The following is a 57,671-nucleotide window of genomic DNA, read 5'->3' as shown; positions in this document are numbered from 1 at the left end:
GTGCAGGTGGTGGCGTTGGTGCCGGTAGCAGGGCCGGTGCCGCCACCGATCATGGTGGTGACGCCGCTCATCAGTGCTTCTTCGATCTGCTGCGGGCAGATGAAGTGGATGTGGGTGTCGATGCCGCCGGCAGTCAGGATCATGCCTTCGCCAGCGATCACTTCGGTACTGGCGCCGATGGCGATGGTCACGTCGGGTTGGATGTCCGGGTTGCCGGCCTTGCCGATGGCGGCGATGCGCCCGTCTTTCAGGCCCACGTCGGCCTTGACGATGCCCCAGTGGTCAATGATCAGGGCGTTGGTGATCAACGTGTCGACCACCTCGGCGGCGAGCAGTTGGCCTTGGCCCATGCCATCGCGGATCACTTTGCCGCCGCCGAATTTCACTTCTTCGCCGTAGGTGGTGAAATCTTTTTCGACTTCGATCCACAGCTCGGTGTCGGCCAGGCGGACCTTGTCACCAACGGTGGGGCCGAACATGTCCGCGTAGGCTTGTCTGGAAATCTTCATGGTGCTTCCTTGGTGCAAATCGTTTTAGTCCGTGGTGCCTGGTTCGCGGATTTATCCGCGAAGGGGCCCTCACAGATCACCCATTATCCTGCCGGCAAACCCGAACACCCGGCGCAGCCCGGCCAGGTCCACCAGCTCCACTTCGCGGCTTTGCCCCGGCTCGAAGCGCACGGCGGTGCCTGCGGGTATGTTCAGGCGCATGCCGCGGCTGGCGGCGCGGTCGAAGCTGAGGGCGTCGTTGGTTTCGAAAAAATGGTAGTGGGAGCCGACCTGGATCGGCCGGTCGCCGCTGTTGGCGACCGTCAGGCTGATGGTGCGGCGGCCGGCGTTGATTTCGATTTCGCCGGGCTTGATCTGGTATTGGCCAGGGATCATGCGAGCAATCCTTAAAGGGTCTTGTAGAAAAAAGCGGTGGCGGTGTATTCGCCATCCGGGCGGCAGGCGAAGCCCGGCATCTGCCCGGCGCGCTTGTAGCCTTGGGACAGGTAGAACGCTTCGGCCGGTGAGCCGGCCTCGGTGTCCAGGTGCAGCAGGCCGCGGCTGTTTTGCCGGGCGGCCACTTCCACCGCCTGCATCAATTGTTGGCCCATGCCGCGGCGTTGAGCGTCTTCACGCACCATCAGCTTTTGCACCTCGGCGCGGTTCAGGCCGTTGGCGCGCTTGCAGTACACCAGTTGCGCGCTGGCCAGCACCTGCTCGTCCTTGACCACCGCCCAGAGCACCAGGTCGTTGATGGCAATGCGGGCTTTCACTTCGTCCAGGTAGGTGTTGGCCTCATGGGCGTCCAAGTCGGCCATGAAGCCCAACGACGCGCCCTGTCGCACGGCATCGAGCAGTAGCTCGACCAGCCCCTGGCGGTAATGCGCAAAGCTCTCAACGGTGACGCGACGCAACTGGGCGGCATTCATGGCGGCTTACTCCACGGGAGTCGGGGAAGGTTCGGCGCCCGGGTTCAAGATCAGTTGCATGAAGGTCAGGTCCAGCCAGCGACCGAACTTGCTGCCCACTTGCGGCATCTGCCCCGTGATCGTGAAACCGAGTCGTTCATGCAGACGGATGGAGGCTGTGTTGCCACTTTCGATGGCAGCCACCATCACGTGTTTGTCGCAGCTGCGCGCGCGTTCGATCAGTGTTTGCATCAGCATCGGGCCTAGGCCGTTGCCGCGCTGGTCGTTGCGCACGTAGACCGAGTGTTCGACGGTCTGGCGAAAACCCTGGAAAGGACGCCAGTCACCAAATGAAGCGTAGCCCAGCACGGCGTCGCTGGCGTCGACAATCACCAGGATCGGGTAGTGCTGGCTTTGCCGGGCGGCGTACCAGGCCTGGCGATTACCCAGGTCCACGGGTTGTTCGTTCCAGATGGCAGTGGTGTTGGCCACGGCGTCGTTGTAGATGTCGCGGATCCCCGGCAAGTCGTTGTGCACGGCATCACGGATGCGGTAAGTCATGCGCAGGCCTCAGGCGATGGGTTGGTGCACGGTGACCAGCTTGGTGCCGTCCGGGAAGGTGGCCTCCACCTGGATCTCCGGGATCATTTCCGGGATGCCATCCATCACCTGCTCGCGGCTGAGCAAGGTGGTGCCGTAGTGCATCAGCTCGGCGACGGTCTGGCCGTCGCGGGCGCCTTCCAAAAGGGCTGCGGAGATGTAGGCCATGGCCTCTGGGTAATTGAGTTTCACACCGCGCGCCAGGCGCCGTTCGGCAACCAGGCCGGCAGTGAAAATCAGCATCTTGTCTTTTTCGCGGGGCGTCAGGTCCATTGCGTGTCCATTCGGTTGGCAGTATAAAAATTAATCAAACAAAGCAATTCTGTTTGTGGGAGCAAGGCTTGCCCGCGACGGCGTATTCAATGGCCCCGTCGCAGGCAAGCCTTGCGCCCACAAAAGCGTTAGGTGCTCCAGATCCGCGGCGCCAGGGCTTCGCGCCCCAGCACCGCAGGCCTCAGTAATTTCCACAGGGCGATCAACCAGTCCCGCGCATGCAGCCCTTCGTTGGCCAGGCAGCGGGCCACCAGCAAACCGGGCAACTGGCTCAAGTCGCCGCGCACTGGGGTGGGCAGCGAGCGGCAACGCTCCAGCAGTTGGCTGTCGATATCGCAGGTCAGCAACAAGGTGGCGAACACCGGCTTGCCGTCCAACCCGATGGGGGAGTCCAGCAGGCCGTCCCCCCCCGTGACGCGCTGGCGTTCGTGCCAGAGCAGTTGGCCGTCGCGGCGCACATTCAGGTGTGACTGGAAATGCCCGCGGTCAAAGCGTTCGCCACTGGCCGGGCGGCCCAGGGCGACCACGTCCCAGTAAAGCAGGCGTGCGTCGCCTTCCAGCTCAATGTGGGTTTCCAGCTCCGCCTGGGCGGCGCTGTAGACGATGGTTTCCTGGGGTAGCCATTCCAGCGTGGCACCGGCCGCCACCTTCAGGTCCAGGCGCTGGTAGGCCGGGCCAGCAGCCCGGTACCACTTGGCTGCGCCGGGGCTGGTCAACTGCGCCCAGGCACCGGGGCCGACGTTGGCGCTGATGTCCAGCCGGTCGCCGCCGGCAATGCCGCCGGGCGGGTGCACGATGATGTGCTGGCACACCTCGGGGCCTTCGGCATACAGGTGCTTTTGCACGCGCAGCGGGCCCTTGTGGCGGCGTTGCACCGGGCGGGTGGTGTCGCCGAAACGCCCGTAGCCCAGTTCCAGCTCGGCGTGCCAGCTGGGCGTGTAGAGGGCGGTGGAGGCTGGTAGGTTCATGGCAGTTCGATCATCAAGGCAGTGGGCGCAGATTAAATGGTTACCAGGCCGCGCACACCCTCGGCCTCCATATTTTCACCTCGGCCCTGCTGCACGATCTCGCCACGGGACATCACCAGGTACTGGTCGGCCAGTTCGGCGGCAAAGTCGTAGAACTGCTCCACCAGCAGGATCGCCATGTCGCCCCGTGCGGCCAGTTTCTTGATCACCGCGCCAATTTCCTTGATCACCGAGGGCTGGATGCCTTCGGTGGGTTCATCGAGAATCAGCAGGCGTGGCCGGCTGGCCAGGGCTCGGCCAATCGCCAACTGCTGTTGCTGGCCGCCAGACAGGTCGCCACCGCGGCGGTGCTTCATCTGCAGCAGCACCGGGAACAGCTCGTAGATAAACGGCGGCACTTGCTTGGCCTCGCTGGCGCTGAAGCGCGACAGGCCCATCAGCAGGTTTTCTTCCACGGTCAGGCGGCCGAAAATCTCGCGGCCCTGGGGCACATAGGCAATGCCGGCGTGTACGCGCTGGTGCGGCTTGAACCCGGTGATGGCCTTGCCCTCCCATTGCACCGCGCCTTCCTTGGAAGGGATCAGGCCCATCAGGCACTTGAGCAAGGTGGTCTTGCCCACGCCGTTGCGGCCCAGCAGGCAGGTCACTTCGCCGACCTTAACGTCGAACGACAGGCCGCGCAGGATGTGGCTGCCGCCGTAGTATTGGTGAAGCTTCTGGACTTCAAGCATGGTTTATTCCTGTTATGTCGCGGCGGCTGCTTCGCGGATAAATCCGCTTCTACACGTACTGTAGGAGCGGATTTATCCGGAAATGAACGACACCGTTAGCGGCCCAAATACACTTCGATCACGCGTTCGTCGGCCTGCACCTGCTCCAGGGAGCCCTCGGCCAACACGCTGCCCTGGTGCAACACGGTGACGTGGTCGGCGATGGAGCCGACAAAGCCCATGTCGTGTTCCACCACCATCAGTGAATGCTTGCCGGCCAGGCTTTTGAACAGCTCGGCGGTGAATTCTGTTTCGGCGTCGGTCATGCCCGCCACCGGCTCGTCAAGCAGCAGCAGTTGCGGGTCTTGCACCAACAGCATGCCGATCTCCAGGAACTGCTTCTGGCCGTGGGACAAAAGCCCCGCGGGGCGGTGCACCGAGGTGCTCAGGCGGATGGTGGCGAGTACTTCGTCGATGCGGTCCTTTTGCTCGCCGTTCAGCCGGGCGCGCAGGCTGGCCCACACCGACTTGTCGGTTTTTTGCGCCAGCTCCAGGTTTTCGAACACGCTCAGGGCTTCGAACACCGTGGGCTTCTGGAACTTGCGGCCGATGCCGGCCTGCGCGATCTGCACCTCGCTCATCAGCGTCAGGTCCATGGTTTCGCCAAACCAGGCCTTGCCGTGGCTGGGCCGGGTCTTGCCGGTGATCACGTCCATCAGCGTGGTCTTGCCTGCGCCGTTGGGGCCGATGATGCAGCGCAACTCGCCCACGCCGATGTACAGGTTGAGGTTGTTCAGGGCCTTGAAGCCATCGAAGCTGACGCTGATGTCTTCCAGGGTCAGGATGGTCCCGTGGCGGGTGTTCAAGCCCTTGCCGGCCGCTTGGCCCAAGCCGATGGCGTCGCGGCTGGTGCCTTCGTCGCGGTTGGGGTCGAAGGCCGGTTCCAGCATGAACTCGGCGGTGGGTGTGGTTCTCATTGTTCGCCCCTCTTTTTCAGCAGGCCGATCACGCCCTTGGGCAGGTACAGCGTTACCACGATAAACAGCGCACCGAGGAAGAACAGCCAGTACTCGGGGAAGGCCACGGTGAACCAGCTTTTCATGCCGTTGATCACCCCGGCGCCCAGCAGCGGGCCGATCAGCGTGCCGCGGCCACCCAGGGCCACCCACACGGCGGCTTCGATGGAGTTGGTAGGCGACATTTCGCTGGGGTTGATGATGCCGACCTGGGGTACGTACAGCGCCCCGGCCAGGCCGCAGAGCACCGCGCTCAGCACCCACACGAACAGCTTGAAGCCGCGCGGGTCGTAGCCGCAGAACATCAGGCGGTTCTCGGCGTCGCGCAGGGCGGTCAGCACCCGGCCGAACTTGCTCTGGGCCAATCGCCAGCCCAGCAACAGGCTGGCCACCAGCAGCGCCACGGTCAGCAGGAACAGTACCGCGCGGGTGCCTTGGGAGGTGATGCTGAAGCCCAGGATGCTGCGAAAGTTGGTAAAGCCATTGTTGCCGCCAAAGCCGGTTTCGTTACGGAAAAACAGCAGCATGCCGGCGAAGGTCAGCGCCTGGGTCATGATCGAGAAGTACACGCCCTTGATCCGCGAGCGGAAGGCGAAGAAGCCGAACACCAAGGCCAAAAGCCCCGGCGCCAGCACCACCAGGCACATGGCCCAGAGGAAGTGCTGCGTGCCCGCCCAATACCACGGCAACTCGGTCCACGACAGAAAGGTCATGAACGCCGGCAGGCCGTCGCCGGCCGATTCGCGCATCAGGTACATGCCCATGGCATAGCCACCCAAGGCAAAGAACAGCCCGTGGCCCAGAGACAGCAAGCCGGCGTAGCCCCACACCAGGTCCAATGCCAAGGCAACGATGGCGTAGCAGAGGATCTTGCCCACCAGGGTGAGGGTATAGGCCGACACCTGCAGGCTGTTATCGGCCGGCAGCAATGACAGCAGGGCCATGGCCACCAGTACCAGCAGCACCAGGCCACCTACCAGCAGGGTGATCTTGGGGCCGGCTTTTTGCGCGGCGGTGACAGTCAGTGGTTGATTCATCAGTCGATCACCCGTCCTTTCAGTGCGAAGAGGCCTTGCGGACGTTTCTGGATAAACAGAATGATCAGCGCCAGGATCAGAATCTTGCCCAGTACGGCACCGATCTGCGGTTCAAGGATCTTGTTGGCGATGCCCAGGCCAAAGGCTGCGGACACGCTGCCGGCCAGTTGGCCGACGCCGCCGAGCACCACCACCAAAAACGAGTCGATGATGTAGCTCTGGCCCAGTTCCGGGCCGACGTTGCCGATCTGGCTGAGGGCCACGCCGCCTAGCCCTGCGATGCCGGAGCCAAGGCCGAAGGCGAGCATGTCGATGCGCCCGGTGGGCACGCCGCAGCAAGCCGCCATGTTGCGGTTCTGGGTAACGGCGCGCACGTTCAGGCCCAGCCGCGTCTTGTTCAGCAGCAGCCAGGTCAGCACCACCACGAACAACGCGAAGGCAATGATCACGATGCGGTTGTAGGGCAATACCAGGTTGGGCAGCACCTGAATGCCACCGGACAACCATTCTGGGTTGGCCACTTCGACGTTCTGCGCGCCGAAGATCAGGCGCACGGCCTGGATCAGGATCAGGCTGATGCCCCAGGTGGCCAGCAGGGTTTCCAGCGGGCGGCCATACAGGTGGCGGATCACGGTGCGTTCCAGGGCCATGCCGATACAGGCGGTGACGAAGAACGCTACCGGCAGCGCCACCAGTGGGTAGAACTCGATGGCATGCGGGGCAAAACGCTGGAACGCCATCTGCACTACGTAGGTGGAATAGGCGCCCAGCATCAGCATTTCGCCGTGGGCCATGTTGATCACGCCCAGCAGGCCAAAGGTGATGGCCAGGCCCAGGGCCGCCAGCAGCAGGATCGAGCCCAGGGACATGCCGCTGAAGGCTTGCCCTAGCAGGTCGCCGATCATCAGTTTGCGTTTGACCTGGACCAGGCTGGTTTCGGCGGCGGTCCGCACGCCGTCATCGGTTTCCACGCCCGGTTGCAGCAGGGTCTCCAGGCGGGTGCGGGCCATCGGCTCGCCGGTGTCGCCCAGCAGGCGCACGGCGGCCAGGCGCACGGCCGGGTTGGGGTCGACCATTTGCAGGTTGGCCAGTGCCAGGCTCAGGGCGGCCTTTACCGTGGCGTCCTGCTCACCGGCGGTGGCGCGGTCCAGCAGGGGCAGTTGGTTGGGCTGGGCGCTTTTTTGCAGTTGCTTGGCTGCGGCCAAACGCGTGGCCACGTCGTTGGACAGCACTTGCTGGCTGGCCAGGGCGGTGTCCACCAGGCCGCGCAGGCGGTTGTTCAGGCGCAGTTTGCGCAGGTTTTCAGCGGGGGCAGCATTGGGCTGCTCGATCACGGCGTGCTTGTCGGCATCATAAGACAGGCGACCGTCTTGCAAGGCTTGCAGCAATACCAGGCGCTCGGGCACCGGTTGCGCGGCCCAGGTTTCCAGCAGCTTGGCCTGGTCGCTGGCGTTGGCCGCGACAAAGTCGTCGGCGTCGCTGGCGTGGGCGGCGAAGGGCAGCAGCAGGAGGAGGGAAAAAACAATGCGGTAAAGAGACATGGCGACTTCCTGTGACGCGAAGGCGAACCCACCGCCTTCTTGTAGGAGCGGATTGATCCGCGAAGGCCTCGTCGCGATGCTACTGATGCACCGCAGCGTACTTTTCGCGGATCAATGCGCTCCTACAAAGGGGGGCGTGGGCGGTTTTGCTTAGTTGCTCTTCACCGCGTAGTCCGGCTTCTTGTCGTTGCCAGGGATGTACGGGCTCCAAGGTTGTGCACGGATCGGCTCCTTGGTCTGCCAAACCACGTTGAACTGACCGTCATCCTGGATCTCGCCGATCATCACCGGTTTGTGCAGGTGGTGGTTGGTCTTGTCCATGGTCAGGGTGAAGCCCGACGGCGCGGCGAAGGTCTGGCCGGCCATGGCGTCACGCACTTTGTCCACGTCGGTGGACTTGGCCTTCTCGGCCGCCTGGGCCCACATGTGGATGCCCACGTAGGTGGCTTCCATCGGATCGTTGGTCACCGCCTTGTCGGCACCTGGCAGGTTGTGGGCCTTGGCATAGGCCTTCCAGTCGGCGACGAACTTGGTGTTGACCGGGTTATCCACCGATTCGAAGTAGTTCCAGGCGGCCAGGTTGCCCACCAGCGGCTTGGTGTCGATACCGCGCAGTTCTTCTTCGCCCACCGAGAAGGCCACCACCGGTACGTCGGTGGCTTTCAGGCCCTGGTTGGCCAGTTCTTTATAGAACGGCACGTTGGAGTCGCCGTTGACGGTAGAGATGACAGCCGTCTTGCCACCGGCCGAGAACTTCTTGATGTTGGAAACGATGGTCTGGTAGTCGGCATGGCCGAATGGGGTGTAGACCTCTTCGATGTCCGAATCCTTCACGCCCTTGGAGTGCAGGAACGAGCGCAGGATTTTGTTGGTGGTGCGCGGGTACACGTAGTCGGTACCCAACAGGAAGAAGCGCTTGGCGCTGCCGCCTTCTTCGCTCATCAGGTACTCAACGGCGGGAATGGCCTGTTGGTTAGGCGCTGCACCGGTGTAGAACACGTTGGGCGACATTTCTTCGCCTTCATATTGCACCGGGTAGAACAGCAAGCCGTTGAGTTCTTCGAACACCGGCAGCACCGATTTACGCGACACCGAGGTCCAGCAACCGAACACCACGGCCACCTTGTCCTGGGTCAGCAGCTGGCGGGCTTTTTCCGCGAACAGCGGCCAGTTGGAGGCTGGGTCCACGACCACTGCTTCCAGTTTCTTGCCATTGACGCCGCCCTTGGCGTTGATCTCGTCGATGGTCATCAGCGCGACATCTTTCAATGACGTTTCCGAAATCGCCATGGTCCCCGACAGCGAATGCAGGATGCCGACCTTGATGGTCTCGGCGGCCTGGATGCTCCATGACAAACCCATCGCGGCGATGGAAGCCGAAAGGGTGAAAGCCTTGATCAAGCTGCGACGCTTCATTGTGCAATCTCCAGATGTCTTGAGTATTTTTTTAATGGGCAGATGGCGACTTCTGCAGGAGTGATTGCAAGGTGTGTACCAGAGTGGCCATTAGCCGTAGCTTCGGCGCTAGCAGGATGGTGCGAGTCGCTACCGCGCACTCGTGTGGTGCGCGGCAGGATTGGTGGTGCGAGGTGGTGTGCGATGCTGGTGCATTGCTAGCGATTTGCCCGTAGGAGCGGATTTATCCGCGAAACCCACACCGCGGTATGCCTGACGTTATCGCGGCGTTCTTTTCGCGGATCAATCCACGCCTACGCACAGTGCATCGGTCAGGCGGGCACGGTTTTGTTGATGCGCGAGAGCACGGCCCAATCCATCACCCACGCCGCTACCAGCGAAATCCCTACCAGCGGGAACGCCACGCCCAGGACCGCCATGATGCCGATCGCCACCTTCCATTTCGGTAAATCATGACGCAGCGGCGGCACGCCCAATTTTCCGCTTGGCCGGCGCAGCCACCACATCACCAAGCCGCTGATCGAGCCCAGCAGGATCATCAGGCACACCAGCAAGATCACGATCTGGTTGAATGCGCCGAACATCTTGCCTTCATGCAGCATGACCCCTGCCTCGGTGGCGCGGGCCACCGGGCCGTAGTCTTTCCAGCGCACGTCGGCCAGCACCCGGCCGGTGTATTGGTCGATGTGCAAGGTGGCGTCGTTGCGCGGGTCGTCGGCGAACACCGAGACGGTGAACACGCCAGTGTCGGTGGTCGGCAGGGTGATGCTGTAGCCGCGCTCCACCCTGTGTTCAGCCGCCAGGTCGGCGACCTGTTGCAGGCTGATCAGCGGCGCGGCAGGCATTTGCATGTGGCCGCCGTGGGCCATGTGCTCGGCGTGGGCGCCGGATTGCGGCATAGGGGTGTTCTCCATGGCCCAGGGCACGGTCTGGCGGTTGATCTTGTTCAGCTCGCCAGCCTGCTGGTCGGACTTGGGCACCTCATTCCACATGGCGTCGGGGAAGGTGTTCCACACCGCGGCAAACTGCTTGCCCCACATCCCGGTCCAGGTCATGCCGCTGAGCAGCATCAACAGCAAGAAGGCCGAGCCCCAAAAGCCCAGCACCGCATGCAGATCGCGCCAGAACAAGCGGCCGCGGGCCTGCAGCCGCGGCCATAACACTCCCGCGCCCGAGGAGCCGCGAGGCCACCACAGGTACAGGCCGGACACCACCAGCACGATGCCCCAGCCCGCAGCCAGTTCCACCAAGCGGTCACCGACGGTGCCGATCATCAACTCGCCATGCAATGCGCGGGCGACGGCTTGCAGATTGAGCTTGGCGTTTTGCTCGCCCAGCACCGCGCCGTTGTATTGATTGACGAACACGTTGAGTTCAAGCCCGCGGTCGTGCACCACAAACTGGCCGCTGCGATCCGCTGCAATGGGCGGCAGGTACTGGGCGATCTGGCCCTTGGGGTAGGCAACGTGTACGCGCTGCATCAGCTCGTCGGCGCCGAGATGTTGCGCCATCGGCTGCACCACCATCAGGTCCCGATACATCAGCGGGTCGAGTTGGGGCTTGAATAAGTAGATGATCCCGGTGATCGACAGCAGGATCATGAACGGTGCCACGAACAGCCCGGCATAGAAATGCCAGCGCCAGGCCAGGTTGTAAAACGAGAATTTCGTCTGGGTTGTCATCAGGTGCGCTCCCGTGAAGCGGCAGAGAAGGCGCGGTCATGGCCGCGCCGTTTTGTCAGGTCAGAAACTCACGTCGACTTTGGTCCAGAGCGTGCGCCCCGGTTCGTTGATCGCTTGTGGGTCGTTGGCCGGGTAACCGAAGCCGGCGTTGCCTGCCAGGTTCAGGTGTTCGGCGTAGGTTTTGTCGAGCAGGTTGTCGACCCCGGCGCTGAGCTTCAGGTGTTTGTTCACCCGGTACGCGCCGTTGAGCGAGAACACGCCGAAACCGGCGCTTTGCTCGTAGTCCTTGCCCACCACGTTGCCGGCGTTGGCGTCGATACGGTGCTGGGCCGCTACCACGCGCCACAAGGCGCCGGCGCTCCAGTCGTCCTCGCTGTAGGTCAGGCCCAGGCGTGATTCCAGCGGTGGCATCTGCGGCAGTGCCTTGCCGTCGCTGCTGTTCTTGCCCCAGGCGTAGGCCAGGGTGGCGTCGGCCTTCCAGCGCTGGGTCAGCTTGTAGGCCGCGCCCAGTTCACCGCCCATGATGCGCGCGTCGACGTTGCGCGCCTGGGAGTTGCCGCCGGTGTAGTCGAACAGGATGAAGTCACGCACCTGGCCGACGTAGCCCGAGGCCCAGGCTTCCAGGTTGTCGGTCTTGTACTGGATGCCGAAGTCCAGCTGCGTGGTTTTCTCCGGCTTGATCGCATCGAAGGCGTTGAGTGAGCCGGTGGGGCCCGAGGTGGGCGAGTACAGCTCCCAATAGTCCGGGAAGCGTTGCACATGGCCGATGCCTGCGTAGGTGGTGGCCGGCAGGACGGCCAGGTCATGTTCGTAACGCAAGAAGCCGCTGGGCAGGGTGTCGGCGCGGGTGTCGTCGGCGGTGGGGTTGGGCGTGGCGGTCATGCCGGAACCGGTGGTTTGCCGGTAGTCCTTGGCCGAAGCCCGGTCCAGTCGCGCGCCACTGATCACCCGGTCGGTGCCGGTGGCGTACCAGGTCAGTTCGCTGAAAACACCGTAGTTGTGCATCACCGCGTCTTTGCTGAAGGGCTGGTCCTTGTAGGTGTCCACGCCCATGGCGCTACGGCTGCGATGCTCGCTGGTCTGTGCGTCGATGCCGCTGAGCAGTTGCCAGTCGGCCCATTTCCAGGTGGCTTTCAAGCGTGCGCCCAAAGTGCGACGGTCGACGTTGCTGGCCATGGGGCCGGCCATCATGCCGGTGCCGGAGGGTGTGCGCAGGCTGTAGTTGTCCATCACGTGGTCGGCGTAGTTGTAGTAGACCTGGGCTTCGAACTTGTCGAGCACCTCGCCGATGTTGCTCTTCTCGAAACGCAGGCCCAGGCTTTCGCGCTTGAACTGCGAGCCGTCCATGCCGCGCCCGGCATAGCGTGATTGCCCATCGCCCTTGCCTGCAGTCAGCTCCAGCAGGGTGTCGGCGTCCGGGGTCCAGCCCAGCGCCACGTCGCCGTTCCACTTGTCCCAACGCGACGGCACGGTGTCGCCATTGCCGTCTTTGTAGTCATCCGATTGCGACTGGTTGCCGACGAAGCGGGCGTAGCCATCGGCGTTGCCGGCCGCGGCATCGAGCACCTTGTCGAAGCGGCCGTTGGAGCCGGCCAGCGCGCTGGCGTTGACCCGGCTGCCCAATTGGCCGAAATGCTCGGGTTCACGCTCGAACAGGATGGTCCCGGCCGAGGCCCCCGGGCCCCACTGCACGGTTTGCGGGCCCTTGATCACCGTCAGGCGGTCGAAGGTTTCCGGGGCGATGTAGGAGGTGGGCGCGTCCATGCGGTTGGGGCACGCGCCGATCATGTTGCCGCCGTTGGTGAGGATGTTCAGCCGCGAGCCAAACATGCCGCGCAGCACTGGGTCGCCGTTTGTGCCGCCGGCGCGAATCGCAGAAAACCCCGGGATGGTCTTCAGGTAGTCGGCGCCATCGCTGGCCGGCACCGGTTGGCGTGGGTCCTTGGGGTTGGTGATCACGGTGAGCGGCGAGCTGGGGGCAATGGCGGTGATCACCGTGGGGCTCAGTTCGGCAGGCGCGTCGGCCTGCTGCACGGCCAAGGCCAGGGGGCTGAGCAAAGTGCCGCAAACGGCGGCGAAAAGACGACGGGCAGGCAGGGACGACCTGCCACTGGCAGGTAAAACGGTGTAACTGGACATGGGTATTCCAACTTCATTCAGTCAACAAGGCACGAGCAGGCACGCGCGGCTGTCTGTTGCAGCATCGGCGCAGGGCTGTCGTGAAGGGCTGTCAAACGCGACTGAATGAAGGTGGGGCGCGGCTCATGGCCCCGGGGAACACGGCCTGGCGGGCGTGGCCATCCAGGGTATGGGGCACCTCGCCGAGGATGGCCTGGGGCGCGGCGGCTGGCAGGAACGCGGGTGCGCTGGCCAGTGCCGGGGAGTGGAAGAACAGGCTGCAATAGCCGCATTTTTCCCAGATCGGGTGCAAGCCAGACTTATCAACCGTGCCGCTGTCTTCTTCGCAGCCGTGGCCGTGCATGCTGCTGCCCATGTCCATCGACATGTTCATCGGCATGGCATGGCCTTGACCCATCGGCATCGCTTGGGAAACAAGCGGGCCGATGAAGATCATCAGCATGGCGAACAGGCTCAGCCAGGTGCCGCGGATCGGCGCCATTGCTGTTGGCCTGGCGCGGTGGGCGCGCACGGGGGCAGGCGGCTTCATGGGTTAATGCGCAGTGTGGTCCTGGCTGTCGGTGGGTGGCTGTTTGTGCACGTCGACTTCGATGTCCACGTCACCGGCCTTTTCGAAGTGTAGCGTGAGCGGAAAATGCTGGCCGTCGACCAGTTGGCTGCGGTCTTCCTGCAGGTCCATCAGCATCACGTGGTAGCCCATTGGGGCGAAGGCGACCTGATCGTTGGCGGCCACGTTCACGCCTTCCACGGCACCCATTTTCATCATGCCGTCGCTGTCCATGTGCTGGTGCATTTCGACGGTGCCGGCGATGGGGCTGCTCACCGCGTCCAGCCGATCGGCTTCGTTGCCGTCGTTACGGATGACGAAGTAGGCCGCCACGGTGGGGGCGTTGGGCGGCAGTTCCTGGGACCAGGGCTGGATGATCTGCAGGTCGCCCTGCTTGAACGTCTGGGCCATCAGCAGGCTTGCCGGAAGCATCAGGGCAAGCAGGACGAGCACTTTCTTGTACATGATGAATCTCCGTGAAATTCGGCGGCTATTTAGCCAGAAGCCCGGGTGCAAGAATAGCCTGTGGCGAGTTGTCGCAGTGGAGCGGCGTGCGCTGTTTTGTTGTTTGTGGATAAGTTGGCGAATGGCGTGCCGCGGTCTTTCTGAAGAGCCGCAGCGTACCTTTCGCGGATGAATCCGCTCCTACAGGGCTGCCAGTATTTGCGCCACGCTTTGGAACTGGCGGTCCACTGGGGGCAGGGGCGGGCGCTTGAGAATCAGTACCGGTACCCCACGTTCGCGTGCTACTTGCAGCTTGGGCTCGGTGGCGGCACTGCCGCTGTTCTTGCTGATCAGCACATCAATCCTGCGATCATCAAAGAGCTTTCGCTCATCCTCCAGTAGAAACGGCCCACGCATGCCAAGGACTTCACAGCGGGCGTTGCCCGGGTATTGATCCAGTGCGCGCAGGGTCCAGAAAACCCCCTCGGGGATTTCGTCCAGGTGTTGCAGCGGTTCTCGGCCCAGGGTGAACAGCGGGCGTTTGAAGCTGGCTAGTGCGGTGCTCAGCTCAGCCCAGTCCGCCACTTCGCGCCAGTCGTCACCGGTTTCTGCTTGCCAAGCCGGGCGGCGCAGGGCCCAGCACTCGATGCCTGCGGCGCGTGCAGCAACGGCGGCGTTGGCGCTGATTTGCGCTGCATAGGGGTGGGTTGCGTCGAGCAGCAAGGTGATGCCTTCGGCCTTCAAGTAGGCCGCCAAGCCCTCGGCACCGCCGTAACCACCTACGCGCACCTGGCATTTCAAGTCGGTGGGCACGCGGCCCACCCCGGCCAGGCTGTAAACGTGCTCGGGTCCCAGAGTGCGGGCAATCGCCAGGGCTTCAGTGACACCGCCCAATAACAGGATGCGTTTCATCGCGCCTCCCCGACAATGCCGCCTTGGCGGTCGATGGCAAACACTTCGACCTGCACCTGGGTGGGCACCACGCTGCGGGCAAACAGCAGGGCATGCCGGCAAACTTCATCCCCCAACGCCACGCCGGCCGCGCTGGCCAGCGCCAAGGCTTGCTGGCTGGTGTTGCACTGGACAATGCCCTCTTGTAAATCGACAGGCGCGCCGATGGCCGCGGCCCACTCGGCCAGTTGCGGCAGGTCGATGCTTGAATGGCGGCTGTGCAGGTCCATGTGCCCGGCGGCCAGTTTGCTGATCTTGCCGAAACCACCGCATAGGCTGAGCTTGCCGACAGGCACCTTGCGCAAATGCTTGAGCACGGCGCCGACGAAGTCGCCCATTTCGATCAGGGCGATCTCGGGCAGGTTGTACACGCGGCGCATGGTGTCTTCGCTGGCGTTGCCGGTGCAGGCGGCGATGTGCTGGTAGCCATTGGTGGTGGCCACGTCAATGCCTTGGTGGATGGAGGCGATGTAGGCGGCGCAGGAAAACGGCCGCACGATACCGCTGGTGCCCAGAATCGATAGCCCACCCAGGATGCCCAGGCGCGGGTTCATGGTCTTGAGTGCCAGGGCTTCGCCGTTCTCGACGTTGACCGTGACCTGAAAGCCGCCACCGTAGGCCTGCTCTGCCGCCAGGCGCGCCAGGTGCTCGCCGATCATGCGCCGCGGCACCGGGTTGATCGCTGGCTCGCCGACACCCAGCACCAGGCCTGGCCGGGTGACGGTGCCCACGCCGTGGCCTGCGACAAAGCGCACGCCGGGCTCGTCGATCAACTGCACGCTACAGTAGAGCAGGGCGCCATGGGTCACGTCGGGGTCGTCGCCGGCGTCCTTGAGCGTGCCGGCTTCGGCGCCGCCGTCGTGCAGGCGGCAAAACTCCAGGCGCATTTGCACGACCTTGCCTTTGGGCAAGGTGATTTCGCTGGCGTCCGTCTTGACGCCAGTCAGCAGCAGGCGCGCGGCCGCAAGGCTGGTGGCCGTGGCGCAACTGCCAGTGGTCAGGCCGCTGCGCAGGGGCGCGGGTTGTTCGGCTGTTTCGTCACGCATCGAAAGGCTTGACCGCTTCTAGCAGGGTGATCGGCAGCGCCTGGCGCCAAGTGTCGAATTCGCCCAGGGGCTGGGCTTGGGCGATATGAATGCGGGTCAGCTCGCCGCCGAACTGTTCGCGCCACTGCACCAGGGCCAGTTCGCTTTGCAGCGTCACGGCATTGGCCACCAAACGACCGCCAGGGCGCAGTTGGTCCCAGCAGGTGGCAAGTACGTTTTCACGGGTAACGCCACCGCCGATGAAGATCGCATCAGGGCGCTCCAAACCTTCCAGCGCTTGCGGTGCGCGGCCGCGAACCAGTTGCAGGCCGGGCACCCCGAGGGCATCGCGGTTGTGCTCGATCAACTGTTGGCGGCCGTCATCGGACTCGATGGCCAGCGCGCGGCAACTGGGGTGCGCGCGCATCCACTCGATGCCGATCGAGCCGCTGCCAGCGCCCACGTCCCACAGCAGTTCGCCCGGCTGCGGGGCCAGGCGGGCCAGGGTAATGGCGCGCACGTCACGCTTGGTCAATTGGCCGTCGTGGTTGAATGCGCTGTCTGGCAGCCCGGCCAGGCGTGACAGGCGCGGCGTATCGGCGGCAGCCAGGCAATCTATGGCCACCAGGTTCAAATCGGCGATCGCTTCATCTGCCCAATCCTGGGCGGTGCCGTGCAAGCGTCGTTCGGCGCTGCCGCCCAGGTGCTCGAGCACTGTCATGCGGCTGGGGCCAAAGCCGCGCTCACGCAGCAGCGCAGCGATGGCGGCCGGGCTGCTGGCATCGTTGCTCAACACCAACAGGCGCACGCCGCTGAACAGTTGGGCGCTGAGGGCGGCAACCGGCCGGGCGACGACCGACAGCGTGACCACCTCCTGCAGCGGCCAGCCCAGCCGTGCGGCGGCCAGCGAGTAAGATGAGGGCGCTGGCAGCACCTGCAGCTCTTCGGCGGCCACCTGGCGGGCCAGGGTGGCGCCCACGCCAAACAGCATCGGGTCGCCGCTGGCCAGCACGCACACCGGGCTGCCGCGCAACGCCAGTACCGGGTTGACCGAAAAGGGGCTGGGCCAGCCCAGGCGCACGGCCTTCAGGCAAGGGGGCAACAGCTCAAGCTGGCGCGGGCTGCCAAACACGCGCTCGGCGCCCAGCAAGGCACGGCGCGCCTGCTTGCCCAAGCCGCCATAGCCGTCTTCGCCGATACCCACCACGGTCAACCAGGGCGACATGAAAATTCCTCATAACTAACGATTCCGACGGGCAGTCTTTTCATGCCTTCGGCCAAAGCAGGCATAATACCGCGCCTTCTACACTCAAGTGCCTTTTCACGATTGCCGGGTGACCCTTTGAACGAGCCTTCGCCGGCCCGCCAGCCCTCGACCACTGTCCGCCCCTCGGCTTGCCCGGGGTTGCTGCGTATCGTCCAGGCGTTGGATGGCGGCATCTGCCGCATCAAGTTAGCCGGTGGTGAACTGCAGGCCGACCAGGCCGATGCGATTGCCCTGGCCGCCGAGCGCCATGCCGGCGGGGTGATCGAGGCTACTAACCGGGCCAATTTGCAGATCCGTGGCATCGGTGCACAGCCGCAGGCCTTGATCGACCTGTTGCTGGCCGCAGGCCTGGGCCCGCGCAACGCCGCTGCCGATGACGTACGCAACTTGATGCTCAGCCCCACGGCGGGTATCGACCCGCACCGCTTGCTGGACACGCGCCCCTTGGCGGCGCAGATCCTCGAAAGCCTGGAGAACGAGCCGCGCTTTGCCGAACTGTCGGCCAAGTTCGCCTTGCTGCTGGACGGCGGCGAGGCGTTGGCCATGCAGGCCCATGAACATGACCTGTGGCTAGGTGCCCTGGAGCTTGACGGCCAAACCTGGCTGGCAGTGGGCCTTGCCGGCTGCCCGGGGCACGCCGAGTATGCGGTGCCATTGGCCCAGGGGCACGCTTGCGTGCTGGCCGTGCTCAACCTGTTCCTGGACCTGGCGACCCCGGCGCAAACCCGCATGCGCCACCTGTTGAACGAGATGGGCGCCGATGCGTTCATCGCCCGGTTGCCGATCGTTCTGCACAAAGGCACTTTCCAGATCAACGCCGCCACCGGTAGCCCCTTGGGTACTTATCCACAGAGCCAGGCGGGCCTGGTGTACGTGGGTGCCGGCGCGCCGCTGGGTCGCCTGGATCCGGCCATGCTGCGCGGGGTGGCCAAACTGGCGCGAGATTTTGGCGATGGCACCTTGCGCATGACCCCGTGGCAAAGCGTATTGCTGCCCACGATCAAGGCGGCCGATGCCAGCCAGGTGAGCGCTGCGCTGCACGCCCTGGGCTTTGTCTGTGACGCCAGCGAGCCGCTGGCTGCCGTGATCGCCTGCACCGGCTCTGCTGGCTGCGCCAAAGGCCTGAGCGACACCAAGGCCGATGCCGTGCGCCTGGCAGCCTTGCGCAAGGGCCCGGGCGTCAGCGTGCACCTGACCGGTTGCACCCGTTCCTGCGCCGCCGCCCATGTGGCGCCGGCCACCCTGCTGGCGGTTTCCGCCGGCCATTACGACTTGTATCTGCGCGATGCCGGGCTACCGGGTTTCGGCCGCCTGTGCGCGCGCGACCTCACTTTAGAAGCAGCCAGCGCCTTGCTGGAAAGCTGCTCACGGAGCAACGTTTGATGATTGATTACATCCGCGACGGTCAGGAGATCTATCGCAACTCCTTCGCCATTATCCGCGCCGAGGCCGACCTCGGCGCGATCCCGGCGGACCTGGAAAAACTCGCAGTGCGGGTGATCCACGCCTGCGGCCTGGTCGACGTGGTGCAGTACCTGCGTTTCTCGCCGGGTGCCGGCAAGGCCGGGCGTGAAGCCCTGGCCAAGGGCGCGCCGATCCTGTGCGACGCGCGGATGGTTGCCGAGGGCATCACCCGCGCGCGCCTGCCGGCCGGTAACGAGGTGATCTGCACCCTGCGTGACGACAGCGTGCCCCAGCTTGCCCGTGAGTTGGGCAACACGCGCTCGGCGGCAGCCCTGGAGCTGTGGCGGCCCCACTTGGAAGGCGCCGTGGTGGTGATCGGCAATGCGCCCACCGCGCTGTTCTACCTGCTGGAAATAATCGATGCCGGGGCGCCGAAGCCTGCGCTGATCCTGGGCTTTCCGGTGGGCTTCGTCGGCGCGGCAGAGTCCAAGGCGATGCTCGCCGCCGACAGCCGCGGCATCCCCTTCGTGATCGTCGAAGGCCGCCGTGGCGGCAGTGCGATGGCGTCGGCGGCGGTCAATGCCCTGGCCACGGAGGTCGAATGATGCAGGCTCGTGGACGTTTGCTCGGCCTGGGCGTGGGCCCTGGCGACCCGGAACTGATCACCGTCAAAGCCCTGCGCTTGCTGCGCGAGTCGCCGGTGGTGGCGTATTTCGTCGCCAAGGGCAAGAAGGGCAATGCCTTCGGTATCATCGAGGGCCACCTGCAGCCGGCGCAAACGTTGATGCCGCTGGTGTACCCGGTAACCACCGAAGCGTTGCCTGCGCCACTGTCCTATGAACAGGTGATCAGCGATTTCTACGACACCGCAAGCGTCGATGTGGCCGCGCACCTGGACGCCGGTCGCGACGTGGCGGTGATCTGCGAAGGCGATCCGATGTTCTATGGCTCCTACATGTACCTGCACGACCGTCTGGCCGAGCGTTACGAGGCACAGGTCATCCCGGGCGTGTGCTCGATGCTCGGCGGCGCCTCGGTGCTGGGCGCGCCGCTGGTGTATCGCAACCAGAGCCTGTCGGTGCTCTCGGGTGTGCTGCCCCACGAAGAACTCAAGCGCCGCCTGGCCGACGCCGACGCGGCGGTAATCATGAAGCTGGGGCGCAACTTCCCCAAGGTGCACGCGGTGCTGGCCGAGTTGGGCCTGGCCGAGCGCGCCCTGTACGTTGAGCGCGCCACCATGGCCAACCAGAAGATCGTGCCGATTGCCGAGGTAGACCCGGCGTCCTCGCCGTACTTCTCGCTGATCATCGTGCCGGGCGAAAGGTGGCAGGGCTGATGACCATCAAAGCACCGGCCATTGTCATCCTTGGCAATGGCAGCCTGGCCACTGCACGCCGCATTCAGCAGTTGTACCCGGACGCATTGATCCACGGCCTGGCCGAGCGCGTAGAGGGCGCGGACCGCAGTTACAACGAGTTCGGTGCCACCCTGCGCCAGTTGTACCAGCAGGACACGCCGATCATCGCCCTGTGCGCCGCCGGCATCGTGATCCGCACCTTGGCCAGCGTGTTGCTGGAGAAGGGCGCCGAGCCGCCGGTGCTGGCCGTCGCCGAAGATGGCAGCGCGGTGGTGCCCTTGCTGGGTGGCCTGGGCGGGGTCAACGTGTTGGCTCGGGAAATCGGCGCCGGCCTGGGCGTTGCCGCCGCCATTACCACCAGCGGCGAGCTGCGCTTCGGCACCTGCCTGCTCAACCCGCCCAGCGGCTATGCCCTGGGCGACCTGGAGCTGGGCAAGCGCTTCGTCAGCGACCTGTTGGCCGGTGAAAGCGTGCGCATCGAAGGTGCCGCGCCTTGGCTGGCCGAAGCCCGGTTGCCAGAAGATGAGCATGCACAACTGGCGATCCACGTGGGGTGCGCAGAACGGGTGCCGGCGGCCAACGAGTTGCTGATCTACCCGCGCAGCGTGCTGGTTGCGGTCGATGGGCAGTTGCCCGACATGGCTCAGGCCATTCGCGACGCGCTGCATCAGGCGCGCATTGCCCTGCCATCACTGGCTTGCCTGCTGGCAGCCGAGGGCGATATGGCCAACCCGGCGCTGCGCGTTGCTGCCGATGAACTGGGGGTGGCGCTGCGCTTTGCGCCGGCCGCCAGCACGGTCAGCGAACTGGCCGGGCAGGCGGTGCCACAATTGTTGCCGCCGATCAGCATTAGCCCGCAGTTGGCCATCGCCGTGGCCAAGCAGCCGCTGGACGTTTCACGCATCGGCCGCGTCCGCGGTCGCCTGGCGGTGATCGGCCTGGGCCCAGGTGCTGCCGACCTGATGGTGCCGGCGGTCAAGGCCGAGCTGGCGCGCGCCGATGACGTGCTGGGGTATGAGACTTACGTGCGCATGGCCGGCCCGTTCCGTGCCGACCAAGTGATGCACTGCACCGACAATCGCGAAGAGATGCAGCGCGCCCGGCACGCCTTCGAACTGGCGGCACAAGGCCGCTCGGTAGTGGTGGTGTCGTCGGGCGACCCCGGCGTGTTCGCCATGGCCGCGGCGGTGCTGGAGGCGCTGCATGAGTCCAGCGACCCGGCGTGGCACAACGTGCAATTGCAAATGCTGCCCGGCGTATCGGCCTCGCTGGCCACTGCCGCCCAGGCCGGGGCGCCGTTGGGCCACGACTTCTGCGTGATGTCGCTGTCGGACAACCTCAAGCCCTGGTCGATCATCGAGACGCGCCTGGACCTGGCTTCGCAAGCCGACCTGGCACTGGCCTTCTACAACCCGATCTCGCGCTCGCGGCCATGGCAATTGGGGCGAGCCCTGGAGATCGTGCGCCAGCATCGCACGCCGCAAACACCGGTTACCCTGGGGCGTGATATTGGCCGGCCGGGCCAGACCCTGCGGATCACAACCCTGGGTGATTTGACGCCAGAGCAGGTCGACATGCGCACCATGGTGTTGATCGGCTCGTCGACCACCTGCGTGTTCCCCCGGGCCGATGGCGGCACATGGGTCTATACGCCACGGTGGTATGGCGCCAAGCCCTGATCGCCAAGCGATACGCAGTGTTCTTGGCTTGGACGTTACGAGCACTGCGAAGTTAATTTTTTCTGCTGTCTATAAAGGCAGCTGCTTAACTTCCATCTGTAAGTTTTAAGGCTGATGTGTATGGGCTTTAGTGTATTTATCGATAATTTTCGATTACATTTTTCGAGTTCTTTGAACGGCGAGTTACTGTTAGATTGAAGTTGTCTGGCTGGTGTGGCCAGAATTAAAAATCAACTTCATGGAAGGCGGTTATTTTATGTTTATACCTACTGGGCTGGTGCCAACTGCTGAGCAATGCTATGAGTTTTTCAAAAAGCTGGACCTCCCTCATTCTCTGCCACTCCCTTCGTTCAAACTGCGGCCCCGTGCATTCGGCGATGAGCTGCTCGAGGAGGCGATCACCATCGGCAAGGACACCCCATTGGTACTTGCCTTCGCTGACAAACTGTCGTACGAGAACCGCCAGGCTGCGAAAAACAGTACTCAACTTGCAGAAAAGTTTGCCGATGGCAAGGCTGATCGCAACACGCAAAGCGGCCTGTGGCACTCCCACTACAGCAAAGCCATGTGGCATTGCGGCTGGTTCATGGCCAATAATGACGTCGGCGTGCTGAAAAAACGCGATAAAACAGTCACGATGGACACCGTCGTCATGGAGATCATCGCCACGGTGGCAGGCGCAAATGCCGCGGCCTTCCTGCCGCTGATGGGCAAAGTCCTGGAAACAATAAAAACCGACGCAAAAGTTGTGACGCTGTTTGAACAGCAGAGCCGCACTGGTGCGAACAATTCAGTGCGTTTGATGCCCTGTATCGAGACTGCCAATGGAGAAGTTATTTCCGTCTTCACCGGTTTTGAGCACGAGTACAATGAAAACAAAGGCGGTGCGTTGTGGTGGAAGTGGGACCTGTCGAGCATTGATATCAAGAAAGTAGCAACCATGGTTAACTTTAATTTTGACCACTACAAGCGTCAGGAAAGTAATATTCTTACAGCCTTGGGTGCCTCTTCAGATAGTTTTTTTAGCGATCTTGATCTAGGCAAGTAATTAAGCCAGGGGGGGCAGGCCCTGCTGCGCAGGGCCTGCATTTAGCATGGGTCAAGGAGTCAGGCTTGGCCCAAGGGAGTTTGCTAATGACCGCCACTGTCGGAAAAGTGTTTCAGCACCTTCAATTGGCATGCCGTGGGCTCACTGCACCAGGTAACCCTTGATCCCGGTGAAAATGATCTGTGCCGCCAAGGCGCAGACAAACAGCCCCATCAACCGGCTGACGATCTGCAAGCCCTGTTCGCCCAGGATCCGCTCGATGCGGTTGGACAGGTACAACACCACCCCCACCGTCACGCTGGCCAAGGCGATACTGATGATCGCCATCAGCTTGTCGTCCCAGTGTGGCTGGCTCACCCCCATCACCAATAGCGCACCGATGGTGCCGGGGCCCACTGTAATAGGGATGGTCAGCGGCACGATAGTCACGTCCTGCTGCACGTTGTCGGTCTGCACGCCCGACTTGCCTTGAGCCATGCCCAGCGCCGAGATGAACAATACGCTGCCAGCACCGATGCGAAAGGCGTCGGCGGTGATGCCGAACACGCTGAAGATCACTCGGCCAAACAGGTACAGCAGCACGCTGGCGATCAGCACGCCCAGCGCGACCCGCCAGGCCAGGCGCTTGCGCTCCTTGAGTGAATAGCCGCGGGTCAGGCCGATAAAGCACGACAATACGAAGAAGGGGCTATAGAGCACCAGCATCTTCAGGTAAACGCTGAACAGCACGTGGAGCATGGTCAAGGCTCATGGGAAGGTAGGCGAGGGGGAGTCTATCAGGCGTGGCCGCACACACGCAGTGGGTGTGCAAAACTCTATGTCACAAGGTGTTCGCCTGGCTCTGGCCCAAGTCACGCTGCGTGACCCAGTGCTCCACCAGTTCGCGTAATTGCGACAGCTCGATCGGCTTGGCCATGTGCCCGTCCATGCCGGCCTGGCGCGCGCGCTCCTTGTGCTCGGAGAGAATGTGCGCGGTGAGCGCCACTACCGGCGTGCGCACCCGCTGGGTACCCACCTCCCACGCGCGCAATTGCTGGGTGGCGGAAAACCCATCGAGTACCGGCATCTCGCAGTCCATCAGCACCAGGTCATAGCGCTGGGCCTTCATCGCCAGCAACGCTTCTTCGCCGTTGCTGGCGGTGTCGGGCGACAGGTTCAGCTTGCCCAGCATGCCGCGGATCACCTTGGTGGAGATATTGTTGTCCTCGGCCACCAGGATGCGGAAGTCGGCCGGCACCACCACCGGGGCCGCTGGCAATGGGCTGATGGGCGCGGGGTTGGCTTTGTTGCGCTGGGTCAGTTCGTCGGCCAGGGTGGTGCGCAAGGTGTAACCGGCCACGGGCTTGGCGAGGATGCACTTGACCCCGGCATTGCGCGCGATGATCTTGCTGGGCGCGTTGCTGATGCCGGTGAGCATGATGATCAGGATGTCGTGGTTGAGGCTGGGGTCTTCCTTGATCTTGGCGGCCAGTTGCATGCCGGTCATGCCGGGCATGTTCTGGTCCAGCAGCACCACGTCGAAGTAGTCGCGCAGGTGCGCCTTGGTGCGCAGCAGGGCCAGCGCCTCCTTGCCCGAGGGTACTGCACTGACATTCAGGCCCCAGGCGCTGCATTGCTGCACCAGCACCTTGCGGCAGGTATCGTTGTCGTCCACCACCAGTACCCGGGCGCCCTTGAGCTGCTCGTCCAGGTCCGAAGCGGGTTGCTCCAGGCGCTTGGGGTCCAGCGGTAGGGTCAGCCACAGTGTGCTGCCTTGCTGGCTGCTGCTCTTGATGCCGAAATCGCCCTTCATCAGCATGATCAACTGACGGGCGATGACCAGGCCTAGGTTGCTGCCCATCTGGTTGCCCGACAGCAGGTTCTTGCTATGCAGTTCGCTGTGCAACAGGGCGTCACGCTCGGCCTCTGGAATCGCTTCGCCGCTGTCCTGCACGGCGATGCGCAGGCGTGGTTCGCCGCTGCGCTGGTCCAGGGCCACCACCAGCAGAATCTCGCCCTGGTCGGTCTTTTTCAGGGCGTTTTCCAGCAGCGCCAGCAGGGTTTGGCGCAGGCGGGTGGGGTCGCCGCTGATTACCCGCGGCACTTGGGGCTGGGTGAAGCTGATCAGTTCGACGTTCTGTTGCTCGGCTTTGGCTCGGAAGATGTTCAGGCAGTCTTCGATCAGCGCGCTGAGGTCGAACTGCACGTCGTCCAACTCGATCTGCCCGGACTCGATCTTGGAGATGTCGAGGATCTCGTTGATCAGTGTCAGCAGCTCGTTGCCAGCGCTGTGAATCGTTTGCACATAGTCGCGCTGCTTGACCGACAAGGGGGTGCCGAGCAGTAGTTCGGTCATGCCCAGCACGCCGTTCATGGGCGTGCGGATCTCGTGGCTGATGCGCGCCAGGAACTCGGCCTTGGCGTTGGTCTCGGCGTTACTGGCCGCCAGTTCCCGGCTAGCCTGCGAGCGGCTTTCACTGATGCCGCGCAGCCGTTCGCTCAACGCCACGTTGAGCATCAACCCCACCACGGCGGCCAGCAGCATCAGCCCGAACAGCAGCCACTGCGGTGGTGTGCGCGTGAGCAGCAAGAGTGCCGGCAACACGATCATGCAGCCGCCCGAGCACACCGCCATGGCGATGGCAAACAGGCGCGCAGGCGCGTAACCCTTTTGCCAGTGCCAGGCCGACACCAGCAGCATGGTCAAACTGCTCATGGCGATCAGGCTGTAGGTGATCACGTTCATCGGCAGGCTGTCGACCACCAGCATCGCCAGCGTGCCGCCGCCTATCAGTACCATGTTGGCCGTCAGCAGGCGATTGACCAGGGGGTTGTCGCGCGGCACAAAAAAGCGCTGGGTGAACATCAGGCTGCAGAACGCCGCCAGCAGGATGGCCAGAAATGCCCCCGGGGTGCGTGCCGCCTGCCAGAAATCAGGCCATTGCCCCGGCAGGCTCAACAGGTTGAGCAGGATCATGCCGCCGATGGTCAAGGCGGCCTGGCCGCCGGCCAGCCACAGGCTGCTGCTGGATCGGCTGTAGGCAAAACGCGTGAGGTTGTGCACCACCAACATGATCAAGCAGCCAATCAGCAGCCCGAACAGGATTGGCTGGCGCTGGTCGGCGGCCAGGACGATTGCCGGTTGCAGGCTGATCCCCGGGCGTATCTGGTGCTCGGACATCAGGCGCACGTACACGTCCAAGGGCTTCTGGCTGACCGGCAAGGGCAGCAGGCGCGCGCTGTTGTTCGGCGAGATGTCGTTGCTGGTGGAGTCGGTGGCGCTGCTTTGCTGGGCGATCAGCGTGTCGCCGTCCAGCACGTAGAAGTCCAGCTGGGCGAGATCAGGGGCAAAAATGCGCAGCACTTGCTCGTGCGGCCCGGGGGGCAGGCGGTAGTGCAGCCATTGGGCCTGGTGCAGGGGGGCGGCATTGAGCTGGCTCAGTTCAAGTGGGCTGAACTGGTTTTGGTAGCGGTCGGCGCGTACGTCGACGAGTTGCAGGTTGGCCTGCTCATCTAGCAATACCGACCAGCCGCTGCTGGGTTCGGCGAATGCCGAATGCGCGCAGAGCAGGGTCAGCAGGCTGACAATGAGTGAGATGGCAATCCTGAGCCGGCGCACAGCGAAATCCCTTCGTGGTTGAATGCCCGATTATAGCTGTGCGCGGTGCGACAATCCCATGGCAAGGCGCTGAACGGGCCTCGCCATGGGCTGATGTGGGCGGATCAGCCTTCGCCGTGTTCCCGGGCGATAGCACGATAGCCGATATCGGTACGGTAGAAACAGCCCTTCCAGTCGATTTTGCTGGCCAGAACGTAGGCTTGCTGCTGCGCGGCCTCGACACTGTTGCCCAATGCGGTGGCGCAGAGCACGCGGCCGCCGGCGGTCACCACCTGGCCATCCTTGAGCGCGGTACCGGCGTGGAACACTTTGCCTTCCAGAGCGGCGGCAGCGTCCAGGCCCTGGATGACATCACCCTTGGCGTAGTCGGCCGGGTAGCCGCCGGCAGCCAGGACAACACCCAGGCTTGGGCGCGGGTCCCACTGTGCTTCGACCTTATCCAGGGCCTGGGCCAGGGCGGCCTCGACCAGCAGCACCAGGCTCGATTGCAGGCGCAGCATCACCGGTTGGGTTTCCGGATCGCCGAAGCGGCAGTTGAACTCGATGACCTTCGGGTTGCCGGCCTTGTCGATCATCAGGCCTGCGTACAAGAAGCCGGTGTAGACATTGCCTTCGTCGGCCATGCCGCGAACGGTCGGCCAGATCACCAGGTCCATCACGCGTTGGTGAACTTGGGCGGTTACCACTGGCGCCGGGGAGTAGGCACCCATGCCGCCGGTGTTCGGGCCGCTGTCGCCGTTGCCGACGCGCTTGTGATCTTGGCTGGTGGCCATGGGCAGCACGTTCTTGCCGTCGACCATGACGATGAAGCTGGCTTCTTCGCCGTCGAGGAACTCCTCGATGACCACGCGCGAACCGGCATCACCAAAGGCATTGCCGGCGAGCATGTCGCGCACCGCATCTTCGGCTTCCTGCAGGGTCATGGCGACGATCACGCCTTTGCCGGCAGCCAGGCCGTCGGCCTTGATCACGATCGGCGCACCTTTTTCACGCAGGTAAGCCAGGGCTGGCTCGATCTCGGTGAAGTTCTGGTAGTCGGCGGTCGGGATCTTGTGGCGCGCCAGGAAGTCCTTGGTGAACGCCTTGGAGCCTTCCAATTGCGCGGCACCCTTGGTTGGGCCGAAGCAGTCCAGGCCGCGCGAGCGGAACAGGTCGACTACGCCGGCAACCAGCGGGACTTCCGGGCCGACGATGGTCAGCGATACGTTCTTCTCGGCAAAGTCGGCCAATTGCTCCAGGGCCAACACGTCGATGGCGACGTTCTCGCACTTGGCTTCGATCGCGGTGCCGGCATTGCCCGGGGCCACGAACACCTTCTGTACGCGAGGGTCCTGGGCTACTTTCCAGGCCAGGGCGTGTTCACGACCGCCGCTGCCGATGATCAATACGTTCAAGAGAAGACTCCTTTGGAGAAGCTGCACGCTACAAGCTGCAAGTGAGCGCGGATCTGTGCAGCGCTCAGTGGCAGCTTGCGGCTCTGAATAATGGAGCTGCCGCGGCAAGCAAGAGCGATACCGGCCCGCTGTTACTTGCAGCTTGCAGCTTAAAGCTTACCGCCCCACGATCAGTGGCGGAAATGGCGCATGCCGGTAAAGACCATGGCGATGCCGGCTTCGTCGGCAGCAGCGATGACTTCGTTGTCGCGCATCGAACCACCCGGCTGGATCACCGCGGTGATGCCGGCCTTGGCCGCGTTGTCCAGGCCGTCACGGAATGGGAAGAACGCGTCCGATGCCATGACCGAGCCTTGTACCTGCAAGCCGGCATGTTCAGCCTTGATGGCGGCGATGCGCGCCGAGTTCACGCGGCTCATCTGGCCGGCGCCGACACCGATGGTCTGGCGGTTCTTGGCGTAGACGATGGCGTTGGACTTGACGTACTTGGCCACTTTCCAGGCGAAGATCAGGTCGTGGATCTCTTGCTCGGTCGGTGCGCGCTGGGTCACTACTTTCAGGTCGTCGGCGCTGATCATGCCGATGTCACGGCTCTGCACCAGCAGGCCACCGTTGACGCGCTTGTAGTCCCAGGCAGCGGCGCGGTCGGCCGACCACTCGCCACAGGCCAGCAGGCGCACGTTGGCCTTGGCTGCCACGATGGCGCGGGCTTGGGCGCTCACGCTCGGGGCGATGATCACTTCGACGAACTGGCGCTCGACGATGGCCTTGGCAGTCTCGGCGTCCAGTTCGCGGTTGAAGGCAATGATGCCGCCGAATGCCGATTCGGTGTCAGTGGCGTAGGCCAGTTCGTAGGCCTGGCGGATGCCGCCTTCGGCGTCCGGGCATACGGCCACGCCGCACGGGTTGGCGTGCTTGACGATCACGCAGGCCGGCTTGACGAAGCTTTTCACGCATTCCAGCGCGGCGTCGGTGTCGGCCACGTTGTTGTACGAAAGCTCTTTGCCCTGCAATTGGGTAGCGGTGGCGATGCCGACTTCGGCAGGCTTGGCTTCCACGTAGAACGCCGCGCTCTGGTGCGGGTTCTCGCCGTAGCGCATTTCCTGGGCCTTGACGAACTGGCTGTTGAAGGTGCGCGGGAATTCGCTGCGGCCTTCTGTGCTCAGCGTCTCGGCAGCCTGGTTAACAGTGCCCATGTAGTTGGCGATCATGCCGTCGTAAGCGGCGGTGTGCTCGAACGCCTTGAGCATCAGGTCGAAACGCTGGGCGTAGGTCAGGCCACCGGCTTTCAGGCTTTCCAGCACTTGGCCGTAGTCGCTGGCATTGACCACGATGGCCACGTCTTTGTGGTTCTTGGCTGCCGAACGCACCATGGTCGGGCCGCCGATGTCGATGTTCTCGATGGCGGTGGGCAGGTCGCAACCTGGCTTGGAGATGGTGGCTTCAAACGGATAGAGGTTGACCGCTACCAGGTCGATCGGCTTGATGCCGTGCTCGCTCATGATGGCGTCGTCGATGCCGCGACGGCCCAGGATGCCGCCGTGGATTTTCGGGTGCAGGGTTTTGACCCGGCCGTCCATCATTTCTGCGAACCCGGTGTAGTCGGCGACTTCCACCGCGGCCACGCCGTTGTCCTGCAGCAACTTGAAGGTGCCGCCAGTGGACAGGATCTCGACGCCCAGGGCTTCGAGTTCACGGGCGAATTCAAGGATACCGGTCTTGTCGGAAACGCTGATCAAAGCGCGGCGGATCGGCAGGCGGGTAGTCTGGTCGGTCATTTCAATTTCCGTCTAAAGCAGAGGAGTCAGCAAAAAAGGCGACCCCGGTGGTGGGTCGCCTTCTCTGGTTTGAATGCATGCTTACAGCAGATCGTATTGCTTGAGCTTCTTGCGCAAGGTGCCGCGATTCAGGCCCAGCATCTCGCTGGCCTTGGTCTGGTTGCCCTTGACGTAGTTCATCACGCTTTCGAGCAACGGGGCCTCGACTTCCGAGAGCACCAGGTTGTACACGTCCGTGACGGCAGCGCCCTCAAGATGGGCGAAATAATTGTGCAGCGCCTTCTCGACACTCCCGCGAAGGGTCTGGCCTTCTTCGCTGGGCGTGTTCAGGTGCTGTTTCAAATTGACGTTGTCGCTCACGGGCGTTGTTCCACTCACTAAAGTCTCGGTCATCATCGTCATGCGGCCACCCCCTGTCCGTCCCCTTTCACAGGGCTCTCATAACATTCGCTGAGGAACTGGCGAACGTTGGCGCACTGCGCTTCCGTATCTTCCAAACGATTGAACTGGGCGCGAAACTCCTTGGCGCCCGGCAAGGTGGCCAGGTACCACCCGACATGCTTGCGGGCGATTCGCACGCCCATTACATCGCCGTAGAAGGCGTGCAGCGCAGCCAGGTGTTCCAGCAGAATCTGTTCCACTTCACTCAATTGCGGGGCCGGCAAGGTTTCGCCGGTGCGCAGGTAATGCTCTATCTCGCGAAAGATCCATGGCCGCCCCTGGGCAGCCCGGCCAATCAACAAGCCGTCGGCACCGGTCGCTTGCAGCACGTGCCGGGCCTTTTGCGGTGAAACGATGTCGCCATTGGCGAACACCGGGATCGACACGGCCTGCTTGATGGCGGCGATGGTGTCGTATTCGGCGTCGCCGGTGTACAGGTCGGCCCGGGTGCGGCCGTGGACGGCCAGCGCGGTAATGCCTGCCTGCTCGGCAATCTTTGCAACGGTGATGCCATTCTTGTTCTCGCGATCCCAGCCGGTGCGGATTTTCAAGGTGACTGGCACCTCGACAGCCGCAACCACGGCATGCAGGATCTCGTGAACCAGGGCTTCATCCTTCAACAGGGCGGAGCCGGCGGCCTTGTTGCAAACCTTCTTTGCCGGGCAGCCCATGTTGATATCGATGATCTGCGCCCCCATCTCCACATTGGCCCGGGCGGCAGCGGCCAGCATCTGCGCATCGCCACCGGCGATCTGTACCGAGCGTGGCTCGGGATCACCTTCGTGCAGCATGCGCAGGCGCGACTTGCGGCTGTTCCACAGGCTCTGGTCGGCCGTCACCATTTCGGACACCACCAAACCTGCGCCCAGCCGTCGGCAAAGCTGACGGAAGGGCTGGTCGGTGACCCCTGCCATCGGGGCAAGGATCAAACCGTTCTGCAATGTATAAGGGCCGATGCGTACCGCCGACATGGGTCATCCCTGCTGTGGGGCCGGATCAATCAGCTGCACGCGCAAAGTGCCAGGCTACCGCTTGGCGCCTTTTCACACGCAGCCTAGAGTTCGAAAAAGGGATGGCATAATACCCGCTCTCGATGACCGGATAAAGGTCGAATTGGATAAAATCTGAACAACTATTTGCTTATGCCTGACGGTTCGGTCCCAAAAAGCGGGGCCTTGGTTATTCCGGCGAGCGAAAGCTGAGGCTGTAGTTCACGGCCTTGGAGCCCGGGTCCAGGATGTCCAGGGCGATATGGATCGGCGTCTGCGGTGGCATCTCGGCCTTGCCGGCAAGCTCGCCGCTCAGGTATTCGCCGGGTTTGAACCGACGACTGGCGATCAGGTGGCCGTTGAGGTCGGCGAAGCGCAGTTCCAGCAGCGGGAAGGGTTGGGAAAACGACGCACGGTTGTAGATGATCGCATCCACCACCAGCGCGCCGTTGAAATCCGGGTGGCTACGCACCACCAGGTTGCTGCTTTTGATGCGGTCGATATCCACCTTGGACGGCACCTTGCAGCCCAATACCGGGCACGCCTGCTGGAACCATGGGCGATATTGGTCCTGGCGCGCCAGCTCGTCGAAGTGATACCACACGTATTGGCCGGCCAATGCCAGGGCGGCCACCAGCGTCAGCAACAACCAGAGCAGCTTGCGGCCCCATGGGGTTTTTTGCTTTTGCCAGGCCAGTTGCAGCGGGTCGTCGACCAGGTCAAGCAGGCCGTCATCGCGCAAGCCCGGCTCGTGGCGCGCCGCATGGCCCTTGGCAACCGGTAGGAATTCGTCTTCGTCGTCATCCAGTTCGGCCGCCGACAGGCGTTCACGCTTGTCGATGTGCACGTCGTGGTCGTCATGGGCGCCCGGGTGGGTAGGCTCGTCGAGTGCATCGAGGTTCATCGACAGCGATGGCTCGGTGCGCTCGTGACGGGCGGGTTCGGTATCCAGTGGCGGCTCGCGCTCGATGATCGGCGGTTCCAGGTGCTCGTCGTGTTCCTGCACCTCGCCGTCGTTGCTGAACAGGCTGTCTGGCCAGCGTGCGCTGTCGCCGTGTGGGTCATCGTCACGGCTGGCGCTCAGCGATTCTTCACGCGGGGCGTGATCATGGCCGAACAGCTTGGCCGGTTGAATCTCGCGTTGCTCCAGGCGTGCCAGTTCGCCGTCCAGGTCCAATTGGTCGAGGTCCAGCTCCGCAGCTTTCCATTCGCGCTGGCTGATGGCGGCCGGGCGCGGCGGCTCGACCGCTTCGCTGGCGGGCAGGGCTGTGGCATTGTCCCGCGCGCTTTGCTCCAGCAACTGGCGTGCGGCATTGAACACCTGCAGGCAGGCGCCACAACGCACCACCCCGCGGGCCACACTCAATTGTGTGTGGCTGACGCGAAAGCTGGTTTGGCAATGAGGGCACTGGGTGACGAAACTGTCGGTCATGCGCGGATCCGGAGTGTGCAGGCGACCATTCTAGGCGCTCTTAGCGGCGGCGACCACTGATGCGTACCCAGCCGTCGCGGTTGGCGATCGGGTCCAGGTCGAAGTCCTTGGCGTAGGCCGCGGCCACCTCTTCGCCTTGCTCGGCAAGGATGCCGGACAGCGCCAGCAAACCGCCTGGCTTGACCAGGGTGGACAGTTGCGCAGCCAGCGAGACCAGCGGGCCGGCCAGAATGTTGGCTACCAATACGTCGGCCTGCACCTGCGGCATGTCTTCAGGCAGGTACAGCGTGAACTTGTCATCGGCGACGCCATTGCGCCCGGCGTTGTCGCGGGAAGCTTCCAGGGCCTGCACGTCGATATCGGTGCCCACGGCGTCCTCGGCGCCCAGCAGCAGGGCGGCGATGGCCAGGATGCCCGAGCCGCAGCCGAAGTCCAGCACGTGCTGGCCTTTGAGGTCCTGGCCGTCCAGCCATTCCAGGCACAGCGCGGTGGTGGGGTGGGTGCCGGTGCCGAACGCCAGGCCCGGGTCCAGCAGCAGGTTGACCGCCTCAGGCTCAGGGGCGGCGTGCCAGCTTGGCACGATCCACAGGCGCTGGCCGAAGCGCATCGGGTGGAAGTTGTCCATCCAACTGCGTTCCCAGTCCTGGTCTTCGATCACTTCGCTGTGGTGCTCGGGCAGTGGGCTGCCGGTCAGCAACTCCAGGTGCGCGAGCACGCTGGTAGGCTCGGTGCCGTCCTCGAACAGCGCCAGCAAGTGGGTGTTCGACCACAACGGGGTGGTGTTGAGTTCCGGCTCGAAAATCGGCTGGTCTTCGGCGTCCATGAAAGTAACCGAAACAGCGCCGACTTCCAGCAGGGCGTCTTCGTAGGTTTCGGCTTGTTCTGGGCTGATGGCCAGACGGACTTGTAGCCAGGGCATGGCGGGTACCTTTCGGAAGCTAGAGCGAAAGTCGGGCAGTTTACTAGAGCTGCCGGGTAAAAGCTCCCTGGGCGCCTTAACTATGTATTGCCTGTCCGCGCGGCTTCTTGGTGACAGGGTGCGCTTTGCGGCAGGCAAAAAAAATACCCCGGTGCAGGACCGGGGTATTTTTTAACCACCCAGGAAATTACTCCTGTGCAGCCAACTTGTGCTCCAGGTAGTGAATGTTCACACCACCTTTGCAGAAGCCTGCATCACGAACCAGGTCGCGGTGCAGCGGGATGTTGGTCTTGATCCCGTCTACCACGATCTCGTCCAGGGCATTGCGCATGCGTGCCAGGGCTTCGTCGCGATCCTTGCCGTAGGTGATCAGCTTGCCAATCAACGAATCGTAGTTCGGCGGAACGGCATAGCCACTGTACAGGTGCGAGTCGACGCGAACGCCGTTGCCGCCTGGGGCGTGGAAATGCTTGACGGTGCCGGGGCTCGGGATGAACTTCTTCGGATCTTCAGCGTTGATCCGGCATTCCAGCGCGTGACCGCGGATGACCACGTCATCCTGGGTGAACGACAGTGGGTTGCCAGCGGCGATGCTGAGCATCTCCTTGACGATGTCGATACCGGTGACCATTTCCGAAACCGGGTGCTCTACCTGAACGCGGGTGTTCATTTCGATGAAATAGAACGCACCGTTTTCGTAGAGGAACTCGAAGGTGCCGGCGCCGCGGTAACCGATGTCGATGCACGCCTTCACGCAGCGAGCAAACACCTGCTGGCGGGCTACTTCGTCGATGCCCGGTGCCGGTGCTTCTTCCAGTACTTTCTGGTGACGGCGCTGCAGCGAGCAGTCGCGGTCGCCTAGGTGCACGGCATGGCCCTGGCCGTCGGACAGTACCTGAACTTCCACGTGGCGTGGGTTGGTCAGGAACTTCTCCAGGTAAACCATCGGGTTGCCGAACGCAGCACCGGCTTCGGTACGGGTCAGCTTGGCGGAGGAAATCAGGTCTTCCTCCTTGTGCACCACGCGCATGCCGCGACCACCGCCGCCGCCAGCGGCCTTGATGATCACCGGGTAACCGACTTCACGGCCGATGCGCAGGGCTTCGGCTTCGTCTTCAGGCAACGGGCCATCGGAACCTGGAACGGTCGGTACGCCGGCGGCGATCATGGCGTGCTTGGCCGATACCTTGTCGCCCATCAGGCGAATGGTGTCGGCTTTCGGGCCAATGAACGCGAAGCCGGATTTCTCCACTTGTTCAGCGAAGTCGGCGTTTTCAGCCAGGAAGCCGTAGCCAGGGTGAATGGCGGTGGCGCCTGTCACTTCGGCGGCCGCAATGATGGCCGGGATGTGCAGGTAGGATTGCGCAGCCGGTGCCGGACCGATGCAAACGGATTCGTCTGCCAGGCCCAGGTGCATCAGCTCCTTGTCGGCCTTGGAGTAGACGGCAACAGTCTTGATGCCCATTTCCTTGCAGGCACGCAGGATCCGCAGGGCGATTTCGCCGCGGTTGGCAATCAGGACTTTTTCCAATTTCGCAGGTTTCAACATCGTTGGCTCTCCGCGGTTCAAACGATGGTGAACAGCGGCTGGTCGTACTCAACCGGCTGACCGTCTTCAACGAGGATGGATTCAATCACACCGCTGGTTTCAGCTTCGATGTGGTTCATCATCTTCATCGCTTCAACGATGCACAGGGTGTCGCCCTTCTTCACGGTTTGGCCGACTTCTACGAAGGCTGGCGAAGCAGGGGAGGACTTGCGGTAGAAGGTACCGACCATTGGCGAACGGGCAACGGTGCCGTTGAGCTTCGGTGCGGCAGGCGCTTCGACGGCGGCAGTGGCGGCAGGGGCAGCGACTGGCGCGGCAACTGGAGCGGCCATGGGTGCCTGGGCGTAGTACTGCGGCGCCGGGGTCTTGCTGTTGCGGCTGATCCGTACGGATTCTTCGCCTTCTTTGATTTCCAGCTCGTCGATGCCGGATTCTTCCAGCAGCTCGATCAGTTTCTTGACTTTACGAATATCCATTAATCAGCAACTCCCAAGGGTCGGTCAGGGGCGTGGTATGTTCAAACTGTTTTGGCGGCCCTCAAGGCCAGTCGCGATGCGCCGGCGCCAGGGCCGCAGATCACCTTCACGGCAGTCACTGCGCGTAAAAGCGATGGCGGAAATTTCTGCAATTGCCGTGTAGGGCAAAAGCGTTTCGAAGAGTGGGATGCTCACCACTGGCAATGCGTCACGTCTTGCAGCGAAACGGTGGATAAATTCTGCAGGATCATCCTCATTTCGCCTCCTCGAAGGACATCTCTTCGGCCAAGCCGCGGTGACTATGCCGCAAAGCGTTGGTGACTGTCCAGTTAAGCGCAATAGCCAGCACGATGACAGATGTTCGCGGGAAAATTGTGACTAATATGCGGCGTTCGGTCATCGTCCTGCAGTTTTTCGACGACCTTCGACGTTATAGACCCTGTTCGCGGTTCGCGCCTGCAATTTTCGCCGCGAAATCCACGGCGTTTATCTCGCCGATCACCTTGGCCGAGGTGATTTCACTGCCGTTACCGGCAAAAAACTGCAAGGCGGGTGGCCCGAACAGCTTGTAGCGGTCGAGCAGGGCGCGCTGCTGGGCGTTGCTTTCGGTCATGTCGAACCGCACCAGGCGATAGTTGCCCAGCAGCGCCTTGACCTTGGGGTCGGTGAGCACTTGGTGCTCGATGACCTTGCAGCTGATACACCAGTCGGCGTACCAGTCCAGCAACAGGGGTGCATTGGCGGCCTTGGCGTCGGCCAGCGCCTGGTCCAGTTGCGTGGCGCTGGTGATGGTTTGCCAGGCGCTGCCACTGGCCGGTTGCGAGGCGCTGGGGACAGCGGCGGGGGGGCTGCCGATCGGTTTGAACGGGTCGCTTTGGCCGCTGAGCGCGCCGTACCAGCACGCCATGCCGTAAAACAGCAAAAACAACCCGACCACTTGCGCCAGCCGTTGCCGCGTCGCCTTGGCGCCAAACTCCAGCGCACCGAGGAACACCCCGGTGCCGGCTGCCAGCAGGCCAACCAGCAACAGCGTCACCGGGCCTGGCAGTACGCGGCTCAGCAAGCCGATGGCCAAGCCCAGCAGCAGCACGCCAATGGCGTTCTTGACCGTCACCAGCCAAGGGCCGCTCTTGGGCAGCCACGTGGCGCCACCGGTTGCGACCAGCAGCAACGGCGCGCCCATGCCCAGGCCCAGCACGAACAGTTTCAACGCACCGCCCACGGCATCACCGCTGGCACTGATGTACAGCAAGGCACCGGCCAGCGGCGCCGATACGCAGGGTGACACCAGCAGGCTGGACACCACCCCCAGTACTGCGGCGCCCCACAGCGAGCCGCCTTGGGTATTGCCAGCGACCTTGTCCAGCCGCGTGCTGATGGCCTGCGGCAGTTTCAGCTCGAACAGGCCGAACATGGCCAGGGCAAACACCGCGAAAAACAGCGAGAACGGCACCAGCACCCACACCGATTGCAGGCGTGCCTGCAGGTTCAGTTCGGCGCCAAACATGCCCATCAATGCGCCGAGCAGGGCGAAGCAGGCCGCCATTGGCAACACATAGGCCAACGACAGGCTGAAACCGCGCAGGCCACCGACCTGGCCGCGCAACACCACGCCCGACAAAATGGGCAGCATCGGCAGCACGCAAGGGGTGAACGTCAGCCCGATGCCGGCCAGGAAAAACAATGCCAACTCGTGCCAGGTCCAGCCTTTGGCCTGGGTAGCCGGCGCCGTTGCCGTCGTCGCGCCGCCTTGGCCATCGATCTGCAGGCGTTCGGTTTCCGGTGGGTAGCACAGGCCCTTGTCGGCGCAGCCTTGATAGGTGACGGCCAGGGTGAAGGCGCGGTTGTCGCCAGCGGGGCGGGGGATCGTCACTTCGAGGATGCCGTGGTACACCTCGACGTCGCCAAAGTACTCGTCGTGCTTTTTTTCGCCGGCGGGCAGCTGTGGCACGCCCAGTTTCACATCGCTCGGTTCTGCCTTGAACTGGAAGCGATGGCGGTACAGGTAATAGCCTTCGGTGGCCACGAACTGCAGCGTGATGGCTTCGGCGGTGGCTTGTTGCACGCTGAGTTGAAACGCCTGGTGCACGGGCAAAAAGTCGCTGCTGTTGTTCAGCGCGCTGCCCAGGGTGGCGCTGGGGCGGCTGTCGAGCAGGCTGGCGCCCAGGGCAGGCAGGGTGCAGACCAGTAACAGGAGGCAAAGCAGGCGGCGCATGGCAATCTCGCGGAACAGATGTGCGCGCATCATAACGTACGATGACGAACGCCTGTAGGCGCGGATAAATCCGCGTCTACAGGCGGGTAGCTGTCAGGCAACCTGAATGCGGTTGCGGCCCAAGCCCTTGGCCCTGTACAGCGCCTCGTCCGCCTGTGCGGCCATGTTCAGGCTATCGCTGTCCTCGCGCAGTTGCACCACCCCGGCACTGAAGGTGCAGCACAGGTCTTGTGGCTGCGCCGGATAATGGATCTCGGCAAAGCGCTGGCGGATCTCGTCGAGTACGACGCGGGCGGCATGGATGTCGGTGTCCGGCATCACGATGGCAAATTCTTCGCCGCCATAACGGCCAATGAAGTCGGTCTTGCGCAGGCGCTGCTTGAGGAACAGCGCCAGGCTCTTGATCACCCGGTCGCCCATGGGGTGGCCGTGGCTGTCGTTGACCTTTTTGAAATGGTCGATATCAAGCATGGCGAAGCTCAGCGGCTTGTCTTCGCGGCGGGCGCGGAAGCTGCAGTCTTCCAGCAGTTGCAGGATGTGCGTGTGGTTGTAGAGCCCGGTCAGGCTGTCGCGCACCATCCGTGACTTGAGGTTGCGCGCCCGGGCCGCGCGGTTGCGCACCGTGGTGATCAGGTGGCGCGAACGGATCGGCTTGGTCAGGAAGTCGTCGCCACCCTCGCTCATAGCGTCGAGTTGCTTGTCCAGGTCGTCCTCGGCCGACAGGTAAATGATCGAGCACGCTGACGTAGCGGTCGTTGTGGCGGATCACCTTGGCCAGTTCGGTGCCGGTGCAGGCGGGCATGTACATGTCGAGGATGATCAGGTCCGGCTGGAAATCGGCCAGCTCGGCCATCGCCTGGATCGGGTCGATCAAGGTGCGGGTCACGATGCCGGCGCTGTTGAGCAGGCGTTCGGTGTGCATGGCCTGGGCCCGCGAGTCGTCGATGATCAATACCTTGAACGGCTCGTACTGGGCCACGCAGGTCAGAATCTCGATTTTTTCCAAAAGGCTCGAGGCCTCCAGGGTGCCGGTCAGGAACTCTTGCCCGCCGGCGCGCACGGCGGCCAGGCGGGTGGGGGTATCGGTTTCGTGCAAGCTGAAGAACAGCAACGGCAACTTTGGCGCCAGGCCCTCCTGCAGTTGCGCGGCCAGGCTCAGGCCGGCACCGCAGCCGCCAAAATCGACATCCATCACGATGGCGGCCGGGTGCATTTCTTCCATCGAGGAGCGAAAAGCGGCCACGCTCGGTTGCGCCTGGGCCACCAGGCCGAAGAATTCCAGTTGGGTGGCCAGGCGCTCGGCCCGCTCCACGTCCTGCAGCATCACGTAGATGGGCTTGTGCGGTGGCGGCAGCAACGTCTGGTCGAGTTGGTCACCATGGCGCAGGCCGGTGCGCGACAGGCGATGCATCAGGCGGTTGAGCTCACTGATCAATTCGCTGCTCAGGCGCCCGCGGTTGTCGTCGATCGCCAGCATGGCCTGGTTGATGCTGCGGGCCAGGGTAGTGTGCTCGTGCTGTTCGAAGCGTTCGGCAAAACGTAGCAGGCGCAGGTTAGCCTCGTTGAGGTCGGCCATGTCGGTGGCCGACCATTCGCACCGCTGCAACCGCTGCCAGATTTCCAGGATATGGCGTGCCTGGTGGATGACCCGCTGGGCAAAGTGGTGCTTGAGGCGCTCACGGCTGGGGTCTTCTGGCTCGGTCATGTCCTGACTACTAATAAGGGAGTGGCTGAGGCCTTGGATAAGGGAAAGGCTTGGGTTGAGTAATGGCTCTATGCTAGCACCTCTTTTCGACTAAACGAGTACCTGACGTCAATTAACTGCTGCTTTCTTGTATTCATTTAATGACTAGGTAGTCGCTTATGCGAAGCGCCCCGCTTGATTTATAGTGCAGGCCAGGATCGACAAACCCGGTGCCAACGCCTGCGGTAAAAATGACAGCAGCTGGCACGATGGATGGGGCTTGCGGTCGAACCCTAGAACTCAGTGATTTGAAAGGACATAGCCATGCTGGACTGGAAGAACCGCACAGGCAAAGGCGAGGCGCGCGAGCGTGTCGACAGCAAAGGGACCGCCACCCGCGGTTACTTAGGTGGCGTACTGGCCAGCCGTGCCGTGCTGGCCGTGATAGGCCTTTACCTGGTGGTGACCATCCTGCTGGGCTGGTATTGGAGCGAAGAGCCGTCGCTGTTCCCGGTGCAGCAGAACGCCCAGGCCGCCGCGGAACACGAAGGCCACAAGATGGTGGTGGGCTACACCACCGTTGAAACCTTGAAAACCGTAGCCGGCACCCTGTTGCACAAGCCCGGTGGCTATATTTCCAACGACCGCTTTCCGCCAGGCCTGTGGATGGACAACATGCCCAGCTGGGAATACGGCGTGCTGGTGCAGGTTCGCGACTTGAGCCGGGCACTGCGCAAGGACTTTGCCCGTTCGCAGTCGCAATCGGCCGAAGACGCGGATTTGGCGAAAGCTGAGCCCAAGTTCAACTTCGACAACAAGAGCTGGATCCTGCCGTCCAGCGAGTCGGAGTTCCAGGAAGGCATCAACGCCCTGAGCCGCTACCAGACTCGCCTGTCTGATCCAAACCAGAGTGGCGCCTTGTTCTATGCCCGCGCCGACAACCTGAACAACTGGCTGGGCGATGTCGCCACGCGCCTGGGTTCGTTGTCCCAGCGTTTGTCGGCCAGTGTTGGCCGGGTCAAGCTCAACAGCACCTTGAAGACTGAAACGGTTGCACCGGGCCAGGCACCGCAGGTGGACGAAGAAATCGTCGAAACCCCATGGATGCAGATCGACAACGTGTTCTACGAGGCACGTGGCCAGGCCTGGGCGCTGTCGCACTTGCTGCGCGCCATTGAAGTGGACTTCGCCGACGTGTTGGCCAAGAAAAACGCCACCGTCAGCGTGCGCCAGATCATCCGTGAACTGGAGGCTTCGCAAGAGCCGGTGTGGAGCCCGATGATCCTCAATGGCAGCGGTTTCGGCATACTGGCCAACCACTCGCTGGTCATGGCCAACTACATTTCCCGGGCCAATGCGGCAGTCATCGACCTTCGCCAACTGCTGTCGCAAGGCTGATGGTCACTATCTCACCGCTGGAGGCCGCGCACCGCGCCGCCTCCGATGCCGAGCTGATTGCCTGGGTCGACGAGCACGACAGCCCGCTGGGGGCACTGCCGCGCGCCGAATTGCGTGAGCGCGGGTTGATCGGCCGCGGCACCTACATACTTCTATTCAATAGCGCGGGTGAGTTGTGCGTGCATCGCCGCACCTTGAGCAAGGCGATCTACCCCGGTTACTGGGACGTTGCCGCAGGCGGCATGGTGCAGGCCGGCGAAAGCTTTGCCGAGTCGGCTGCGCGCGAGCTGGAAGAGGAGTTGGGCGTGGCCGGGGTTGAACTGACCGCCCACGAGCACTTCTTTTTCGACCAGCCGGGCAATCGGCTTTGGTGCGGAGTGTTTTCGGCCGTGTGGGACGGGCCGTTGAAGTTGCAGCCAGAAGAAGTGATGGAGGCCAGGTTCCTGCCCCTGGCCGATGCCTTGGCCGAGAGCCAGACTAAGCCCTATTGCCCCGACTCCCTGGCTGCCCTGCAACGCTTTGTAGCTAAACCCGCCTGACGGCAAACCTCTGTAGGAGCGGATTGATCCGCGAAAAGAACACCACGGTATGCCTGATGGATCGGCGGCGGTGTTTTCGCGGATAAATCCGCTCCTACATGACGGCAAGCGCCGCGGGGTCGCAAATGCTTCGATAAATGGCGCGTTTTGGCACTTAGCAAGCGGCGCATTTGCCGTTACACTGCGCGACCTTTTCAAGCTGAAACCCGCGTGCGGGCTTCAGTAGCGCTGCCCCTGCCTGAGTGGGGCTTCGCGGTCGGTCGATGGCTGGTTTCCAGTGCCTGTACCGATCAGTTTTTTCGTCCTCCGAAGAGGATTGCCGGTGGCCAAAAAAGCCGCATCCTTCGCCGCTCTCGGCGGCCTGGTGTTTTCCACCGATACAGGTCGGCATTGTCCGGACTGTCGTCAACCCATAGATGCCTGCACCTGCAAGCAGACCGTCATCCCCGAAGGTGACGGGATCGCCCGTGTGCGCCGCGAAAGCAAAGGCCGTGGCGGCAAGACCGTGACCACCGTCAGCGGCGTGCCGCTGGCGCTGGACGCGCTCAAGGACCTGGCCGCTACCCTCAAGCGCCGATGTGGCACGGGGGGCGCGCTCAAGGACGGTGTCATCGAGATCCAGGGCGACCACGTCGAGCTGCTCTTGGCAGAACTGGTCAAGCAGGGTTTCAAGGCGAAGAAGTCCGGCGGCTGATTCAGGCCGCCCCACCTTCGTTTTTAAACTTGGCGCGGCCCACAGGGTCTACCCTGCACATGCCGATAACCGTCATCTTCATTCTTTACACTGCGCCAACCCGCATGGCCGGTGGTTTCTGACTTTTCTATAGGGGACTTCGATGTCCGTAAGACGTACACGCAAAGACGATGGCAGCCAATGGACAGTAGCGGACAGCCGCGGTGTCTACGGGATTCGCCATTGGGGGGCCGGTTACTTCGCGATCAACGAGGCCGGGCGCGTGGAAGTGCGTCCGAACGGCCCGGGCAGTTCGCCCATCGACCTGTACGAGCAGGTCGACGAGCTGCGCAAGAGCGGTCTGTCGCTGCCGTTGCTGGTGCGTTTCCCCGATATCCTGCAAGACCGCGTGCGCCAGTTGACCGGCGCCTTCGACGCCAATATCGCGCGCCTGGAGTACCAGAGCGAGTACACCGCGCTGTACCCGATCAAGGTCAACCAGCAGGAAGCGGTGGTCGAGAACATCATCGCCACGCAAAACGTCTCGATTGGCCTTGAAGCCGGTTCCAAGCCCGAGCTGTTGGCGGTGCTGGCCCTGGCACCCAAAGGCGGCACCATCGTGTGCAACGGTTACAAGGACCGTGAGTTCATCCGCCTGGCCCTGATCGGCCAGAAGCTGGGCCACAACGTGTTCATCGTGATCGAGAAAGAGTCCGAAGTGGCGCTGGTGATCGAAGAGGCCGCTGAGCTTAAGGTCAAGCCGCAAGTGGGCCTGCGCGTGCGTCTGTCGTCCCTGGCGTCGAGCAAGTGGGCCGACACCGGTGGCGAGAAGTCCAAGTTTGGCCTGTCGGCCGCGCAACTGATCTCGGTGGTCGAGCGCTTCCGTGCTGCCGGCCTGGACCAGGGCATCCGCCTGCTGCACTTTCACATGGGTTCGCAGATCGCCAACCTGGCCGACTACCAGCACGGCTTCAAAGAAGCCATCCGTTACTACGGCGAGCTGCGTGCACTGGGCCTGCCAGTCGATCACATCGACGTGGGCGGTGGCCTGGGCGTGGACTACGACGGTACTCACTCGCGTAACGCCAGCTCCATCAACTACGACATGGACGACTACGCCGGCGTGGTGGTGGGCATGCTCAAGGAGTTCTGCGACGCGCAGGGCCTGCCGCACCCGCACATCTTCTCGGAAAGCGGCCGCTCGCTGACCGCCCACCACGCCATGCTGGTGGTGCAGGTGACCGACGTCGAGAAACACAACGACGAAGTGCCGGAAATCGACGATAAGGAAAGCCTGCCCGAAACCGTGCAATGGCTGGTCGACCTGCTGGGCCCGACCGACATCGAGATGGTCACCGAAACCTACTGGCGCGCCACGCACTACATGAGCGACGTGGCCACCCAGTACGCCGACGGCAAGATCACCCTGGCGCAAAAGGCCTTGGCCGAACAGTGCTACTTCGCCGTGTGCCGCCGCCTGCACAACTCGCTGAAGGCGCGTCAGCGCTCGCACCGCGTGGTGCTGGACGAACTCAACGACAAGTTGGCCGACAAGTACATCTGCAACTTCTCGGTGTTCCAGAGCCTGCCCGACACCTGGGCCATCGGCCAGGTATTGCCGATCTTGCCGCTGCATCGCCTGGACGAAGAGCCTTTGCGCCGCGCCGTGCTGCAAGACCTGACCTGCGACTCCGACGGCAAGATCAAGCAGTACGTCGACGAGCAGAGCATCGAGACCAGCTTGCCGGTGCACTCGGTCAACGAGGGCGAGGACTACCTGCTGGGCATCTTCCTGGTGGGCGCCTACCAGGAAATCCTCGGTGACATGCACAACCTGTTCGGTGACACCGACTCGGTGAACATCTACCAGAACCCGGACGGCAGCGTGTACCACGCCGGTATCGAGACCCATGACACCATCGAGGACATGCTGCGCTACGTGCACCTGTCGCCCGAGGAGTTGATGACTCACTACCGCGACAAGGTGGCCAGCGCCAAGATCAGCGTACGTGAACGCACTCAGTACCTGGACGCGTTGCGCCTGGGCCTGACCCGTTCCTCGTACCTGTCGTCGTGACGCAGTGAGGGCCGCGCTGGCTGTATTCACGGGGCTGCTGCTGGCAGCCCTGGCAGCCTGCTCGCCCTTGCGCATCATCGATGACCTGACGCCCAAGGACACCTTCAAGCGGGTCGAGGGCGTTGCCTACGGCGATGACCCCCGGCAAAAGCTGGATGTGTACCTGCCCCTAAAACCACTGCCGGCGACGCCGGTGGTGGTTTTTTTCTATGGGGGCAGTTGGAACAGCGGCGACCGCGGCGACTACCGCTTTGTGGGTGAGGCACTGGCCTCGCGCGGCATCATCGCCGTGGTGGCCGATTACCGGCTTTACCCACAGGTGCGCTACCCGTCCTTCCTCGAGGATGGCGCCAAGGCCGTGGCCTGGACCCATCGGCACATCGGCCAGTACGGCGGCGACGCGCATCGGCTGTTTCTGATGGGGCACAGTTCGGGGGCCTACAACGCCTCGATGCTGGCGCTCGACCCGCGCCTGCTGAATGCCGTGGGCCTGGCGCCCAGCGACATCCGTGGCTGGATCGGCCTGGCCGGCCCCTACGACTTTCTGCCGATCGAGAACAAGGATGTGAAACCAGTGTTCTTCTTCCCCAACTCGCCGCCAGACTCGCAGCCCATCAATCACGTCGCGAAGGGCGCGCCACCTGCGCTGCTGATTGCTTCAAGCAGCGACAATTTGGTCAACCCGCAGCGCAATACGGCGGGGCTGGCGCAGAAGCTGCGCGACAATGGGGTGCCGGTGGAGGAGTTCTACTATTCGCGCACCAACCACCAGACGCTGGTGGCAACCTTGTCCAAGCCGTTGAAGTGGTTAGCGCCGGTGATCGAAGACGTGACCGGGTTTATTCAGTCGACGCAGTGAAAGGCCTTCGCGGATTTATCCGCGAAAAGGTCACCCCGATATCCAGCCGTCGCGCTGCTGTATCCGCCACGCCATCCCCCCTAGCGTCAGCGCCCGCAGCGCCATGAACAACAGAAAACTGATCCACAGCCCATGGTTGCCCAACCCCAGGGTCAGCCACGCCACTGGCAGCATGATCACTACGCTGAGCACCATGCCATTGCGCATCTCCCGCGCCCGTGTCGCGCCGATGAACAGCCCGTCCAGCAGGTAGCTCCACACCGCGATCAGCGGCAGCAGCGCCAAGTACGGCAAATAAGCAAAGGCCGTTTCTCGCACTTCAAGGATGTTGGTCTGCATCTGTACGAACAGGTGCCCACCCACCAGGAACAGCACCGCAAACGCCAGGCTGGCCAGCAACGACCAACCGCAGGCCACGGTCATCGAGCGGCGCAGCGCATCGCGGTCGCGGGCGCCGATGGCGTGCCCGCACAACGCCTCCACGGCATGGGCCAGGCCATCCAGTGCCTGGGCCGTCAACAGCAGGCCGTTGAGTAACAGGGCGTTGGCGGCCACCGTGGCGTCGCCCAGGCGTGCGCCTTGCACCGTGATCAGAAAGAACACCCCCTGCAGCGCTAAGCTGCGTATGAAGATATCGCGGTTAACCGTGAGCATCGGCCGCCAGTTGTGCCACAGCTTGAGGGCCGCCCACGCGATCTGCCCCGGATAAGCGCGCAGCGCGGGCCGGGTCAGCGCCAGGCCGAGGATCACGGATATCCATTCGGCCAGCACCGAGGCTCGGGCCGAACCGACCACGCCCCAGTCCAGGCCGATGACGAACCACAGGTTGAGCACGATGTTGACCAGGTTGGTGGTCAACAGGATGGCCAGCGGCGCGCGGGCATTCTGCGTGCCCAGGAACCAGCCGACCAGGGCATAGGTGGCCAGCGCTGCAGGCAGGCCGAACAGGCGCACCTGGAAAAAGTCGTGGGTAGTCTGCTCCAGTGCCGCCGAGGGCTGCATCATGCCCAGTGCCAAGTGGCTGAAGGGCAGGGCGATGGCCCCCAGCAGTAGCGAAAAAATCGCCGCCAGCAGCAGCCCTTGCGCCAGCACTTGGCGCAAGGCCGCACCGTCATTGCGCCCGGCGGCCTGGGCGGCAAAGCCGGTTGCGCCCATGCGCAAAAAGCCCATGGCCCATGCCAGAAAACTGTAGAGGCTGGCACCCACGGCCACGGCACCCAGTTGGTGGGCATGGGGCAAGTGGCCGATCACGGCGCTGTCGACCAGCGCCACCAGCGGCACGGAAATATTCGACAGAATCATCGGCGCAGCCAGCGCCCAGACACGGCGGTGGGTAGCGCGGTCGCGCCAGTCGTCAAGCAATGTGGACATGCAGGCTCCTTGGTCGCCCGGGAGTGTACCCGAGACAACACCTCCCCCCGTAGGAGCGGATTCATCCGCGAAAAGAACGCCGCGATAACGTCAGGCAGGGCGCACGGTGCAAACCCTAATGTTGATATATCATTCACCCCCTGGAATACCACTGCCCCAAGAGTGCCCCATGCTGAACAAAGGATTGTGGCTGGCCTGTGTGCTGGCGTTGCTGAGTGCCTGTGACTCGTCCACCTCGGACAAGCCCGTCACCGCCCCCGAGCCGACCAAAGCAGCGGTCGTGAGCGAACCTGCCAAGGTCAAGCCCAAGGTTGATCTGGCCGAGCTGGGCAAGCGTTACGCCGGCCGCGAACTGACCGTGGCCGATGTGTCCGAGGTGCAATTGGACGGCGCCAGCACGCTGTCGGTGACCTTCACCGCGCCGCTGGACCCCAGCCAGAACTACGCCGACAAACTGCACTTGGTGGACACCGTCAAGGGCAAGGTCGACGGTGCCTGGGAGCTGGCCGACAACTTGATGGAACTGCGCCTGCGCCACCTGGAACCCAAGCGCAAGCTGGTGCTGACCATCGATGCGGGCCTGCGCAGCGTGAACCAGAATAGCTTGGCTGCCGAATACGTCAGCCGCCTGGAAACCCGCGACCTGGAACCCACCGTGGGCTTCGCCAGCCGGGGTTCGCTGCTGCCCACGCGCCTGGCAGAGGGGCTGCCGGTGATCGCGTTGAACGTGGCCAAGGTCGACGTCGAGTTCTTCCGCATCAAGCCTGAGCAACTGCCGGCGTTCCTGGCCCAATGGGGGCGCAACAGCAGCCTGCAGGCCTACGAGTCCAAGGACCTGCTGCCCATGGCCGACCTGGCGTACGGTGGCCGTTTTGACCTGAACCCGGCCCTTAACACCCGTGAAAACCTGTTGCTGCCCATTGCCGGCATCAAGCCGCTGCAAGCGCCCGGCGTGTACCTGGCAGTAATGCGCGCCTCGGGCACCTACAGTTACTCCAACCCGGCCACCCTGTTCACCCTCAGCGACATCGGCCTTTCGGTGCACCGCTACCAGAGCCGCCTGGACGTATTCACCCAAGCGCTGGAAGGCGGCAAGGCCATGGCCGGCGTGAACCTGGAGCTGCTTGATGGCGAAGGCCGCGTGTTGGGCCAGGGCAAGACCGACAGCGATGGCCACACCCAGTTGCCGTTGCCAGCCAAGGCTGAGGTACTGCTGGCCCAGCAGGGCGAGCAAACCAGCCTGCTGCGCCTGAACAGTTCGGCCCTGGACCTGGCCGAGTTCGACATCACCGGGCCGCGCGCGCACCCGCTGCAGTTCTTCGTGTTCGGCCCGCGCGACCTGTACCGCCCCGGCGAAACCGTGCTGCTCAATGGCCTGCTGCGCGACAACGACGGCCGCGCCCTGAAGCCGCAGCCGATTACCGTCCAAGTGCGCCGCCCTGATGATCAGGTCAGCCGCAAGTTCGTCTGGGAAGCCGATGCCTCCGGCCTCTATCAGTATCAACTGCAATTGGCTGGCGAAGCGCCCACCGGGCGCTGGCAGTTGACTTTCGACCTGGGCGACGGCAAACCGCAGGTCTATGAATTTCAGGTCGAAGACTTCCTGCCCGAGCGCATGGCCCTGGACCTCAAGGGCAGCGACACGCCGCTGAGCCCGGCCGACCCTGCCGAGATCGACGTGACCGGTCGCTACCTGTATGGCGCGCCGGCTTCGGGCAACCGCTTGAGTGGGCAGATTTACCTGCGGCCATTGCGCGACGCCGTGCCGGGGCTGCCGGGCTACCAGTTTGGGTCTATCACCGAGGAGCAATTGACCCAGGACCTGGAGCTCGATGAAAGCACCCTGGACGCCGACGGCAAGGCCACCATCGAAGTCCAAAGCCAGTGGGCCGATGCCAAGTCGCCGCTGCAATTGATCCTGCAAGCCAGCCTGCAAGAGTCGGGCGGGCGGCCCATTACCCGGCGCCTGATCCAACCGATCTGGCCTGCCGATCACTTGCCGGGCGTGCGCGCCCTATTCGACGGCGAGAGCACCGACAGCGATGGCCCGGCCGAATTTGAGCTGCTGATGGCCGATGCCGAAGGCCACAAGCTGGCGGCTGACAACCTCAAGGTGCGGCTGATTCGCGAGCGCCGCGACTACTACTGGAACTACTCGTCCAGCGATGGCTGGAGCTACAACTTCAACGAAAAATTCCTGACGCTGAACGAGGAGACCGTCAGCGTCAAAGAGGGCGGCACCGCCAAGGTGACCTTCCCGGTGGAGTGGGGCCCCTACCGCGTAGAGGTCCAAGACCCGCAAACAGGCATGGTCAGCAGCCTGCGCTTCTGGGCCGGCTACCGCTGGCAGGACAATGCCGACGGCGGCGCCGTGCGCCCCGACCAGGTCAAGCTGGCACTGGACAAGCCGGCCTACGCCGATGGCGATACGGCCAACATCACCGTCACGCCACCGTCGGCGGGCAAGGGCTACCTGTTGCTCGAGTCCAGCGACGGCCCGTTGTGGTGGCAAGAAATCGACGTGCCGGCCGAAGGCAAATCCTTCGCCGTGAAGCTGGACCCGAAATGGGCGCGCCACGACCTCTACGTCAGCGCACTGGTGGTGCGCCCCGGCGAGCGCAAGGCCAACGTCACGCCCAAGCGTGCCGTGGGCGTGCTGCACCTGCCGCTGGACCGCAGCCAGCGCAAACTGGCGCTGAGCCTGAGCGCGCCGGAAAAAATGCGACCCAAGCAACCGCTGAAAATCAAGCTGCAAGCCAAGGGCGCCGACGGCAGCGTGCCCAAGCAGGTGCATGTACTGGTAGCTGCGGTAGACGTGGGTATTCTGAATATCACCGACTACCCGACGCCTGATCCGTTCGCCAGCCTGTTTGGCCGCAAGGCCTATGGTGCCGACCAATTGGACGTGTACGGGCAACTGATCGAAGCCGGCCAGGGCCGCCTGGCCAGCCTGGCCTTTGGTGGTGACGCGGCGATGGCCAAGGGCGGCAAACGGCCGGATACCAGCGTGACCATCGTGGCCTTGCAAAGCACCCCGGTCACCCTCAACGACCAGGGCGAGGGCGAAGTCAGCGTCGACATCCCGGACTTCAACGGCGAGCTACGGGTGATGGCCCAGGCCTGGACCGACGACCGTTACGGCATGGCTGAGGCCAAGACCGTGGTGGCTGCGCCGTTGGTGGCCGAGTTGTCGATGCCGCGCTTCCTCGCCGGTGGCGACCAGACCAGCCTGGCGCTGGACTTGAGTAACCTCTCGGGCAAGGCACAAACCCTCAAGGTGCAGCTGGCCAGCAGCGGCCAGGTCAACCTGACGGGCAGCGTCGAGCAGAGCGTGCAGTTGGCCCAAGGCCAGCGCACCACCTTGAAAATACCTGTGCAGGCCCAGGGCGGGTTTGGCCAGGGCCGCATCAGCGTGACCGTCCAGGGGCTCGACCTGCCGGGCGAAAGCCTGCCGCCGTTCAGTCGCGAATGGACATTGGGCGTGCGCCCGGCCTACCCGGCGTTGCTCAAACATTACCGCGCGGTGCTCAAGGGTGAGGACTGGAGCCTGCCCGACAACGAACTGTCGTTGTTCGAACCGGCCGGACGTGAGGCGCTGTTGAGCCTGTCGAGCCGCCCGCCCTTGAACCTCGGCGAGCAGATCCGCGCACTCAAGGCATACCCCTATGGTTGCCTGGAGCAAACCACCAGTGGCTTGTACCCCTCGCTCTACGCCGACGCCGCCAGCCTGAAACGCCTGGGCCTGACGGGCGAGCCGGATGCCGAGCGCAAGCGCAAGATCGAACTGGGCATCGAGCGCTTGCTGGGCATGCAGCGCTACAACGGCAGTTTCGGCCTATGGGGCCCGGACGGCGAAGAGGAGTATTGGCTGACCGCCTACGTCACCGATTTCCTGTTGCGTGCCCGCGACCAGGGTTACGCGGTGCCAACCGATGCATTGAAAAAGGCCAGCGAACGGCTATTGCGTTATTTGCAAGAGCGCAACCTGATCGAAGTCAGCTACAGCGAAGATGCCGAGCACACCCGTTTTGCCGTGCAGGCTTACGCGGGCCTGGTGTTGGCGCGCAGCCAGCAGGCGCCGTTGGGGGCGCTGCGCAGCCTGTACGACCGCCGTGCCGATGCACGCTCCGGTTTGCCGCTGGTGCAACTGGCGATTGCCCTGCAGAAAATGGGCGACCAACCGCGTGCCGACTTGGCGCTGCAGGCTGGCCTGGCGGTCACCCGCAAGGCGAACGATTGGCTGGCCGACTACGGCAGCCCGTTGCGCGACCAGGCGATGATCCTGGCCCTGTTGCAGGAAAACGACCTGGCAGCCGGCCAGCGCGAACAGCGCCTGTTTGACCTGTCCGACCAAGTGGCCGCCAGCCAATGGCTATCGACCCAGGAGCGCAATGCACTGTTCCTGGCCGGGCGCGACCTGCTCGGCAAGCCCGAGTCGGCCTGGACCGCACGACTGAGCAGTGGCGGGCAGACGCGTGAGTTGAGCAACAACCAGCCCGGCATCAAGCTGGACGGCCCGTTGCTGGCCTCGCCACTAAGCGTGCACAACAACGGCACCGACACGTTGTACCAGCAACTGACCGTGTCGGGTTACCCCCAGCAGGCGCCGCTGGCCCACGGTGAAAACCTGAGTATCCGCCGCGACTACCTGGGCATGAACGGCCAGGCGCTGAACCTGCAAAACCTGAAAAGTGGCGACCTGGTGCTGGTGCACCTGGCTATCGCTGCCAAGCAGCGCGTGCCGGATGCCTTGGTGGTGGACTTGCTGCCGGCGGGCCTGGAGCTGGAAAACCAGAACCTGGCACAAAGCGCCGCCAGCCTGGACAACGCCAGCAGCAAGGTCAAGCAATGGCGCGAAGCGATGCAGAACGCTACTTTGGTGCACCAGGAGTATCGCGACGACCGCTACGTGGCGGCGCTCAACCTGGACGGCTACGGCACCACGCACTTGCTGTACCTGGCCCGCGCCGTCACGCCCGGCACTTATCGCGTGCCGCCGCCGCAGGTAGAGTCCATGTACCGGCCGAACTGGCAGGCAGTGGGCGATACCCCTGCCGACATGGTGATCAAGGGCAAATAGCGTTCGCGGATAAATTCGCTCCTGCAGACGGTGATACCGGTAGGAGCGGATTCATCCGCGAAGGCCTCAATGGATAATCCAGCTGAGCAGCCACAACCCAAGCACCATCCAGATCACCCCCAGCACGATCGAAGCACGCATGAACGCACGGATCGCCGAGAAGATCAGCATCAAGCCCACGATCAGGGCCAGGATGCTGACCAACGAAGTGTCCATGCCCAGCGTGCGTGACAGGCCTTCGACAAAATTACCGCCGGCGTGGGCCAGCAGGTTGAACAGCCAGCTCAAGCCATCGACGATAAAACGGATCACCGCGCCCAGCGCCTGACCCAGCCATTCGAAAAAGCCATCTGCATGCATAGTTGTCGCGTCCTGATTGATTTACCGGCGTTTGCGCTTTGGCCATGGGCCGGGCTGCCAAGTTCCCCGACCCCATGGTGGGCGACGCAGAATAAAGGTCTTTGCCCTTGAGCATCAGATTAGTTGCACGGCGCTGGCTACACACGCGCTGGGGGAAAATCTGCAAAAGGCTGCTGGCAGCAGGTCTGGCCGGTATCGCCCTGCTGTGGCTGGCCGACCGGATCTGGCCATTGCCGTTGCCCGGCGATGACCTGGCGCGGGTGGTGCTGGCCGAGGATGGCACGCCGCTGTGGCGCTTCGCCGATGCCGATGGCGTATGGCGTTACCCGGTAAGCGTGGATCAAGTGTCACCGTATTACCTGGAGGCGTTGCTGACCTACGAGGACCGCTGGTTCTACCAGCACCCAGGCGTCAACCCGTTTGCCTTGGCTCGTGCGGCCTGGCTGAATGTCTCGGGCGGGCGCGTGGTGTCGGGGGGCAGTACGCTGTCGATGCAAGTGGCGCGGCTGCTCGACCCGCACTCGCGCACCTTGGGCGGCAAGCTGCGGCAACTGTGGCGCACGCTGCAACTGGAGTGGCACCTGCCCAAGCAGCAGATCCTGGAAATCTACCTCAACCGGGCGCCCTTTGGCGGGACCTTGCAGGGCGTGGCGGCTGCCAGCTGGGCGTACCTGGGCAAACCCCCATCACAGCTCACCCGCGCCGAGGCGGCAACCCTGGCGGTGCTGCCCCAGGCACCCAGCCGGCTGCGCCCCGACCGCCATCCGGGGCGGGCGCAAAAGGCCCGTGACAAGGTGCTGCGCCGCCTCGACGACTATCAAGTGTGGCCCCACGTGGCCATTCAGGAAGCGCTTGAAGAGCCGCTGTTGCTGGCGCCACGCCAGGAGCCAGCCCTTGCGCCCTTGCTGGCGCGCCGGCTGAACCGTAATGACAGCCCGCCCCTGATCCGTACCACCCTGGATGCCGGGCTGCAGCGCCGCCTCGAAGACCTGTTGCTCAGTTGGCGGGCGCGTTTGCCCGAGCGCACCTCGGCGGCGATCCTGGTGGTTGAAGAACAGAACATGGCCGTGCGCGCCTACCTGGGTTCGGTGGACCTGAACGATGAGCGCCGCTTTGGCCACGTCGACATGATCAGTGCGGTGCGCTCGCCGGGGTCCACGCTCAAGCCCTTTTTGTATGGCATGGCCATGGATGCCGGGCTGATCCATTCCGAGTCACTGCTGCAGGATGTGCCACGCCGTTATGGCGACTACCGCCCGGGCAATTTCTCTTCCGGGTTCAGCGGGCCGGTGGCCGCAAGCTCTGCACTGGCCACGTCGCTCAACCTGCCTGCGGTACAGTTGCTCGAGGCCCTGGGGCCCAAGCGCTTCGACGGGCAACTGCGCAATGGCGGGCTGGGCCTGTTGCTGCCAGCGGCGGCTGAACCCAACCTTTCATTGATTTTGGGCGGGGTAGGCAGCCGGCTGGAAGACCTGGTGGCCGCCTACAGTGCCTTCGCCCGTGTCGGCAACAGCGCCAACCTGCGCTTGCAGCCTGATGACCCTTTGTATGAGCGGCGGATGATGTCGCCAGGCGCCGCCTGGATCATCCGCAAAATCCTCAGCGGCCAGGCCCGACCGGATCGCGACCCCACGGCCGAGTTGGTGCAGCGGCCGTTGTTGGCTTGGAAGACGGGCACCAGTTACGGCTTTCGCGATGCCTGGTCGATCGGCGTCGGGCCGCGCTACTTGATCGGCATCTGGATTGGCCGCCCGGATGGCACGCCGGTGCCGGGGCAATTTGGCCTGGCCTCGGCCGCGCCCTTGATGCTGCAAGTGCACGATGTGCTGGTCAATCGCGACAGCCAGCGCGGCATCGTCGCGCCGGTGCAGCCAGTGCCCGGCAACGTGGGGGTGGCGGCGATCTGTTGGCCACTGGGCCAGCCAATGGCGCGCCACGACCCCAACTGTCGGCGCCAGCGCTTCGCCTGGACGTTGGACAACACCACGCCGCCGACCTTGCAGGCGCAGGACCAACCCCTGGGTACGGGCTTGTGGGAGAAGGTCTGGGTCAACGCCCAAGGCCTTCGCGTGGACGCCCGTTGCCCAGGTGCCCAGGCCCGTGACATCGCCCTGTGGCCGGCGGCGCTGGAGCCCTGGCTGCCGCCTGGCGAGCGGCGCCAGGCACGCCTGCCTGCCGGCGACCAAGCCTGCCCGCCACCGGCCTTGCGGGCCATGGCAGCGCTGTCCATCGTCGGCGTGCGCCAAGGCGATCAACTGCGGCGCCCGGCGGCGAGCACGGCGCTGTTGCACCTGAACCTGTCGACGTTGGGCGGCACCGGGCACCGCTGGTGGTTTCTCAACGGTGCGCCGCTGGGCGATGGCAACGGCGAGGCGGGCCTGGACGCTACGTTCGATGAGGTGGGCCGCTATCAGCTCAGCGTGCTGGATGAAGCCGGACAAACCGCCAGCGTCGAATTCAACGTGATCGACTGATGGCTGAAACAATTAAGCCAAACAAGTTGTATATAGCACTAAGGTTATCGAACGATTACAAAGGTCTTGGTTTCTATTTCAACTGTATGAATTTTATGAGATTTAAATTGTACCAGTTAGGAAATATATAACGCGTTAATACCAAGTGCTGACTGGATCCATTTGCCCCGTACGCTGTTAATCCCTTCACAGGATGAAGCGCCTCAAGCGCGTTTCACATAAGAAGAACAGCAGTCGGTGCAAAGGAAAATCCCATGAACACTCAAGTGTGGAGCAAGTCAGTTACAGCGTTGGCATTGGTATTGGCCGTCAGCCTGAGCGGTTGCAGCAGTGGCGGCGGCGGGTCCAAGAGCCATGTCGACAGTTCATCGCCTGCCGCTGACAGCGGCAGCACCTCGGGCGGCACTTCGGGCGGTACGACGTCGGACGGTACTGCCAGCAATGGCTCCGGCACAGGTACTGGCACGGGTACGGGCACCGGCACCGGCACCGGCGATGGTTCAGGCACAGGTGGCGGTACCGGCGGTGGCCCTGTCACGCCGGCGGTCAGCCCGTTGGTCACCGCGCAGGTGGCCGAGCAGGTGGGCGACACTGTGTCCGGCCTTGGCAGCACCGTCACCAGCGTAGGTACTTCGGTGCAAGCACTCTCGCTGGGCAACGCCTCGGCGCTGACCGAAGGCACCGGTGGGCTGGTGGCCTCGGTGGGCGACGCGGTCACCGACTTGGGCGCAGGCATCACCACGGGCCTAGGTAGCCTGGGCACCGACACCAATGCGGTGGGCCTGACCTTGGCCAGCGTCGGCACCGCTACCGGCGACCTGGGCGGCGGCGTGTCGACCCTGGGCAAAAGCGTTTCTAAATTAGCCACTACCTCCGGCATCCAGCAGGTACCGGTGGTGGGCGGCGTGGTCAACGCGGCCGGCAACGTGGTGGACGGTGTAGGCGAACGGGTGACCATGCTCGGCGACACCCTGAGCAGCGCCACGACCAGTGGCCCCTTGGGCGCAGTGACCGATCAGTTAGGCGACCGCCTGGTGCCCGTGGTCGCCATGGTCGAAAGCACCACCAACAAAGTGGGCAGCAGCACCGGCCTGGGCAACCCGGTCAATGGTGTGTTGCAGGGCGTGAGCAGCACCTTGGGCAAAGTGGCTGATGGGGCCGGCGGTTCAAGCCTGGGGGCTGCGGTCGATGGTTTGGCCGGGGCCACCAGCAAAGCCGGCGGCCTGGTGGCAGGCGGCAGTGGCGGCACAGGGGGCAGCGGCTTGCTGGAAACCGTCGGCGGCGTGGTCGCGGCAGCCAGCACCGGCTTGAGTGCCGGCACCAGCAACGGCGTGGTCAGCTCGGCAGGCGGCAGCGGCACTTCAGCTGGCAACCTGGTGGCGGCGCTCGGGCCGGTGCTGGGTGGCAACGGCGTGGCCAATACCGCCGCCGGCGCACCGTTGCAGGCGCTCACCACTAACGTCGCCAGTGGCCTCAACCCGGTGGTCAACAATGTGGTGGCCGCGACCCAAGCCGTGGGCGGCGCGACTGGGCTGGGTAACGCGGTGAACAGCATCGTCGCCCCAGCCGGTGGCGCCGTCAGCAACCTGGGCAACCAGATTGCCGCCAGCAACGCCCCGGCCGCCGCCCAACTCGGCGCGACCGTGGCGGGCCTGGGCAACACCGTCACCGCGGTGGGCGGCGTACTCGACGGGGGCGCGGCAGCAGGCAGCGGCGTGGGCGGTTTGCTCAACACCCTGACCGGCCGCAAGTAACGGATCCGATTCCTGCGTTTCCTGCAGCACCTACTACGCTAATGCGTACGAGGGAATCTGATGATTCCCTCGTTTTTTTAGGACGCGTCAGTTGGCTCGGATCAGGCCTCGGAGACTGGCCGGTATTGCACCTTCTGGCGAACAAGGATTCTGGTCAGGGAGTGCCCTATGCGTGCCTGCGCATCTGTGATGTTTTTGAGTACCTGCTTGATTACTGCCGTACATGCCGATTCACTGCCAAGCTTTCTCAACAGCAACGAAACCGAACGTAACCTCCCGGCGCCCAACCTCCCCGCGGATGCCTTCCGCCCGGTGACGCCGGCCTTGCAATTGCCCACGCCCGCCGCCCAATCCCAGCCCTTGTTGATGAGTACCAAAGTGCACGTGCAACAGGTACGTATCGAAGGCGGGACGATTTATCCGCTGCAGGAACTGGGCGCCGCCTACCAGCCGTTCCTGGGCCGGGACGTTACCCTGGCCGAACTGATCGAGGCCACCCGTGGCCTCACCCAGCGCTACCAGCAGGACGGCTACCTGCTGTCCTATGCCTACCTGCCGCCGCAAGGTTTCGAGGCCGGCGTGGTGCGCGTGGTGTTGGTGGAAGGCTACATTCGCGACTACCAGTTGCAAGGTGACATCGGCCGCGTGGCCGCCTACCTTGACAAACTGGTGGCCAAACTCAAGGCCGAGCGGCCCCTTACGCGCAAGACCTTCGAGCGCTACACCACCTTGATGAGCCGGGTGCCCGGCGTGACCCTGGCGGCGCGAGTGCCGCCGCCGGGCAGCACCGATGGCGCCACCACGTTGATCGCCGAAGCCTCGCGCAAGCCCTTCACCAGCACCATGAGCCTGACCGGCGACAACCGCGACAGTACCCAGGCCTTGCTGGGCGTCAGCAGCAATGCACAGACCGCGATGGCCGAGCAGTTGAGCCTGAGCGGGCTGTTCCCACCGGGGGATGACAAAGAGCATTACTACCGGGCGGACTACAGCCAGTTCCTGGGCAGCGAAGGTATGCAACTGAGCCTGTCGGGGTCCAGATACCGCAGCGACCCGGCGGCCGACGTGCTGCTGGATAACGGCCTGCGGCTCAAGCCACACCGGGAAAACGATCGGTTTTCCGTGGGCGTCAGCTACCCACTGATTGCAGCGCCGGATCAGTTGCTCAGCCTGGGCGCGCGGCTGTATGGCGTGAATGACAAGACCGACTACCGAGTCGTGGGCTTCGATCAGAAAGTCGCCACCCGCACCGACGTGCGTGCGCTGGCGTTGGAAGGCGATTGGCGCACCTCCACGGCCACGCAATTGCGCATCGTCAGCGGCGGCGTTTACCAGGGCAGCAATGGCCTGGGCGCCAAGACCGATGCCGGTTATGACCTCGACTTTTTGCGCCTGCGCCTGTCCGGGGTGCAAAGCGATCGCTTCGCCGGCAATTGGCAGGGCGTGGTCTCGGGCGTGCTGTACTGGACCGACGACAGCCTGCCTGACAGCGAACGTGCGGTGTTTGGCGGGCAGAACTTCGGCCGTGGTTACCCCAACGACCAAGCCTCGGGTGACAAGGGCTGGGGCGGGGCGTACGAGCTTAACTACAGCTTCAAGCGCGACGGCACCTGGTTGAAGTTGCTGCAGCCCTACAGCGTCGTGGACGCCTCACGGGCCTGGTTCAACGAGTTGCCGGTGAAGGCGGCCGACTTGTCGTCGGTGGCGATGGGCATGCGTTTGAGTGACGCCAAATACTACAACGTGTCGTTGGAGGCGGCCAAGCCGGTGGCAGACAAGGCGCTCGATAGCAATAACCGCAGCGTGCGGTATACGCTGAGTTTCAGTTATCAGCTGTAGGTCTTGCGGCCCGGATGAATCCTACCGGCATACCCATCACCCCGTAGGAGCGGATTCATCCGCGAAAGCCACACCGCAGTGCATCAAACATACCGCGCCGCTTTCTTCGCGGATAAATCCGCTCCTACCGGCGTACGCATCACTCTGTAGGAGCGGATTAATCCGCGAAAGCCACACCGCAGAGCATCAGACATACCGCGCCGCTTTCTTCGCGGATGAATCCGCTCCTACCGGCATACGCATCACTCTGTAGGAGCGGATTCATCCGCGAA

45 protein-coding genes and 1 pseudogene (1 of these 46 cut by a window edge) are annotated in these 57,671 nt (G+C 63.5%); 14 read left to right on the top strand and 32 right to left on the bottom strand.

Going from position 1 to position 57,671, the window contains the following annotated elements; all coding sequences use genetic code 11:
* The 18 genes from ureC to cbiE form a co-directional block, all read right to left on the bottom strand.
* Positions 1-509, bottom strand: partial view of an urease subunit alpha gene (gene ureC, locus L9B60_RS08665; RefSeq protein WP_249678080.1) — the 5' portion only. Its footprint begins 1,192 nt before the window's first position; the window shows 509 of its 1,701 coding nt (coding positions 1-509); its start codon is at positions 507-509; its stop codon lies off the left edge, out of view.
* 69 nt (positions 510-578) lie between these two features.
* Positions 579-884 carry an urease subunit beta gene (locus L9B60_RS08660; protein WP_249678079.1) on the bottom strand — a complete coding sequence of 102 codons (306 nt, stop codon included), beginning with the start codon at positions 882-884 and terminating at the stop codon, positions 579-581.
* Positions 885-895: 11 nt separating this feature from the next.
* Positions 896-1,417: a GNAT family N-acetyltransferase gene (locus L9B60_RS08655; protein WP_249678078.1), complete on the bottom strand. Its 522-nt coding sequence runs from the start codon at positions 1,415-1,417 to the stop codon at positions 896-898.
* A gap of 6 nt (positions 1,418-1,423) precedes the next feature.
* Complete coding sequence (locus tag L9B60_RS08650; RefSeq protein WP_249678077.1) at positions 1,424-1,957, bottom strand: GNAT family N-acetyltransferase; 534 nt, start codon at positions 1,955-1,957, stop codon at positions 1,424-1,426.
* A gap of 9 nt (positions 1,958-1,966) precedes the next feature.
* On the bottom strand, positions 1,967-2,269 hold the full coding sequence (ureA, locus tag L9B60_RS08645) for an urease subunit gamma (protein WP_249678076.1): 303 nt from the start codon (positions 2,267-2,269) through the stop codon (positions 1,967-1,969).
* A gap of 128 nt (positions 2,270-2,397) precedes the next feature.
* A complete protein-coding gene (locus tag L9B60_RS08640) occupies positions 2,398-3,237 on the bottom strand; it encodes an urease accessory protein UreD (RefSeq protein WP_249678075.1) in 840 nt (279 codons plus the stop codon).
* 32 nt (positions 3,238-3,269) lie between these two features.
* The gene (gene urtE, locus L9B60_RS08635; RefSeq protein WP_249678074.1) at positions 3,270-3,968 is read right to left on the bottom strand and encodes an urea ABC transporter ATP-binding subunit UrtE; all 699 of its coding nucleotides are present in this window, start codon (positions 3,966-3,968) and stop codon (positions 3,270-3,272) included.
* 95 nt (positions 3,969-4,063) lie between these two features.
* A complete protein-coding gene (urtD, locus tag L9B60_RS08630) occupies positions 4,064-4,924 on the bottom strand; it encodes an urea ABC transporter ATP-binding protein UrtD (protein WP_249678073.1) in 861 nt (286 codons plus the stop codon).
* Positions 4,921-6,000 carry an urea ABC transporter permease subunit UrtC gene (gene urtC, locus L9B60_RS08625; protein WP_249678072.1) on the bottom strand — a complete coding sequence of 360 codons (1,080 nt, stop codon included), beginning with the start codon at positions 5,998-6,000 and terminating at the stop codon, positions 4,921-4,923. Before urtC ends, urtD begins: the two co-directional genes overlap by 4 nt.
* Complete coding sequence (gene urtB, locus L9B60_RS08620) at positions 6,000-7,541, bottom strand: urea ABC transporter permease subunit UrtB (RefSeq protein ID WP_249678071.1); 1,542 nt, start codon at positions 7,539-7,541, stop codon at positions 6,000-6,002. Before urtB ends, urtC begins: the two co-directional genes overlap by 1 nt.
* Before the next feature lie 150 nt (positions 7,542-7,691).
* Complete coding sequence (gene urtA / locus L9B60_RS08615) at positions 7,692-8,957, bottom strand: urea ABC transporter substrate-binding protein (RefSeq protein WP_249678070.1); 1,266 nt, start codon at positions 8,955-8,957, stop codon at positions 7,692-7,694.
* Positions 8,958-9,268: 311 nt separating this feature from the next.
* Complete coding sequence (locus tag L9B60_RS08610; RefSeq protein WP_249678069.1) at positions 9,269-10,639, bottom strand: PepSY-associated TM helix domain-containing protein; 1,371 nt, start codon at positions 10,637-10,639, stop codon at positions 9,269-9,271.
* Between the two features lie 60 nt (positions 10,640-10,699).
* Positions 10,700-12,778, bottom strand: a complete 2,079-nt coding sequence (locus tag L9B60_RS08605; protein ID WP_249678068.1) for a TonB-dependent copper receptor — start codon at positions 12,776-12,778, stop codon at positions 10,700-10,702.
* A 91-nt stretch (positions 12,779-12,869) separates the two neighbouring features.
* On the bottom strand, positions 12,870-13,259 hold the full coding sequence (locus L9B60_RS08600; protein WP_249678067.1) for a DUF2946 domain-containing protein: 390 nt from the start codon (positions 13,257-13,259) through the stop codon (positions 12,870-12,872).
* Positions 13,260-13,310: 51 nt separating this feature from the next.
* Entirely contained in the window at positions 13,311-13,790 is a 480-nt protein-coding gene (locus L9B60_RS08595; RefSeq protein WP_249678066.1) for a copper chaperone PCu(A)C, read from the bottom strand.
* Positions 13,791-13,970: 180 nt separating this feature from the next.
* Positions 13,971-14,681, bottom strand: coding sequence for a cobalt-precorrin-6A reductase (locus tag L9B60_RS08590; RefSeq protein WP_249678065.1), 711 nt, complete (start codon positions 14,679-14,681; stop codon positions 13,971-13,973).
* Positions 14,678-15,766, bottom strand: coding sequence for a cobalt-precorrin-5B (C(1))-methyltransferase (locus L9B60_RS08585; protein ID WP_249678064.1), 1,089 nt, complete (start codon positions 15,764-15,766; stop codon positions 14,678-14,680). Before L9B60_RS08585 ends, L9B60_RS08590 begins: the two co-directional genes overlap by 4 nt.
* Positions 15,759-16,970, bottom strand: a complete 1,212-nt coding sequence (gene cbiE / locus L9B60_RS08580) for a precorrin-6y C5,15-methyltransferase (decarboxylating) subunit CbiE (protein WP_249678063.1) — start codon at positions 16,968-16,970, stop codon at positions 15,759-15,761. Before cbiE ends, L9B60_RS08585 begins: the two co-directional genes overlap by 8 nt.
* Before the next feature lie 42 nt (positions 16,971-17,012).
* Here cbiE and cobG point away from each other — a divergent pair, with 42 nt between their 5' ends.
* The 5 genes from cobG to L9B60_RS08555 all read left to right on the top strand — a co-directional run bounded on the left by cobG (position 17,013) and on the right by L9B60_RS08555 (position 22,500).
* Positions 17,013-18,395, top strand: coding sequence for a precorrin-3B synthase (cobG, locus tag L9B60_RS08575; RefSeq protein ID WP_249678062.1), 1,383 nt, complete (start codon positions 17,013-17,015; stop codon positions 18,393-18,395).
* Positions 18,395-19,021 (top strand): precorrin-8X methylmutase, encoded by a 627-nt coding sequence (locus L9B60_RS08570; protein WP_249678061.1) that lies wholly within the window; start codon positions 18,395-18,397, stop codon positions 19,019-19,021. The genes cobG and L9B60_RS08570 overlap by 1 nt, the downstream gene beginning before the upstream one ends.
* Positions 19,018-19,752 carry a precorrin-2 C(20)-methyltransferase gene (locus tag L9B60_RS08565; RefSeq protein WP_438866079.1) on the top strand — a complete coding sequence of 245 codons (735 nt, stop codon included), beginning with the start codon at positions 19,018-19,020 and terminating at the stop codon, positions 19,750-19,752. The genes L9B60_RS08570 and L9B60_RS08565 overlap by 4 nt, the downstream gene beginning before the upstream one ends.
* On the top strand, positions 19,752-21,452 hold the full coding sequence (gene cobJ, locus L9B60_RS08560; protein ID WP_249678060.1) for a precorrin-3B C(17)-methyltransferase: 1,701 nt from the start codon (positions 19,752-19,754) through the stop codon (positions 21,450-21,452). Before L9B60_RS08565 ends, cobJ begins: the two co-directional genes overlap by 1 nt.
* 211 nt (positions 21,453-21,663) lie before the next feature.
* Positions 21,664-22,500, top strand: coding sequence for a hypothetical protein (locus L9B60_RS08555; RefSeq protein WP_249678059.1), 837 nt, complete (start codon positions 21,664-21,666; stop codon positions 22,498-22,500).
* A gap of 141 nt (positions 22,501-22,641) precedes the next feature.
* Here the strand turns inward: L9B60_RS08555 and L9B60_RS08550 are convergent, their stop codons facing one another.
* The 12 genes and pseudogenes from L9B60_RS08550 to L9B60_RS08495 form a co-directional block, all read right to left on the bottom strand.
* Positions 22,642-23,238: a MarC family protein gene (locus tag L9B60_RS08550; protein WP_249678058.1), complete on the bottom strand. Its 597-nt coding sequence runs from the start codon at positions 23,236-23,238 to the stop codon at positions 22,642-22,644.
* Between the two features lie 82 nt (positions 23,239-23,320).
* Positions 23,321-26,098: a hybrid sensor histidine kinase/response regulator gene (locus L9B60_RS08545; RefSeq protein WP_249678057.1), complete on the bottom strand. Its 2,778-nt coding sequence runs from the start codon at positions 26,096-26,098 to the stop codon at positions 23,321-23,323.
* A 104-nt stretch (positions 26,099-26,202) separates the two neighbouring features.
* Positions 26,203-27,492, bottom strand: coding sequence for a phosphoribosylamine--glycine ligase (purD, locus tag L9B60_RS08540; RefSeq protein WP_249678056.1), 1,290 nt, complete (start codon positions 27,490-27,492; stop codon positions 26,203-26,205).
* 170 nt (positions 27,493-27,662) lie between these two features.
* Positions 27,663-29,270 carry a bifunctional phosphoribosylaminoimidazolecarboxamide formyltransferase/IMP cyclohydrolase gene (gene purH, locus L9B60_RS08535; RefSeq protein ID WP_249678055.1) on the bottom strand — a complete coding sequence of 536 codons (1,608 nt, stop codon included), beginning with the start codon at positions 29,268-29,270 and terminating at the stop codon, positions 27,663-27,665.
* Positions 29,271-29,351: 81 nt separating this feature from the next.
* Positions 29,352-29,672 (bottom strand): DNA-binding transcriptional regulator Fis, encoded by a 321-nt coding sequence (fis, locus tag L9B60_RS08530; RefSeq protein WP_008368706.1) that lies wholly within the window; start codon positions 29,670-29,672, stop codon positions 29,352-29,354.
* The gene (gene dusB, locus L9B60_RS08525) at positions 29,669-30,682 is read right to left on the bottom strand and encodes a tRNA dihydrouridine synthase DusB (RefSeq protein WP_249678054.1); all 1,014 of its coding nucleotides are present in this window, start codon (positions 30,680-30,682) and stop codon (positions 29,669-29,671) included. Before dusB ends, fis begins: the two co-directional genes overlap by 4 nt.
* Before the next feature lie 208 nt (positions 30,683-30,890).
* Positions 30,891-32,132, bottom strand: coding sequence for a DUF3426 domain-containing protein (locus L9B60_RS08520; protein ID WP_249678053.1), 1,242 nt, complete (start codon positions 32,130-32,132; stop codon positions 30,891-30,893).
* 40 nt (positions 32,133-32,172) lie between these two features.
* Positions 32,173-33,051 carry a 50S ribosomal protein L11 methyltransferase gene (gene prmA / locus L9B60_RS08515; protein ID WP_249678052.1) on the bottom strand — a complete coding sequence of 293 codons (879 nt, stop codon included), beginning with the start codon at positions 33,049-33,051 and terminating at the stop codon, positions 32,173-32,175.
* A 187-nt stretch (positions 33,052-33,238) separates the two neighbouring features.
* Positions 33,239-34,600 carry an acetyl-CoA carboxylase biotin carboxylase subunit gene (accC, locus tag L9B60_RS08510; protein WP_249678051.1) on the bottom strand — a complete coding sequence of 454 codons (1,362 nt, stop codon included), beginning with the start codon at positions 34,598-34,600 and terminating at the stop codon, positions 33,239-33,241.
* A 17-nt stretch (positions 34,601-34,617) separates the two neighbouring features.
* Positions 34,618-35,076, bottom strand: coding sequence for an acetyl-CoA carboxylase biotin carboxyl carrier protein (gene accB, locus L9B60_RS08505; RefSeq protein ID WP_249678050.1), 459 nt, complete (start codon positions 35,074-35,076; stop codon positions 34,618-34,620).
* Between the two features lie 430 nt (positions 35,077-35,506).
* Complete coding sequence (locus L9B60_RS08500; RefSeq protein WP_249678049.1) at positions 35,507-37,291, bottom strand: protein-disulfide reductase DsbD; 1,785 nt, start codon at positions 37,289-37,291, stop codon at positions 35,507-35,509.
* 93 nt (positions 37,292-37,384) lie between these two features.
* Positions 37,385-38,996 (bottom strand): annotated as a pseudogene (locus tag L9B60_RS08495) (diguanylate cyclase).
* Between the two features lie 303 nt (positions 38,997-39,299).
* Between L9B60_RS08495 and L9B60_RS08490 the strand changes: the two are divergent.
* From L9B60_RS08490 to L9B60_RS08470, 5 genes are all read left to right on the top strand, one after another.
* Complete coding sequence (locus L9B60_RS08490; RefSeq protein WP_249678048.1) at positions 39,300-40,373, top strand: DUF2333 family protein; 1,074 nt, start codon at positions 39,300-39,302, stop codon at positions 40,371-40,373.
* Positions 40,373-40,912, top strand: coding sequence for an NUDIX hydrolase (locus L9B60_RS08485; protein ID WP_249678047.1), 540 nt, complete (start codon positions 40,373-40,375; stop codon positions 40,910-40,912). Before L9B60_RS08490 ends, L9B60_RS08485 begins: the two co-directional genes overlap by 1 nt.
* Positions 40,913-41,234: 322 nt before the next feature.
* Positions 41,235-41,606: a translation initiation factor Sui1 gene (locus L9B60_RS08480; protein ID WP_249678046.1), complete on the top strand. Its 372-nt coding sequence runs from the start codon at positions 41,235-41,237 to the stop codon at positions 41,604-41,606.
* Positions 41,607-41,748: 142 nt separating this feature from the next.
* Entirely contained in the window at positions 41,749-43,662 is a 1,914-nt protein-coding gene (speA, locus tag L9B60_RS08475; RefSeq protein ID WP_249678045.1) for an arginine decarboxylase, read from the top strand.
* 4 nt (positions 43,663-43,666) lie between these two features.
* On the top strand, positions 43,667-44,521 hold the full coding sequence (locus L9B60_RS08470) for an alpha/beta hydrolase (protein WP_249678044.1): 855 nt from the start codon (positions 43,667-43,669) through the stop codon (positions 44,519-44,521).
* A gap of 30 nt (positions 44,522-44,551) precedes the next feature.
* Here the strand turns inward: L9B60_RS08470 and L9B60_RS08465 are convergent, their stop codons facing one another.
* Entirely contained in the window at positions 44,552-45,892 is a 1,341-nt protein-coding gene (locus L9B60_RS08465; protein ID WP_249678043.1) for an MATE family efflux transporter, read from the bottom strand.
* A gap of 169 nt (positions 45,893-46,061) precedes the next feature.
* Here L9B60_RS08465 and L9B60_RS08460 point away from each other — a divergent pair, with 169 nt between their 5' ends.
* Entirely contained in the window at positions 46,062-50,972 is a 4,911-nt protein-coding gene (locus L9B60_RS08460) for an alpha-2-macroglobulin family protein (RefSeq protein ID WP_249678042.1), read from the top strand.
* A gap of 66 nt (positions 50,973-51,038) precedes the next feature.
* Here L9B60_RS08460 and L9B60_RS08455 read toward each other — a convergent pair whose 3' ends face one another.
* Entirely contained in the window at positions 51,039-51,332 is a 294-nt protein-coding gene (locus L9B60_RS08455) for a hypothetical protein (RefSeq protein WP_249678041.1), read from the bottom strand.
* 158 nt (positions 51,333-51,490) lie between these two features.
* Here L9B60_RS08455 and pbpC point away from each other — a divergent pair, with 158 nt between their 5' ends.
* The 3 genes from pbpC to L9B60_RS08440 all read left to right on the top strand — a co-directional run bounded on the left by pbpC (position 51,491) and on the right by L9B60_RS08440 (position 57,399).
* On the top strand, positions 51,491-53,806 hold the full coding sequence (gene pbpC, locus L9B60_RS08450; protein WP_283780630.1) for a peptidoglycan glycosyltransferase PbpC: 2,316 nt from the start codon (positions 51,491-51,493) through the stop codon (positions 53,804-53,806).
* A gap of 254 nt (positions 53,807-54,060) precedes the next feature.
* Positions 54,061-55,560, top strand: a complete 1,500-nt coding sequence (locus L9B60_RS08445; protein ID WP_249678039.1) for a collagen-like triple helix repeat-containing protein — start codon at positions 54,061-54,063, stop codon at positions 55,558-55,560.
* Between the two features lie 168 nt (positions 55,561-55,728).
* Positions 55,729-57,399, top strand: coding sequence for a ShlB/FhaC/HecB family hemolysin secretion/activation protein (locus tag L9B60_RS08440; protein WP_249678037.1), 1,671 nt, complete (start codon positions 55,729-55,731; stop codon positions 57,397-57,399).
* The last annotated feature ends 272 nt before the right edge of the window (positions 57,400-57,671 follow it).

The sequence above is a fragment of the Pseudomonas abieticivorans genome (genome assembly GCF_023509015.1).
GTDB lineage: Bacteria > Pseudomonadota > Gammaproteobacteria > Pseudomonadales > Pseudomonadaceae > Aquipseudomonas > Aquipseudomonas abieticivorans.
This window is presented reverse-complemented; position numbering and strand designations above follow the sequence as displayed.

Excerpts from the sequence above, each read along its gene's own strand:
- accC (WP_249678051.1), bottom strand. The coding sequence starts at position 34,600 with ATGTTGAAACCTGCGAAATTGGAAAAAGTCCTGATTGCCAACCGCGGC.
- dusB (WP_249678054.1), bottom strand. The coding sequence starts at position 30,682 with ATGTCGGCGGTACGCATCGGCCCTTATACATTGCAGAACGGTTTGATC.
- accB (WP_249678050.1), bottom strand. The coding sequence starts at position 35,076 with ATGGATATTCGTAAAGTCAAGAAACTGATCGAGCTGCTGGAAGAATCC.
- L9B60_RS08605 (WP_249678068.1), bottom strand. The coding sequence starts at position 12,778 with ATGTCCAGTTACACCGTTTTACCTGCCAGTGGCAGGTCGTCCCTGCCT.
- L9B60_RS08465 (WP_249678043.1), bottom strand. The coding sequence starts at position 45,892 with ATGTCCACATTGCTTGACGACTGGCGCGACCGCGCTACCCACCGCCGT.
- urtD (WP_249678073.1), bottom strand. The coding sequence starts at position 4,924 with ATGAGAACCACACCCACCGCCGAGTTCATGCTGGAACCGGCCTTCGAC.
- L9B60_RS08500 (WP_249678049.1), bottom strand. The coding sequence starts at position 37,291 with ATGCGCCGCCTGCTTTGCCTCCTGTTACTGGTCTGCACCCTGCCTGCC.
- urtE (WP_249678074.1), bottom strand. The coding sequence starts at position 3,968 with ATGCTTGAAGTCCAGAAGCTTCACCAATACTACGGCGGCAGCCACATC.
- L9B60_RS08650 (WP_249678077.1), bottom strand. The coding sequence starts at position 1,957 with ATGACTTACCGCATCCGTGATGCCGTGCACAACGACTTGCCGGGGATC.
- speA (WP_249678045.1), top strand. The coding sequence starts at position 41,749 with ATGTCCGTAAGACGTACACGCAAAGACGATGGCAGCCAATGGACAGTA.
- L9B60_RS08655 (WP_249678078.1), bottom strand. The coding sequence starts at position 1,417 with ATGAATGCCGCCCAGTTGCGTCGCGTCACCGTTGAGAGCTTTGCGCAT.
- cobG (WP_249678062.1), top strand. The coding sequence starts at position 17,013 with ATGCCTTCGGCCAAAGCAGGCATAATACCGCGCCTTCTACACTCAAGT.
- cbiE (WP_249678063.1), bottom strand. The coding sequence starts at position 16,970 with ATGTCGCCCTGGTTGACCGTGGTGGGTATCGGCGAAGACGGCTATGGC.
- fis (WP_008368706.1), bottom strand. The coding sequence starts at position 29,672 with ATGACGATGATGACCGAGACTTTAGTGAGTGGAACAACGCCCGTGAGC.
- L9B60_RS08485 (WP_249678047.1), top strand. The coding sequence starts at position 40,373 with ATGGTCACTATCTCACCGCTGGAGGCCGCGCACCGCGCCGCCTCCGAT.
- L9B60_RS08640 (WP_249678075.1), bottom strand. The coding sequence starts at position 3,237 with ATGAACCTACCAGCCTCCACCGCCCTCTACACGCCCAGCTGGCACGCC.
- L9B60_RS08490 (WP_249678048.1), top strand. The coding sequence starts at position 39,300 with ATGCTGGACTGGAAGAACCGCACAGGCAAAGGCGAGGCGCGCGAGCGT.
- L9B60_RS08595 (WP_249678066.1), bottom strand. The coding sequence starts at position 13,790 with ATGTACAAGAAAGTGCTCGTCCTGCTTGCCCTGATGCTTCCGGCAAGC.
- prmA (WP_249678052.1), bottom strand. The coding sequence starts at position 33,051 with ATGCCCTGGCTACAAGTCCGTCTGGCCATCAGCCCAGAACAAGCCGAA.
- cobJ (WP_249678060.1), top strand. The coding sequence starts at position 19,752 with ATGACCATCAAAGCACCGGCCATTGTCATCCTTGGCAATGGCAGCCTG.
- urtC (WP_249678072.1), bottom strand. The coding sequence starts at position 6,000 with ATGAATCAACCACTGACTGTCACCGCCGCGCAAAAAGCCGGCCCCAAG.
- urtB (WP_249678071.1), bottom strand. The coding sequence starts at position 7,541 with ATGTCTCTTTACCGCATTGTTTTTTCCCTCCTCCTGCTGCTGCCCTTC.
- L9B60_RS08660 (WP_249678079.1), bottom strand. The coding sequence starts at position 884 with ATGATCCCTGGCCAATACCAGATCAAGCCCGGCGAAATCGAAATCAAC.
- L9B60_RS08590 (WP_249678065.1), bottom strand. The coding sequence starts at position 14,681 with ATGAAACGCATCCTGTTATTGGGCGGTGTCACTGAAGCCCTGGCGATT.
- L9B60_RS08550 (WP_249678058.1), bottom strand. The coding sequence starts at position 23,238 with ATGCTCCACGTGCTGTTCAGCGTTTACCTGAAGATGCTGGTGCTCTAT.
- L9B60_RS08565 (WP_438866079.1), top strand. The coding sequence starts at position 19,018 with ATGATGCAGGCTCGTGGACGTTTGCTCGGCCTGGGCGTGGGCCCTGGC.
- L9B60_RS08585 (WP_249678064.1), bottom strand. The coding sequence starts at position 15,766 with ATGCGTGACGAAACAGCCGAACAACCCGCGCCCCTGCGCAGCGGCCTG.
- L9B60_RS08600 (WP_249678067.1), bottom strand. The coding sequence starts at position 13,259 with ATGGCGCCGATCCGCGGCACCTGGCTGAGCCTGTTCGCCATGCTGATG.
- L9B60_RS08460 (WP_249678042.1), top strand. The coding sequence starts at position 46,062 with ATGCTGAACAAAGGATTGTGGCTGGCCTGTGTGCTGGCGTTGCTGAGT.
- L9B60_RS08570 (WP_249678061.1), top strand. The coding sequence starts at position 18,395 with ATGATTGATTACATCCGCGACGGTCAGGAGATCTATCGCAACTCCTTC.
- L9B60_RS08455 (WP_249678041.1), bottom strand. The coding sequence starts at position 51,332 with ATGCATGCAGATGGCTTTTTCGAATGGCTGGGTCAGGCGCTGGGCGCG.
- urtA (WP_249678070.1), bottom strand. The coding sequence starts at position 8,957 with ATGAAGCGTCGCAGCTTGATCAAGGCTTTCACCCTTTCGGCTTCCATC.
- L9B60_RS08610 (WP_249678069.1), bottom strand. The coding sequence starts at position 10,639 with ATGACAACCCAGACGAAATTCTCGTTTTACAACCTGGCCTGGCGCTGG.
- purH (WP_249678055.1), bottom strand. The coding sequence starts at position 29,270 with ATGACCGACCAGACTACCCGCCTGCCGATCCGCCGCGCTTTGATCAGC.
- L9B60_RS08520 (WP_249678053.1), bottom strand. The coding sequence starts at position 32,132 with ATGACCGACAGTTTCGTCACCCAGTGCCCTCATTGCCAAACCAGCTTT.
- L9B60_RS08440 (WP_249678037.1), top strand. The coding sequence starts at position 55,729 with ATGCGTGCCTGCGCATCTGTGATGTTTTTGAGTACCTGCTTGATTACT.
- ureA (WP_249678076.1), bottom strand. The coding sequence starts at position 2,269 with ATGGACCTGACGCCCCGCGAAAAAGACAAGATGCTGATTTTCACTGCC.
- L9B60_RS08445 (WP_249678039.1), top strand. The coding sequence starts at position 54,061 with ATGAACACTCAAGTGTGGAGCAAGTCAGTTACAGCGTTGGCATTGGTA.